General features: G+C 47.0%; 42 protein-coding genes (1 of these 42 running past the window's edge). 33 read left to right on the top strand and 9 right to left on the bottom strand.

Going from position 1 to position 57,671, the window contains the following annotated elements:
- Together HY811_00510 and HY811_00505 are read left to right on the top strand one after the other, a co-directional pair.
- Nucleotides 1-313, top strand: the end of a protein-coding gene (locus tag HY811_00510; protein ID MBI4833293.1) for a hypothetical protein. It extends 1,493 nt beyond the left edge of the window; only the last 313 of its 1,806 coding nucleotides appear in the window; its start codon lies off the left edge, out of view; its stop codon occupies nt 311-313.
- Between the two features lie 89 nt (nt 314-402).
- Nucleotides 403-822 (top strand): PilZ domain-containing protein, encoded by a 420-nt coding sequence (locus tag HY811_00505; GenBank protein ID MBI4833292.1) that lies wholly within the window; start codon nt 403-405, stop codon nt 820-822.
- 56 nt (nt 823-878) lie between these two features.
- Here the strand turns inward: HY811_00505 and HY811_00500 are convergent, their stop codons facing one another.
- A complete protein-coding gene (locus HY811_00500) occupies nt 879-2,018 on the bottom strand; it encodes a hypothetical protein (GenBank protein MBI4833291.1) in 1,140 nt (379 codons plus the stop codon).
- A gap of 157 nt (nt 2,019-2,175) precedes the next feature.
- On the opposite strand from HY811_00500, the gene HY811_00495 reads away from it, so the two are divergent.
- From HY811_00495 to HY811_00475, 5 genes are read left to right on the top strand one after another with little or no spacing between them, the layout of a single operon-like run.
- Nucleotides 2,176-3,507, top strand: coding sequence for an Nramp family divalent metal transporter (locus HY811_00495; protein MBI4833290.1), 1,332 nt, complete (start codon nt 2,176-2,178; stop codon nt 3,505-3,507).
- Between the two features lie 14 nt (nt 3,508-3,521).
- Nucleotides 3,522-6,251: a tetratricopeptide repeat protein gene (locus HY811_00490; protein MBI4833289.1), complete on the top strand. Its 2,730-nt coding sequence runs from the start codon at nt 3,522-3,524 to the stop codon at nt 6,249-6,251.
- 3 nt (nt 6,252-6,254) lie between these two features.
- Nucleotides 6,255-7,088: a hypothetical protein gene (locus tag HY811_00485; protein MBI4833288.1), complete on the top strand. Its 834-nt coding sequence runs from the start codon at nt 6,255-6,257 to the stop codon at nt 7,086-7,088.
- A 4-nt stretch (nt 7,089-7,092) separates the two neighbouring features.
- Complete coding sequence (gene rsmD, locus HY811_00480; protein MBI4833287.1) at nt 7,093-7,755, top strand: 16S rRNA (guanine(966)-N(2))-methyltransferase RsmD; 663 nt, start codon at nt 7,093-7,095, stop codon at nt 7,753-7,755.
- Nucleotides 7,756-7,814: 59 nt separating this feature from the next.
- A complete protein-coding gene (locus HY811_00475) occupies nt 7,815-12,452 on the top strand; it encodes a hypothetical protein (protein MBI4833286.1) in 4,638 nt (1,545 codons plus the stop codon).
- Nucleotides 12,453-12,459: 7 nt separating this feature from the next.
- Here HY811_00475 and prfA read toward each other — a convergent pair whose 3' ends face one another.
- Both prfA and rpmE read right to left on the bottom strand, forming a co-directional pair.
- Nucleotides 12,460-13,533: a peptide chain release factor 1 gene (prfA, locus tag HY811_00470; protein MBI4833285.1), complete on the bottom strand. Its 1,074-nt coding sequence runs from the start codon at nt 13,531-13,533 to the stop codon at nt 12,460-12,462.
- A 68-nt stretch (nt 13,534-13,601) separates the two neighbouring features.
- Complete coding sequence (gene rpmE, locus HY811_00465) at nt 13,602-13,847, bottom strand: 50S ribosomal protein L31 (protein MBI4833284.1); 246 nt, start codon at nt 13,845-13,847, stop codon at nt 13,602-13,604.
- A gap of 208 nt (nt 13,848-14,055) precedes the next feature.
- Between rpmE and HY811_00460 the strand changes: the two genes are divergently transcribed.
- Nucleotides 14,056-14,799, top strand: a complete 744-nt coding sequence (locus HY811_00460) for a hypothetical protein (protein MBI4833283.1) — start codon at nt 14,056-14,058, stop codon at nt 14,797-14,799.
- Here the strand turns inward: HY811_00460 and tgt are convergent.
- The 4 genes from tgt to HY811_00440 all read right to left on the bottom strand — a co-directional run bounded on the left by tgt (nt 14,792) and on the right by HY811_00440 (nt 18,788).
- On the bottom strand, nt 14,792-15,940 hold the full coding sequence (gene tgt, locus HY811_00455; GenBank protein ID MBI4833282.1) for a tRNA guanosine(34) transglycosylase Tgt: 1,149 nt from the start codon (nt 15,938-15,940) through the stop codon (nt 14,792-14,794). The two genes, HY811_00460 and tgt, sit on opposite strands and share 8 nt — an antisense overlap.
- Before the next feature lie 26 nt (nt 15,941-15,966).
- Nucleotides 15,967-16,896, bottom strand: coding sequence for an ornithine carbamoyltransferase (argF, locus tag HY811_00450; protein MBI4833281.1), 930 nt, complete (start codon nt 16,894-16,896; stop codon nt 15,967-15,969).
- Nucleotides 16,897-16,970: 74 nt separating this feature from the next.
- Nucleotides 16,971-18,188: a nickel pincer cofactor biosynthesis protein LarC gene (gene larC / locus HY811_00445; GenBank protein MBI4833280.1), complete on the bottom strand. Its 1,218-nt coding sequence runs from the start codon at nt 18,186-18,188 to the stop codon at nt 16,971-16,973.
- Nucleotides 18,189-18,242: 54 nt separating this feature from the next.
- Nucleotides 18,243-18,788 carry a hypothetical protein gene (locus tag HY811_00440; GenBank protein MBI4833279.1) on the bottom strand — a complete coding sequence of 182 codons (546 nt, stop codon included), beginning with the start codon at nt 18,786-18,788 and terminating at the stop codon, nt 18,243-18,245.
- A gap of 78 nt (nt 18,789-18,866) precedes the next feature.
- Between HY811_00440 and HY811_00435 the strand changes: the two genes are divergently transcribed.
- The 3 genes from HY811_00435 to HY811_00425 all read left to right on the top strand — a co-directional run bounded on the left by HY811_00435 (nt 18,867) and on the right by HY811_00425 (nt 21,935).
- Entirely contained in the window at nt 18,867-19,718 is an 852-nt protein-coding gene (locus HY811_00435; GenBank protein ID MBI4833278.1) for a decaprenyl-phosphate phosphoribosyltransferase, read from the top strand.
- Nucleotides 19,719-19,727: 9 nt separating this feature from the next.
- The gene (locus HY811_00430) at nt 19,728-20,810 is read left to right on the top strand and encodes a DUF362 domain-containing protein (GenBank protein ID MBI4833277.1); all 1,083 of its coding nucleotides are present in this window, start codon (nt 19,728-19,730) and stop codon (nt 20,808-20,810) included.
- 114 nt (nt 20,811-20,924) lie between these two features.
- Complete coding sequence (locus HY811_00425) at nt 20,925-21,935, top strand: CAP domain-containing protein (GenBank protein ID MBI4833276.1); 1,011 nt, start codon at nt 20,925-20,927, stop codon at nt 21,933-21,935.
- Between the two features lie 187 nt (nt 21,936-22,122).
- Here HY811_00425 and HY811_00420 read toward each other — a convergent pair whose 3' ends face one another.
- Entirely contained in the window at nt 22,123-23,040 is a 918-nt protein-coding gene (locus HY811_00420) for a hypothetical protein (GenBank protein MBI4833275.1), read from the bottom strand.
- Nucleotides 23,041-23,394: 354 nt separating this feature from the next.
- On the opposite strand from HY811_00420, the gene HY811_00415 reads away from it, so the two are divergent.
- The 6 genes from HY811_00415 to HY811_00390 all read left to right on the top strand — a co-directional run bounded on the left by HY811_00415 (nt 23,395) and on the right by HY811_00390 (nt 30,617).
- A complete protein-coding gene (locus tag HY811_00415; protein ID MBI4833274.1) occupies nt 23,395-23,907 on the top strand; it encodes a helix-turn-helix domain-containing protein in 513 nt (170 codons plus the stop codon).
- Nucleotides 23,908-24,098: 191 nt separating this feature from the next.
- Nucleotides 24,099-25,838, top strand: coding sequence for a Flp pilus assembly complex ATPase component TadA (tadA, locus tag HY811_00410; protein ID MBI4833273.1), 1,740 nt, complete (start codon nt 24,099-24,101; stop codon nt 25,836-25,838).
- Nucleotides 25,839-26,416: 578 nt separating this feature from the next.
- The gene (locus HY811_00405; GenBank protein MBI4833272.1) at nt 26,417-27,847 is read left to right on the top strand and encodes an ATP-binding protein; all 1,431 of its coding nucleotides are present in this window, start codon (nt 26,417-26,419) and stop codon (nt 27,845-27,847) included.
- Nucleotides 27,848-28,020: 173 nt separating this feature from the next.
- Entirely contained in the window at nt 28,021-28,542 is a 522-nt protein-coding gene (locus HY811_00400; GenBank protein MBI4833271.1) for a sigma-70 family RNA polymerase sigma factor, read from the top strand.
- Complete coding sequence (locus tag HY811_00395) at nt 28,539-29,330, top strand: hypothetical protein (GenBank protein MBI4833270.1); 792 nt, start codon at nt 28,539-28,541, stop codon at nt 29,328-29,330. The genes HY811_00400 and HY811_00395 overlap by 4 nt, the downstream gene beginning before the upstream one ends.
- A 93-nt stretch (nt 29,331-29,423) precedes the next feature.
- On the top strand, nt 29,424-30,617 hold the full coding sequence (locus HY811_00390; GenBank protein ID MBI4833269.1) for a hypothetical protein: 1,194 nt from the start codon (nt 29,424-29,426) through the stop codon (nt 30,615-30,617).
- 25 nt (nt 30,618-30,642) lie between these two features.
- Here HY811_00390 and HY811_00385 read toward each other — a convergent pair whose 3' ends face one another.
- Nucleotides 30,643-31,143: an NYN domain-containing protein gene (locus tag HY811_00385; protein ID MBI4833268.1), complete on the bottom strand. Its 501-nt coding sequence runs from the start codon at nt 31,141-31,143 to the stop codon at nt 30,643-30,645.
- Nucleotides 31,144-31,274: 131 nt separating this feature from the next.
- On the opposite strand from HY811_00385, the gene pilM reads away from it, so the two are divergent.
- The 16 genes from pilM to HY811_00305 all read left to right on the top strand — a co-directional run.
- Nucleotides 31,275-32,864, top strand: coding sequence for a type IV pilus assembly protein PilM (pilM, locus tag HY811_00380; protein ID MBI4833267.1), 1,590 nt, complete (start codon nt 31,275-31,277; stop codon nt 32,862-32,864).
- Nucleotides 32,861-33,781 (top strand): hypothetical protein, encoded by a 921-nt coding sequence (locus HY811_00375; GenBank protein MBI4833266.1) that lies wholly within the window; start codon nt 32,861-32,863, stop codon nt 33,779-33,781. The genes pilM and HY811_00375 overlap by 4 nt, the downstream gene beginning before the upstream one ends.
- Nucleotides 33,782-33,789: 8 nt before the next feature.
- Nucleotides 33,790-34,758, top strand: coding sequence for a fibronectin type III domain-containing protein (locus HY811_00370; protein ID MBI4833265.1), 969 nt, complete (start codon nt 33,790-33,792; stop codon nt 34,756-34,758).
- A 257-nt stretch (nt 34,759-35,015) separates the two neighbouring features.
- Nucleotides 35,016-37,574, top strand: coding sequence for a hypothetical protein (locus HY811_00365; GenBank protein ID MBI4833264.1), 2,559 nt, complete (start codon nt 35,016-35,018; stop codon nt 37,572-37,574).
- A 26-nt stretch (nt 37,575-37,600) separates the two neighbouring features.
- Nucleotides 37,601-40,612: a hypothetical protein gene (locus tag HY811_00360; protein ID MBI4833263.1), complete on the top strand. Its 3,012-nt coding sequence runs from the start codon at nt 37,601-37,603 to the stop codon at nt 40,610-40,612.
- Nucleotides 40,613-40,643: 31 nt separating this feature from the next.
- Nucleotides 40,644-41,792, top strand: a complete 1,149-nt coding sequence (locus HY811_00355) for a hypothetical protein (GenBank protein MBI4833262.1) — start codon at nt 40,644-40,646, stop codon at nt 41,790-41,792.
- Between the two features lie 17 nt (nt 41,793-41,809).
- On the top strand, nt 41,810-42,565 hold the full coding sequence (locus HY811_00350) for a MotA/TolQ/ExbB proton channel family protein (GenBank protein MBI4833261.1): 756 nt from the start codon (nt 41,810-41,812) through the stop codon (nt 42,563-42,565).
- Nucleotides 42,566-42,590: 25 nt separating this feature from the next.
- A complete protein-coding gene (locus HY811_00345) occupies nt 42,591-43,136 on the top strand; it encodes a biopolymer transporter ExbD (GenBank protein MBI4833260.1) in 546 nt (181 codons plus the stop codon).
- A 12-nt stretch (nt 43,137-43,148) separates the two neighbouring features.
- Complete coding sequence (locus tag HY811_00340; protein ID MBI4833259.1) at nt 43,149-43,667, top strand: biopolymer transporter ExbD; 519 nt, start codon at nt 43,149-43,151, stop codon at nt 43,665-43,667.
- 58 nt (nt 43,668-43,725) lie between these two features.
- Nucleotides 43,726-47,229: a hypothetical protein gene (locus tag HY811_00335; protein MBI4833258.1), complete on the top strand. Its 3,504-nt coding sequence runs from the start codon at nt 43,726-43,728 to the stop codon at nt 47,227-47,229.
- Between the two features lie 13 nt (nt 47,230-47,242).
- Entirely contained in the window at nt 47,243-47,959 is a 717-nt protein-coding gene (locus HY811_00330; GenBank protein ID MBI4833257.1) for an HAD-IA family hydrolase, read from the top strand.
- Between the two features lie 1,148 nt (nt 47,960-49,107).
- Nucleotides 49,108-50,439 carry an acetyl ornithine aminotransferase family protein gene (locus tag HY811_00325; GenBank protein MBI4833256.1) on the top strand — a complete coding sequence of 444 codons (1,332 nt, stop codon included), beginning with the start codon at nt 49,108-49,110 and terminating at the stop codon, nt 50,437-50,439.
- 36 nt (nt 50,440-50,475) lie between these two features.
- Nucleotides 50,476-51,576, top strand: coding sequence for a 2-oxoacid:acceptor oxidoreductase subunit alpha (locus HY811_00320; GenBank protein ID MBI4833255.1), 1,101 nt, complete (start codon nt 50,476-50,478; stop codon nt 51,574-51,576).
- 18 nt (nt 51,577-51,594) lie between these two features.
- Complete coding sequence (locus HY811_00315) at nt 51,595-52,947, top strand: NADP-dependent malic enzyme (protein MBI4833254.1); 1,353 nt, start codon at nt 51,595-51,597, stop codon at nt 52,945-52,947.
- A 147-nt stretch (nt 52,948-53,094) separates the two neighbouring features.
- The gene (locus HY811_00310) at nt 53,095-54,147 is read left to right on the top strand and encodes a hypothetical protein (protein MBI4833253.1); all 1,053 of its coding nucleotides are present in this window, start codon (nt 53,095-53,097) and stop codon (nt 54,145-54,147) included.
- Nucleotides 54,148-54,524: 377 nt separating this feature from the next.
- Nucleotides 54,525-57,671 (top strand): putative Ig domain-containing protein (locus HY811_00305; protein MBI4833252.1); only part of this gene is annotated, 3,147 nt, incomplete at its 3' end.

Raw genomic sequence — 57,671 nt, 5'->3', positions numbered from 1 at the left:
GGAGAGGCTGATTCTCGGGATGGTCGTGACCGGGTTCCTGGTAACGCTCTTTGAGGCGGTCTGCACCGGCCAAGTATATCTGCCGACCATTATTTTCGTGATGAAAGACCCTGAATTAAAGACACATGCGATGGGGTATCTGGTTCTTTATAATCTCATGTTTATCCTGCCGCTGGTGGTAGTCTTTATGCTCTCCTATTTCGGGGTGAGCTCGAAGGCGATGGAGGTTTTTGCCCAAAAGAACGTAGTTCTGAGTAAATTATTACTGGCACTTCTTTTTATAGCATTAGGCATGATGCTCCTGGTTGTGTAACGTCATTCTATTTATTCCCATTAATTCCCGAAATTCTCTTGACTTAAAGTGAGGTTTTATTTATGGTATAACTCATAAGAGGACGAGATATGGCAGGCAAAGAAAAGAAAGAACGGAGCCAAATCCGCTACATCATTGACGGCTGTAAAATCCAATATAAACCCGAAGGGCTGATGGGCCTTTTAAAAAGCCCTTCTGTAAAATACATCGTCCTGGATATCTCCGAAGGCGGAGTGCAATTCATCAGCAAGGAAAAATTCAAGCTGAAATCCAGCCTCTCTTTAAACATCTCCGCGCCATTCCTGAAAGATGACGTCATTAACGCCAAGGGAACGGTTGCCTGGGTGCGCGAGGCGCCGGGATTGCAGGTGAACGGGGTGGGCATCAAATTCGACGAAATGGACCCGGCTAATAAAGCCAGGCTTAAAATGCTTTTGGCTTCCGCTGCCAAAGCCAACTCCAGCCTGCCCACTGATGTGCAAATCAATTCGGCAGACAACATCTCATAAAGCCCGGTGAACCGGTGATATCTATACGCAATCCTATCGGGTGAGGCACGGTGGAGTCACTGTTTCTTTATCCGGGTTTGCTTCCTGATGAATATGAGGGATTTTTCGATTTCCTCTATGCGCAGGGCAAGCGTATCGTCATCGGGCTTTTTTTCCTGGAGCTTGCGGTAGATTTCCAGCGATTTCTTGAAAGCGGTGCGGGCGTTCTCGTTTTCCTTGTCGAAATCCGGCCCTTTGTCAAAGGTGTTTTCCATGTGTTCCTTGCCTTCGGCATAATATTTCTGCGCCAGGGCAATTTGTTCTTTACCATCCAGCCCGGTCAGGTCGACCGTCGGTTCAGGCGGCGGAGGGTCATCCGGTGGGGGAGCGGGTTTAGTCCCGCCGACCGCATCGGCTATATTTTCGTCCTTTTCCCATGCCAGTTCCAGCATATTGAGCGAGTCGTTATATAGCTGTCCTTTGTAGCAAAAAACCGCCAGGCGGTAATAATCCATGGCCGTGGGTTTATCCAGGCGGATGAGTTTTTTCTCGTATTCGGTTTGGAGAAGTTTCTTGTAATCCTCGCCGGATAGTTTGGTGTAGTTAGAAATTTCCCTTATCAAGTAGGTTTTTTCCATCCCCTGGTAATTTACCCGGACCGAAGAATTGCTTTCGTCCAGCAGCTTGGCAACGATTTCCTGCCCGTTGGCCAGCTTCATTTTGACCATGCCGGAAAGGTCGGTCATATCATCCAGGGTAATCGGCTTTAACAGCCGGTTGAAGGCGATGCATTTCCTGTTCAATTCGATTGCCTGCTGGATGAGTTCCGGGGTGGGTTCGCCTTTCAGGACTTTATTGAGCTGTGCGGAAGCGGTTTCGAAACGCAGGAGTTTATAATCCGTTTCGGCATCCGTTAAAATCTTTTGGGCGGTTTCCGAATCCATCTTCGGCGTTATCGGGATGGGCGGTTCGGGGGGCTTGGGCGGCTGAGGAGGTTTGGGCGGCCTTGGCGGCTCTGGCGGGTCCGGCTTTTTGGCGATTTCCGCCGGGGCGTTTTTATCCTTTTGCAGGCCCAAATAAACCATGATGGCGTTGACCGCAGCAGGGGTGGAGATTCCGTTATTATGCGAATATTCGCTTACGCCCCAGATGAATCCGGCGCCGGCAAAGAGGATTGTTAAGAGCGTGAAAACCAGGATTTTCTTGAAGGTTTTCATAGAACTATAATTTATCATATAATCCTGAAAAGTCAAAAATAATATCGCACAAATTTGATTTTTAACTTGACACATCGTAATCTTAAGGCTAAATAGTATCTTTTCCATCCCCTGATGCACCCCGTTTCGTGGGGGTGGAAATTAGATAAGGAATCCAATGAGCCAGCAAGACCAGAAAGCGAACGGCAAGTGTGATGTAAAGCTTCCCCTGGCGGCGGTGGATATCTCCGCGGCCAAGCCGTCTGTTCCCGCTAAGGCGGGTTTTTGGGCGAGTATCATCCTGTTCTTTTCTTTGCTGGGGCCGGGGCTAATCACCGGGAATTTCGGTAACGATGCGGGCGGCATTACCACGTATTCGGTTTGCGGCGCCCAATTCGGGCTTAAGATGCTCTGGATGATTATCCCGGTATGCGTGCTTTTGGTTTTGTATCAGGAAATGAGCGGGCGGATGGGTGCGGTGACCGGCAAGGGCCTTTCCGACCTCATCCGGGAGAACTTCGGGATACGTTTCGCCTTTTACCTGATTATCGGGAAGTTTTTCGCGGGCATGTCGAATGCCGTGGCGGAATTCGCCGGGGTGGCCGCTTCCATGCAGCTTTTCGGCGTGAGCAAATATATTTCGGTCCCGGTGGTGGCGGTTTTGATATGGCTCCTGGCGATAAAAGCCAATTACCGGAAAGTCGAGAAGCTCTTTTTAATCGGCACCGTTTTTTTTGCTTCCTATATAGTCGCCGGCTTCATGGAACCTTTGAACTGGAGGGAAATCGGCCGGGAGACTTTTAATATTTCCAATATCAGTTTCCGGCACGATTATTTCGTCTTGTTTGTGGCGTTAATCGGGACGACCGTGGCGCCGTGGATGGTTTTTTACCACCAGTCGGCGGTAGTGGAAAAAGGCATCCGTATTTCAGACTATAAATATTTCCGGTGGGAAACGATTGCTTCCGGTTTGAGCGTTATGGTGGTGATATTTTTCATTATCATCACGTGTTCAGGCCTGCATAAAGCAGGGATAAAAATAGAAACGGCGGACCAGGCGGCGCGCGCACTCCAGCCCCTGGCCGGAGATTATGCTTTCGCATTGTTCGGGATTGGGCTTCTGGTGGCGAGCGTCGGCGCGGCATTGATACTGCCGCTTTCCACGTCGTTTTCCGTCTGCGAGATTTTCGGGTGGGAAAGCGGCGTTTCCAAAAGGTTCAACGAAGCGCCCCAGTTTTACTGGCTCTTCACTTTCCAGATTTTTATCGGCGCCGCAATCATACTCATTATCCCGGATAAAAAACTGATAGATGTCATGGTCATTTCGCAGGTGGTCAACGGGGTGGTCCTACCGTTTGTCCTTATTACCATGGTTATTTTAATAAATAAGAAGAAGGTCATGGGCCAATACACCAACGGCCCTGTTTTTAACGCTATCAGCATACTTGCCACGGTCCTTATCACGCTGGCAATTATTTTCATGCTGGTCAGTCCGCTATTCGGAAACTAAGGTCGGATAATTTTATGGACTACAAAAGCAAGCTGAAAATCAGGGAGTTTAAGTCGTTGGACGAATTCAAGTCCTGGTGGACAAGCGGCGACGTGCGTGAGTTTTGCGCGCGCCATCCGGGCAAACTCAAGCCGCTTGCCGAGCACCGCTGGGTGAAACCGTGGCTGGAACAGTTTTTTATCAGCGAGAATATCCAGGAACAGCCTGAACAGAATATCCGGAGTTTCGGAAAATATATCATTGAAAAGAAGCTTGGCGAAGGCGGGATGGGGCTGGTTTATTTGGCGCGCGACCCGGACCTTAACCGCAAAGTGGCGCTTAAGATAATGACCTCAAAAGGCAAGGATTATGAGGAGCGTTTCCTGCGCGAGGCGCGCGCCACGGCAAAGCTGAAGCATCCGAACATCATTCAGGTTTATGAAGTAGGGACGGTGGACAAATACCATTATTTTACCATGGAGTATATAGACGGGACGTCGCTGGAGGAGATGATAGCGGAAAATAACATTCCCCAGCCGCGCCGGGTGGCGGAGATTATGGCCGAAGTGGTTTCCGCGCTGGAATACGCCCATAGGCAGGGAATTATCCACCGTGATATCAAGCCCGGCAATATCCTTCTGGATAAATCAGGAAGGCCATTCCTAACGGATTTTGGGCTGGCAAAAGAGTTGAGCGGGTTTGAGCGCTCGCTTACCATCAGCGGGACCGTGGTGGGGACGCCTGATTACATGTCCCCGGAGCAGGCCACGGGGCTGAAGGGCCAAGTTGACATACGCAGCGATATTTTCTCCATGGGTGCGATGTTTTACCATGTGTTGACCGGCCAGGCGCCGTTTACGGGTAAAGAACTTTATAAGATTCTGGACAGCATTGTGCATAAAGACCCGCTTGCGCCCAGCACATTTGTCCACAATCTTTCGCGCGACCTGGAAACGATATGCCTGAAATGCCTGAGCAAAGACCCGAAACAGCGTTATCAAACTGCGGAGGCTCTAAAAGAGGATTTGACCCGCTTTCTGGAAGGGCGTAATATCCTTTCGCGCCCGGTCGGGCCGCTCGGCAAACTTATCAGGAAGATAAAAAAGAACAAGGCGCTTTCCGCGGCAATCGGCGCGGCAATTATACTGGCGCTCGTTTCCGGTATGATAGTGTTCGATTACCGCTCCGGGGAAAATAAACGCACGCGGGCAAAACTGATTCTGGATAAAATAAGGATGTCAAAATCATCGTTGGAGGAAGCGTTAAATGCGGTGGATGAAGCTTTGGAAATTGACCCATCGTTCGGAGAGGTTTGGGAAGTAAAAGGGCTTCTTTATGTCGATAAACGTCAGTATGAAAAAGCGTTTGATGCGTATACAAAGGCGTTGGAGCTGAATCCGAAACTGGTTTTTTCTTATTATAAGAGGGGCGTTATCAGCTGGGAAATAAGGAAAAAACCGGACGAGGCGCTTGCGGATTTCCAGAAGATTATCGAAATCGACCCTGAGGGCTATATGGGTTATCTTGTCAAAGGACGGCTTGAGTATGAACAGGGCAATCATGAAGCGGCCCTTAAGGAGTTTAACAAGGCAATTGAATTGAAAAATGACCCGGAAGCGTATCTCTGGAGGGCTACGGATTATGTGCGGCTCAAAAACATGAAGCTTGCGCTGGCTGATTATCAAAAAGCCGCCCAGTTAGGGGAAGACCGTTTCAGCGTTCAAAGCTCGCTGGCGTATTTTTATTATGCCATGGGCACTTACGATAAGGCGCTTGAATATTACAATAAATCGCTGAAAATATTGCCGAAAGACCCCGTTGATTTATACTACCGCGGTTCTGTTTACGTGGAATTAGGCGAAGCTGAAAAAGCCCTGGCTGATTTTAACAGGTCGATTGAAGTGGAGCCTGTTTGTAACGACATCGGCTATGTGGTATATTTAAGGCGCGCCGAGATTTATAATCATAAAGGCGATTTGGAAAAGGCTCTGGCGGATTTCAATGAAGCCATCAGGATTTTTGAGACGATGCCGTTCAAGTCGATGAAAGAATTGGGAAATGCTTACCGGGCAAGAGGCAGCCAGTATTCTGAAAATGGCGAATATAAAAAAGCGATTGCGGATTTGGAAAAAGCCATTAAGTTTGACCCGGAAAACCCGAAATCATATTCTTACATAGGGGCTGCTTATGCAAGCTTGCAGGATTATGACAAGTCTTTTTACTATTTTAATAAAGGCATAGAATCCGGGAAAGGCTATGATTGCCGTCTTTATATCGGGCGCGGGTATATTTATGGGCTAAGGCAGCAATCGAATAAAACATTGGCGGATTTTGAAAAGGCGATTGAAATTGCCGAAAAATACCCGGACCAGCATTTCTTTGAGCTTCACATGGCATATACTTACCGTGGGAAAAAGTATATGACTGAAGGCAGGTTTGACCAGGCGGTTGCTGATTTTACCAAAGCGATTGTAATTAAGCCGGGTGACGCGCTGTTGTACCACAACCGGGGTTATGTATATCTTTTAAAGCAGGATATTGATAAAGCCATTGCGGATTTTACCGAGTCGATTAAGCTGAATCCTAAAGAGCCGAGCAGCTATTATAACCGGGCTTCATGCTATGAGATTGCGAGTAAATATGAAGAAGCGATTGAAGACGGCAAAATGTATATCATGTATAATCCGGATGGTGCAAGTGACCGGATGATGGAAGATAAGATAAAACTCTGGAAAGAGAAGTTGACCCGAAAAAAGCCGGAATAATAAATGTTTCAAGATATGCGCAAGGTGTTAATCACCTTTTTGGCGGCGTTGGTTTTATTGGTTCTGGTGGCGCCGTTTTGCCCGGCAGATGCAAATGCTCTTGATTCCGCTAAAGAACGCTTCAGGGCTTTTGATGTAATCACATTAATCGGGGCGGGATTACTGGACGGTTTTAACCCGTGCGCCTTTGCCACGGTGGTTTTCTTCGTTTCTTTCCTGGCTTTTGCCGGATTACAAAGGCGTGCCATCCTGGTGGCAGGCGTGTTTTATATCGCCACGGTATTCATCACATATTTACTTTTGGGGTTGGGTGTCTTCAATGCAATCCGGCAGTTTTCATTCTACGGGAAAATGGACCGGATTATCCCTTATGCCATATCTGCAATGTCGTTTATCTTTGCGATGCTCAGCCTGCATGACCTGTTTCTATATGTAAAAACCAGGAAATCATCGGGCATGTTTTTGCAGCTGCCGCTTTCCTTGAAACAAAAGATACATGCAGTTATCAGGAACAACCTTAAGGCGAGAGGTCTGGTTTTGGGGGCGGCGGCAATCGGGTTTTTGGTGACGTTATTCGAAGCGGTTTGCACCGGCCAGATTTATCTGCCGACCATTCTCATGGTCCTGAAAGACCCGGAGCTTAAGGCGCATGCGTTTATGTATCTGGTGCTTTACAATACTATGTTTATCCTTCCTTTGGTGGTAGTTTTTCTCCTGGTATATTTCGGGATAAGTTCCAGGGAGATGGAATCATTCGCGCAGAGGAACGCAGTTTTAAATAAGTTATTGATAAGTATTTTGTTTATTGCGCTGGGTATAATACTTTTGGTAATATAGAGGCATGACAAATTCACGCATCAGGATAATAGCAGGAACGGCGAGGGGACGCTGGTTATTCAGCCCCAAAGGCGGCCAGACTAGGCCGATGCTTGGCAGGGTCCGGGATTCTCTTTTCAACATCATTAGGGAGTTTTTACCGGGGAGCAAAGTGCTTGACCTTTTTGCCGGCACGGGTGCTTTAGGCTTTGAATCAATAAGCCGGGGCGCTGATTTTTGCCTTTTCACGGAATATCACCGGGAAAGTTTTAACGTCATCAGGAAAAATATCGAGTCCCTGAAATTCGAGCGCCAGTCAAAGGCGGTTTTCCTGGATGCGTTTAAAATAATCAATTATTTATCATCAAGCAATTACAGGCCGGATATTGTTTTCATTGCACCGCCTTACAGGTTTTTGGAGCCGGAAATACACACCAGGGTGAAACTTTTGGAGATAATGGATGAAATGGTCGCGGGCAAGCTTGTTTCACCGGATGCGATGATGGTTTTGGAGCATACAACCAGGCAATTTCCACATCCGGCCGAAGAAAAGGATGCCGGTAAATCAGGGGTTCCGACACCGGAACCGGTGCGGTTTCCTTTAAAACACCTGTCATGTTTTGACCGGCGTGATTACGGGCAGACGGCACTGAGTTTTTTGAAAGCCTGTTCCAATAATCCCGTATAACATAACTTGCTAAAGTTATTCTTGACATTTAAGAGGTTTTCGGATAGATTTAATATCTTATGAGTATTCCCGATAAGGTTAGGAAAACAGTTTTGCTGGCCGCGTGTTTTATCGTTGTTTGTATTTTGTTGCCGCGTCTTTCCGCTCAAAGCAAAAATATATACATCGAAGAAGGTGAGGTAAAGACATACCTTAAAAGGGCGGCCGACTATGAAAGCACCAACCATTGGCGCGAGGCAATCGAACAGTACCAGCTTGCCATGAAGAAATATCCGGATGCGGTTTATGAGCTCCAGACGAAACGCTATGTCGGGGTGAAGAATTATTTCTACCAGCAAATGATTAAATATCCGCAGGAACTGGAAATCTACCGCCAGATGTATGACGCAACCAGTGAGGCATTGTTTGAAAAGGCTTTAGCCGCGAATGATGATGAAATCTTGCGGCGGATAGTTTCCGAGATGTTTTTTGCTTCCCGCGGGGACGATGCCGCCAACGCCCTGGCGGAGAATATGCTGGAAAAAGGTCAGGCCGGAGAGGCGTTTTTATATTGGGATATGATAATCAACCTTTATCCGGACAGTAACCTTCCGAAAGCGGTGATATACGCCCAGATGGCAAGCCTGGCAAAGTTTTCGGGCGACGGCGAAAGATACCGCGACCTGGTCAAATTACTTGATTCTAATTATGCAGACCAAAAGGTCTGGTTTGGCGGCAAGGCGCGTCTCATTCCGGAAATCGTAAAACTGATTGAAAATCTGGCATCGACCCCGGAGCCCGTGGTAGATAGTGAAACAAAATGGCCGACGTGGGGCGGCAACCGCGCGCATAACCTTTCTGTTGATGCGAACCCAAAAAATGACATAAGATTATGGACGTACCGGCTGAATGAAAAAGGAGGAGCTTTGCCTGCCGTCAAGACGTATCCCATGATGCAGCCGATTATGGCCAAGGAACAGGTGTTCTTCAATACCGGAGGGACGCTTTTATCCGTAAATGTAAAGTCGCAGAAGGATAAAAAATACCCGATGGGTTCGGATATAAAAATGTTGTCGCCGTATTATAATTCGGCTTATCGCGGGACAGTGGAACCATTAAACTGGGTTTTCAGCTGCACCGAACGGGACGGGGTTTTGTATGCTAACCTTCTGGATATTAAAAGTTCGGGTGAACAAATAATGGGGCGCGTGGCAATGCCCAAGGCTAAATTGGTTGCCATTAAGCTGGACGGTTTTAAATATGTATGGGATACCGGGGTCTTGATTGATGAAGGGAAAATAAATGATGATTTGTTGAAGGATATTAACCTGTTTTCCCCGCCGATTGTTTATAATAAACGGGTCTATACAAGTGGTATCAAGTCCAACGGGATGGAATCCCAGGTGTACCTGTTTTGTTTTGATGCTGAAAGCGGTTCTTTGCTCTGGAAACGTTTTATCTGCTCAGGCATATTGAATGATTCATCCGGCTGGGGATATAGTTATGAGCCGCCGGATATGCCGACAATTGCGGAAGCCAAAGGCGTTATCATTTGCCTGACCAATGCCGGGTTGGTTGCGGCCCTTTCCGCGGATACAGGGGATATCATGTGGATGATGAACTATGCCGCGGACATCAAGAAGATAGCAACGGCGCCTGCTGATGTGGTCAGTTATCCGGTGATTTATAATAATATCGCGTATGTCACGCCGCTTAATACAAATAAGCTGTACGGATTTGACGTATTTTCGGGAAAGCAGATAGGCGGCAGCCTGGCCGACGGGAGTTCCGGAGAAGGTATGTATATTCTCGGCGTGACGGATGAATACCTGGTAACGATGGAAGGCAATAATAAAATATCTTATTACACCCTGAAAAACAGCCGTTTTGTCGTTTCGTATCCGCTCCTGGAGCCTGTTAACGGCAGGGGCTTTGTTACGGAAAACAATATCTATTTGCCAACCGATAAAAACCTGTTGAGGTATAACATTTCTAAAACGAAAGAAAAGAATTCTGAGCGAATGATTCCGCGCCATAAACTGGACGATATGCGGGAATGGAAAAGTAATTTCGACGCCGGTAACATTCTGGTGGTAGGTTCCTATGTAATATCCACCGGACATGATAGGGTGAACTTATTTATGGATAAAACGATTTACGCCAAGGAATTCGAAATGAAAATCCAGAATCAGTCGGAAAATATCCAGCTGATAAATGACTATGTGAAAATGATGGTGGATAATAACCAGTATACGGAAGCAATCGGGCGGCTTCAGCAGATACTCCAGATTATTTCCGTAAAACCGGAGATGAAGGGTTCCAATCTCGAGAAAGAAACGTGCGAAAAACTAGGATTCCTTTATTACAAGCAAGGCAACGAGCCCGGAGAATCCTCCGCTAAAATAGGTTATTACCGTAAGGCGCTGGAATACGTTACGGAAAAACCGGTTTTGACTAAGGTGTTATTGGAATTGGGCAAGCACCTCCAGGGCAAAGATGCCCTGGAGATTTACCAGCGGGCAATGTATGAGTGTACGGACCAGGATTACGAAATGGTTTTGGCGCCTATCGGCGGCGAGGCATCAACGCTCCAGAAAATTAAAAAGGTTAAGGTTTGGATTTATGCCGCTGATAAGATAAGACAAATTCTTAGGCAGGACCAGAAATTATCAGATGCCGTCAAAACCGATGCGGATAAGGAATACAAAAAAGTTAATACTCGTAACAGGGTTGAATTGATTGAATTTATAAAGCGTTTTCCGTATTCCGGCCAAAGCAGCGCTCTTTTCCTGAGCCTGATAGAAGAAGCCAATAAGAATAAAGACGCATCCGGATTGGTGGCTTATGCGCGCTGGGCATTGAGAACTTCCATAAATGATAAGGATTCCGCGAAAGCGGCTAATTACCTTATCGATTATTATCTGAATAAAAAGTCTTACCAGTCATTGTGCCACTTTATGAAATACCTGGCATCTGATGCCCCCCAGGCAATAATACAGGTCGGCAAGGATAAGGTTAAAACAAGCGATTATGTGAATGAGCATTTCGGGGAACTCCGGGCGAATATATGGGAAAACCTCCCGTCATTTAACCTGGATAATATCAGCAGCGGTTTTACCACATACTACTGGAAACTCAACGCGAGCGAGCCCGTGGCAGAGGGATTGAAAAAGGTTTCGGCGGCTCCTTTCCCAATCGTTTCCCCAAGAGTATATTACGATGAGGATAAAATCGGGATTGGGGAGGAATATAATAATGGTTTAGTTTATTTCCAGAGAGCCGGTCTTATCGAGGCGTGGAATCTTGAGAAGAAGGAATTCAGGTGGGTAAACTACGGCGTGTTCCACAAACTGGGCATTTCCCAGTTTGAGGAAACAAGTGAAGGATTGAAAATAATTCATCTGATCCCGGGTTCTTCTTTGAACGCTGCCCAGGTTTATGATAATGATGTCCTGGTTGAAATTGAAAGCCACCCAATTAAATATGTTTCTGATTTGATTGACGGCATTAACAACTCGCTTTCCGGGAAAAAGGAAGAAGTAAAACTGTCAGTTTTGAGAGGGACTGCCGGCAAGCAGGAAAAGGTGATGATATCTTTAAAGTCGGATAACTTATTGCTAACCGCTCCGAACATGAATATGGGGATGCGTTATTGGCTTACCCCAGCCCGTAATATTCTTATCAGCGGGCCGAACGGAGTGGAGCTGATTGACGGCATTACCGGCAAGACCGCCTGGTCCCGTTATTTTAGTAACAGCCTTTATGATATCCAATTGGGTGTGGAGCGGATTTATATTTTGACCAAAGAAAATACGCTTGACCCTGATAAGCCGGATAGCCTCCCGCCATATATCAACCGCTTGCTATGCCTTTCCGCGGCTGACGGTTCTTTTTTATGGGAAATAGCCGGTAAGGATAATGATGCAGAGCCGATGGCATTAAGCGGGGATGAAAGTGTTCTGGTAAGGTGTTTTGCAAACCGGATAGAGGTGATTGATACCGCCAACGGGGAAATTGTCCATAAGGATGATATCATGTCCGGGATACAACCGGGAGTTTATGAAAGCCGTTCCTTTGCCACCGCTTTTGATAAGTTGTATTACCTTAAACCGGATAGCCTGGTCGTTTTTGATATCCATAAGAGGGTCGTCGTGAATTATTTGCCTGCCAACAAAGGGCAATTACTGACCGGGCGTTGGCTAAGCGCATCAGGAGATTTTGTGTCTTTATCATACCGGGATGTAGTCCAGTTGTTCGATACCAAGAGCATGACTTCCGAATTATTGCAGCAGAAATTGGATAGGCTCATGGTTAAGTCTTTCGGAGAGGAGTTTCATATCAGGTCGGTTAATCCGGGTGATGGTTTGATTTATTTGTGGAATACCCGCGCCAAGAAGACTTCGACTAACCGGACAATGATTGACATGACCATGGCAATTCTTTCTTCGCAGGATGCCCAGAGGAAGATAAAAGGAATGACTTTGTTTTCCGGGACTAATACGGTGGAGCTAGCGGGTGTTGATAAACAATACATGGTCGTCTGCAGTTTGTTGCTTAACAACAAGCTCAAGGTCAATATCTTGAATAAAAATAAAGGCGGGGGCTTGATTTCAGATAAGGATTTCGATATTCCGAATCTGCCGGCATGGCAAAATCCTGTTGTTGTTATGGATGGTAGGATATTTATAATTACGACCGACGGTCTGCATATTTACTAAAACAGGCTCATTTCGAAAGGCTCTTGAGCCGTTCTTCCCGGTCTTTTTTATTCAGCTCGTCAATCAATTCATCCAGCGCGCCGTCAAGCACTACCAGCAGGTTATGTGAGGAAAAGTTTATCCGGTGGTCGGTGATGCGGTTCTGTGGAAAGTTATATGTCCGTATTTTCTCGCTCCGGTCGCCGGAGCCAACCTGGGTCCTCCGGATTTTATCCCGCAGTTCCTTTGTTTCATTTACCTGTTTTTCGTATATCCTGGTCTTCAATAGCTTCATCGCCAAATCGCGGTTACGGTGCTGGGAGCGCTCGGTCTGGCATGCAACGACTATCCCGGTCGGCATATGGGTCAGGCGGATAGCCGAGGCGGTTTTATTGACGTGCTGTCCGCCCGGCCCGCCCGCTGAATATGTATCCACTTTCAAATCTTCCGTCTTTATTTCGATATCAACATCTTCCGCATCCGGCAGGACCGCCACAGTTGCCGCGGAGGTGTGAAGTCTCCCGGATGCTTCGGTTTTGGGAACCCTTTGGACGCGGTGCGTGCCGCTTTCAAACCTAAGGAACTTAAATACATCCGTCCCTTCCACGGAGAAGATTGCCTGCTTGACGCCGCCCAAATCGGTCGGGCTGGATTCCATGATGGAGGTTTTCCATCCTTTTTTCTCGCAGTATTTAAGATACATCCTGACCAAATCCGCCGCGAAGAGCGCCGCTTCTTCGCCGCCTGTCCCGGCGCGTATTTCCACGATGGCGTCGCGGCTGTATTCTTCCGAGCCGGGAAGGAGCAATTCTTCCAGTTCTGATTGCAGGGTAGTTTCCTTTTCGGAGAGGGTTTTTATTTCTTCCTCGGCCATCTGGGCGAGTTCTTTATCTTCGGCGGAGCTTTGAGACATGGCAATGGCGCCGGCTTTCTGCTTGCGTATTTCTTCCAGTGCTTTGGCGCGCTGGGCAACCGGCATTAACTTCCCGCGCTCTTTCATGAGCTTGGCGTACAAAGGCGGGTTGGCGATATTTTCCGGCTTGGTTATGAGCGATTCCAGCTCGTTATACCGGGTGATAATTTCGTCTAGTTTGTTTTGCATAGAAATCAAAAAGAAAACAGCGCTCATGACTTTGTATCATGGCGCTGTTAGTAGAATTAACTGGCCGGTTAAGACGGCGTGGTTTTATTCCCTGCCTGTTCGGTAGGCTGGTCGGCTTTCTTCTTCCATTTCTTCTGGAAGCGTTCCAGCTGTCCGGTGGTATCGACGAACTTCTGCTTGCCCGTGAAGAACGGATGGCAGTTGGAGCAGATTTCCACGTTTATCTTTTCCTTGATAGAGCGTGTCTTGAATGTCGCGCCGCAGGCGCAGGTAACGGTAGCTTCTTTATAAACCGGATGGATGCCTTTTTTCATATTAACTCCTTATAAGGTTTATATATTGTCCAAATAATCTTGCTATAATCTACAATAATTATTTTAATTTGTCAAGAAATCATTACACGACCCCCTACGGGGACTCCCAATAATGGGGTGCCCCCGAAACAAAACGGAGTGGAGCGGGACCGTGGTTAGGACTATAATCCTATACCGCAAGAAAGACTGGATTTGATAGAGGAGCATTATGCTGGGATTATTGAAAGCGGTTAATGCGGGTATTCTGGACCGTCTTGATTTGGCTTTACTAAAACAGGGGCGCTGTTTTATTTCAGGCGCCGGCGGTGATCTTTTTGCAGGGGAGCTGGTCAAAAAAGCCCAGCCGGAAAAGGCCAAGATATTTATTAACCTGCCTTTTGATATCTCCTACAGCCTGCCTGAATATATGACCTTATTGAAAGGCGATTTCCATGAAAAGCTCATCGCTTTCCCGCCGGATACTTTTGATTTGGTGGTTTCATTCTGGAATATTTCGCTTGACCATCCCGAACTCACAATAAAAACTGTCCGGCGTTCGCTCAAGAAAGGTGGGCAATTTGTGCTGATTACCTCACTGGAAGGCTCGCCGAAAATTATCATGCAGCTTTTTGCCAGGATTTTCAAGGAGAAGCCTTCTGCTAACCTGAAAATGTATCGCAGTGCTTTGCCGGAAAATGCTTCGGCATTGCGCAAGCTTTTCGAAAAGAGCGGTTTCTTTAATCCGAGAGTCTGGCCGGAAAAGATGACCAGGTTTTATAAGACTTCTGAAGAAGTATTTAATGAGATGGTCAATCAGAGTGAGCTTGGCCTTTTTGATGATAAGGTGGATGAGGCTACCAAAACGTTTGTTAAAAACCGTTTCTTTGAGTTAATCGAACAATATCGCCTTCATACAGATCCAAAGGCGATTGTCGTTCCTTTTGATTTAGCCGGCGCCATTGGGGTTAAATAGGCTTATCGTTTGCCTCAAAGCCGTGAACGAATTCCTTAAAACTTCCTGATTTGATCGCCTTTCGGGCCTCTTCCATCAGGGTTTGGTAGTAGTAGATATTATGCATGGAGACCAGGGTCAGCCCGAGTATTTCTTCCGCATTAAAAAGATGCCTTAAATAGGCGCGCGAGAAATTGCGGCAGGTATAGCATTGGCAGTTTTCATCCAGCGGGGCGGGATCGTCTTTATGGATACTGTTGCGTAATCTGACAATCCCTTTGCTCGTGAATGCCCAGCCATTCCTGCCGTTGCGTGTCGGCAGGACGCAATCGAACATGTCTATGCCCAGCGCAATTGACCGCAGCATATCAGCCGGCGTTCCCATTCCCATAAAATAGCGCGGGTGTGTTTCCGGTATGATAGCCGTCATAGTTTGGAGCATCTCGAACATTAAAGAGTTGTTTTCCCCCACGCTTAATCCGCCGATGGCATATCCTGGGAATTCCATCTCCAGGAGTTTTTCCGTGCACTCCTTGCGCAGTTCCGTGAAAGTGGCACCCTGGATGATGCCGAAAAGCACCTGCCCGCCGTAGCCTTGGCGCAGGCGGGTCTGGTCGTGCCGCTTCTGTGATTCAAGGCTGCGTTTTGCCCAGTTTAAAGTCCGCTCCAGGGCAACACGCGCCATTTCCTTTGTTGCCGGATAAGCAACCGGCTGGTCTAATGGCATGATTATATCCGGGCCTAAAGCTTCCTGTATTTCTATTACCCGTTCAGGCGTGAGGAATATTTTATTCCCGTCAGGCTCGGACTTGAATTCCACACCGTCATCGGTTACTTTGGTGAGTTTGGAAAGCGAAAATACCTGGTAGCCTCCGCTATCCGTAAGAATCGGCCCATCCCAGTTCATGAAGTTATGCAATCCGCCCAGTCCTTTTATGATATCTTCGCCCGGCCGTCGGCTTAAGTGATAGGCATTACAGAGTATAATAGAAGCCTTGGCGTCTTTGATATCGCGCGGGGTTAATGTCTTGACCGTTGCCTGCGTTGCCACGGGCATAAAAGCCGGTGTCTGGAAAACCCCGTGCGGAGTGTGATAGTCTGCGACACGCGCCTTGGTAGAGCGGTCCTTGGCTGTTATCTTAAAACTAAAATTATCAGCCATGATTATTAATCTGTGTAATCGGTGGCTTATCCTATCACTTCCGCCAGTATCGCCTTTTGCGTATGCAGCCGGTTTTCCGCCTGGTCAAAGACGATAGAATGTTGTCCGTCAATTACCTCATCCGTAATTTCCTCACCGCGGTGCGCCGGCAGGCAGTGCATTACCAGCACGTCGTTTTTAGCGTGCTTTAGCAGTGCGCTATTTACCTGGAATCCTTTGAATGCGATTACCCGCTTGGCGTGTTCGGCTTCCTGTCCCATGCTTGCCCAGGTATCCGTGTAAATTACATCGGCGTCTTTGACTGCCTTTACGGGGTCATTTAAAAGCTCCACGCTTCCGCCTGTCTTTTGGGCGATTTCCTTGCCCAGACGGACCGCTTCCGGATTAGGTTCGTAGCCTTTAGGCGTGGCAACGGCTATTTTGCCGCCTACTTTTGTCATCGCGGAAATGAGGGAATGGACCATATTGTTGCCGTCGCCCACATAAGCCATCTTGGTTTTCTTCAGGTCTCTTCCCTTTTCATAAATCGTGAAGATATCGGTTAATCCCTGGCAGGGGTGGTTATAATCGCTCAATGCGTTGATTACCGGGATAGACGAGTATTTGGCAAGGTCCAGTATATCCTGGTGCGCGAAAACGCGTGCCATTATGCCGTCAACATAGCGTGACATTACCCGTGAAGTATCCGCAATGGTTTCACCGCGTTTCAGTTGAAGGTCGGAACCGGATAAGAATAAGGCATGGCCGCCCAATTGGAACATGGCGACTTCAAAGGAAACCCTGGTGCGGGTGGATGACTTCTGGAAAATCATCCCGAGCGTCTTCCCCTTAAGGAGCGGCTGGTTTTTCCCGCGCTTGTTTAGTTTCTTCAGCTCTTCCGTTCGTTTCAGGAGGTGCCATATCTCCTCCGGAGTGAAGTCGGACAATGCCACGAATGACCGCCCTTTAAAATTCATCTTCCTTGCCATAATAGCTCCTTCCTTATAAAACTCTAAATACTAATTTCGAAACTCTAAACAAAATATTCCAGTCATCTTCTTCGCGTCTTTGCGGTAAAAGTAGCTTCTTTATAGATATCTTTTAAAGGTATTCCTTTTGCCATCGCTATCTTTTTACAATCCTCATACTCCGGTGAGATACTCATCACTTTATTGTTAAGCGAGCCGATTTTTACCGGTATCATTCCGTACTTCGTTTTTACCGCTTTAATTTCCCGCTCTAATTCGGCACGCTCAATTGGGTAATGCCGTATCCCGAAAGTGCTCGTTTCTTTAAAGATAATCTCCTCAAGCTTAGGAATATCTTTTTCCCTTGCCAACGCCTTAAGCAATATACCGGGTCTGGATTTCTTCATCTTAATCGGTTCGGCAAAGGCATCCAATGCGCCATTTTTTAGTAAGCGTTCTATGGTGTAGGCGATTATTTCCGGGGTCGAGTCGTCAAGATTGGTTTCTATCAGATAGATGTTAGATGTTGGATATTTGTTGTTAGATATAGTTCCTAAGAAAACACGCAGGAGATTCGGTTGGCTTGGGAATTCCATATCGCCGGCCCCGTAAGCTATTTTATTGACCGTCATCAACGGAAGTTCGGTTAAAGGCTTTGCCAGGGAAGTTATGATAAGCGCGCCGGTTGGCGTAACGATTTCCTTGTTAATTTTGGAATAATACACCGGAAATCCTTTAAGCATCTCAGCCGTGGCGGGCGCGGGAAGAGGAATCCTGCCGTGATGTGTCCGGATAAATCCACGTGTAATCGGCAGGGGAGAGGAGTACGTTTTGTCTATGCCCAAAAGGTTTAATCCGATAATTGCGCCGCTAATGTCTATTAATGTATCGGCCGAACCGAGTTCGTGGAGATGCCCGCCGAAGGCGGATTCGCCCCTGGCGGAGATGTCAGATGTTAGATGTTTGTTGGTAGATTTTAGATTGTGAACGTGAGCCTCAATATCAGTCAAGCGTCGTATGAGCTTAATGATTTTGTTCTTAATCCCATCTGACAATTTACTTCGTTTGATGAGTGATACCATTTTATCCGGCTGGATTCGTTCTTCTGAGGCATGAACATCCAGCTTCGCTGCCCTGAATCCGTTTTTGGTGACCTGTCTGGTGGACAACCGGTATCCTTTAAGCGGGATTTTAGCCAGTTCCCGCTTGAGGAGTGGGAGCGGAAGCCCGGCGTCTATCAAGGCGCCCAGAATCATGTCCCCACTTATGCCGGAGAAACAGTCAAAATAGATAGCTTTCATAATGTTGGAAATATAGGATTATAATAGAATTTGCTTGCGGGTCAATTAAAAGAATCAATTGTCTTTGCGAGGGATAAAAACCAGCCACTTCATATAAAACCAGCCGGCCAGGGCGCTGGCGATGTGCAAGGTATGGTTAAGCCATGTTTTTTCCCCGGCAAGCAACCCGGCCATGCGCAATCCCATTGCATGGGTCGCTTTTTCAATTTCCATTACCGTAAAAGCCGCCAGGAGTATCCCGATATAAATCATCCGTGTCGAATGCTTATGCCAGCGGATATCTGCCTCCCGCCGGTCTGAATATATCAGGCGGTAGAGGATAAAGAATCCGGCAATCGCGCAGGGGATGGAAAGCAGTTTAACATACTGGACGCTTAAATCGCCCAAAAGCGTGCCGTCGGAAGGCGCGCGCGCCAGATACCTGAATATCGTTTCCCCGAGCATGGAATGCCATCCCGGCGAGCCGTCGGTCAGCATGTCGCTGGCAAACCTCAATACGCCGAAAGATGCCAGTATTGACGCCGTTATCAGGCTCAGGCGTGTGCGCAGGTTTTTGCCGGGCGTTTCAAGGCTTTTCATGCCGGTATCATACAACGCCATTTCTCGGCTTGTCAATGTTTTAAGGCATCTTGTATCATAACTTGACTAAATCGTGTTATTAATGTAACCTCACCTGAAATGTTAAAATTAATCTTTGAATTATTAAGGGTCAGGCAATGGGCGAAAAACCTTTTTGTCTTTGCCCCTTTGATATTTGCCGGGCGGCTGTTTGAACAGGAAGATATCATCAATTCGCTGATAGGATTTGTATTGTTTTCGCTTGTCTCAAGCGCCGCTTATATTTTTAATGATGTCAAAGATGTTGAATCCGATCGCCTGCACCCGGTAAAAAGATTGCGTCCCATCGCTTCAGGCAGGATAAGCTTCAATGCGGCGATGCAGTTCTTTTTGCTTTTAAGCGTTCTTTCGCTTGTTTTGTCCTATTTCTTGAACGCCGGGTTCGGGATTGTTATCGCCGCGTACCTGGTTTTGAATATATGTTATTCGGCAATCCTCAAAAAGATAGTCGCCATAGATGTTTTGATTGTCGCATCCGGGTTTGTCTTACGAATCCTCGGCGGCGCGCAAATTATTTATGTCCGCCCGTCCTGGTGGCTGATAACCTGCACTGCTTTGCTTTCCTTGTTATTGGCTTTCGGCAAGCGCCGGCAGGAAGCGCATAACAAAATCACTGCCGGAGCCAATTATAATATCCGTTTCCTTAGCTATTTAATTTGGATTCTTTCCTTTTTAAATATCTCCGCATATATAATGTATACAATCAGCCCGCGGACGGTGGACTTCTTCGGGACTAAAAAACTTATTTTTACCGTTCCGTTTGTCGTTTTTGGCATTGCGCGGTATCTTTACCTTTTATTTAAAGAGGATAAAGGGGATGACCCGACCGAAATATTCCTGAAGGATTTGCCGTTATTGGCTGACGTGGTTTTATGGATAGCAAGCGCCGGAGTGATAATATATTACCATTAAAGTTTCTATATGAAATCAAAAGTCGCCGTTATAAAAACCAGCCCGCAAAAGGTGCTTGCGGATATAGAACGCCTGGTCAGGATGGCCGGCATTGAAGAAGCTCTTCCCAGGGATAAGCCCGTCATATTAAAGGATAATATTTCCTGGCACCTGCCTTTGCCGGGCGCCAATACCACTCCCTGGCAGTTGGAAGGCGTTATCAAGGCGCTCAAGAACCTGGGATACCCAGCGCTTTCCGCCGTTCATAATAATACGGTCGTGACCGATCCCTTCAAGGGTTCCAGATTAAACCGGCTCGACGGCGTCTACAAAAAGCATGATATTCCGCGCCTCTATAATTTCCAGGATGAGGATATCAGATGGATCCCGTATCAGCCGAAAGCGAAGATGCTGGTTTTAGATAAAATATACCCGAATGGTATTATGATTCCTGAATATTTTATCGGGAAAAGCATCATCCACCTGCCGACCGTCAAGTGCCATATTTACACGACTACCACGGGCGCGATGAAGAATGCTTTCGGGGGCCTTTTGAGCACGCGCCGCCACTATATGCATAGCGTCATTCACGAGGCCCTCGTTGATTTATTGAATATCCAGAAAGAGATTCATACCGGCATATTTGCCGTAATGGATGGGACGATATGCGGGAACGGACCCGGACCCAGGACCATGGCGCTGGCGGAAAAGGATTACATCCTGGCAGGTGCAGATAGCGTGGCGATAGATGCGGTTGCCGCAAAGATAATGGGATTTGACCCGATGGGCATCAAATACCTAAGACTGGCGCACGAAGCCGGATTGGGCACCGCCTCTTTGAGCGAGATAGAAATTGTCGGGGATGATATTTCTGGGCTTAATTTCTGTTTCTCCGTCGGGAAAAACCTGGCCGGTTATTGCGGCGGGGCGTTATGGTTCGGGCCGCTAAGAGTATTCCAGAAACTCTTTTTCCGGACGTCCCTGGTTTATCTCTTCGTTTTTGCCTCGTATTTCTATCACGACAAGCTTTGGTGGCCTTTTAAAGGCAAAAAAATACGGCAACATATCATGGAAACCAGCAAATGGGGAAAGCTTTTCGGGCAATATGATTGATTAACGGGACAGGCCGAATGCGATTTTCTTGGATTTCAGGAATAAAAAACAGATACCGAATGTTTAATAATTGTAGCACTTAATATCGGTGTGTGGATGTTATAATAAGCTTATATGGAATTTAGCAGGATAAAATCAGTTTGGCTTTCAGCGTTAAGCATTTTTATTGTGCTTTTCTTTTCGGCCGTTTTATTAGGCGAGGAGAAAAAACCGCTTGCCCAGCTCATAAAGGACATGGAAAGCCCGGACGAGGCAATCCGTAAAACAGCGGCGGATGAAATAATCGTTCAGGGTGATAAGGCGAAAAAAGAAGCCGTCACAAAAATCACCAAGCGCAAAGATGAACTCGTCATGGAATATACTAAAACACGCCGGAAAGCCCTGGATGATTCGCTCAAAGCCAGGAATAAAAAAGATAAAGATAAAAAGAAAGACCCGAAGTGGCTGGAGAATAAACGCAAGGCGGCAATGAGCCTCTATGCTGTCAGGAATTTTGAGGAAATGAAGAAGCTGGTTATAGAAATAGAAGAGGCGTTTTATCCCGCGCCGTTGATTGAAAACGAAGAGGATACTAAAAAGCTTTCGGGGGTGGCCGGAAAAATCGGCATTGTTGACGACTCCCTGGCTAAATTGGGTTGTGAAGCCAAGCCTGATACGAAAACGCTGGTTAAGCTGTTGGATACTGAAATTGACGCGGAATTCCAGTGGAAAGTGATGCCGGCGAAAGACATGACGGTAATGGAGCAGAATAAAAAACTTAAAAGCGAGCTGAATATTGAAGAATATCGCATGGTTGAGATGCTGAATAAATACCGTGTGGCGATGGGGCGCAAAGCCGTAGTAATTAATCCTAAGTTGTGCAAGGCCGCCCGCGGGCATTCCAAGGATATGAGCGATTATGACTTTTTCGACCACGTCTCCCCGATTCCCGGCAAGCGAACGCATATGCAGCGCGCCGCGCTGGAAAAAACCTCATGTTCCGCGGAGAATATCGCCCAGGCACTAGATGCCGCTGGCGCATTTTGGGGATGGTTTAGCAGCAAGTCCGGCCACCACGAGGAAATGTTTACCGCAGAACAAATCGGGATTGGTTTTTACAAAGGCTGCTGGACAGCTATGTTTTGACGGCAATCATTAATCTCTTAAGCCCGACTTTTTTGGGCAACTTAATTGAGGGGTCGGGGTGTTTCCGACCCGTCATCCTGAGGCCCCGCCTTGGGGGGGGGACGAAGGATCTCGGAACCTCTTCTCTATCGCTCAGGGTGGTCCCTCGGATAGAGCGAAAAAACTCCCCGAGGGTCACTTAATGCGGTTATTTTTTCTCTTTGCCCTCCGGATTTTCCGGTTTTTCCTTCCTGTTTTTGCGTTCTTCCTGCATCAGCTCGCGGTAGTTGCGCGGACATTCGAAAAGTCCTTCGGAAAGGTGCTTCTCGTCATTACAGTATTTTATAAAATTGCCTTCATTGACGTTATGCCGGGAATGTTTGTCATCCCGCAGGTGGAAAGGGCAGTCCGGGTTATGGTGCGGTTTGCAGGTTTCCATATGCTCTTTCATCGCACGGTCTTTTTCTTTCAGAAGCTCACGCTGTTCGTTGGTCAGTATCAAGTTGCGGTAGTTCTCGTTGAATTTCTTGTAGCCCCTCTGCATGGCATCGTGAATCATTTTTACCGTTGCCTTGGCGGATTCAATCTGCTTGGGAAAGGCTTTTTTGTCCTTGCGGAGTTCTTCCAGCTTATGCCTTGCCGCGGTCAGCGTGCACCAGTTCATCCCGATTGTTTCATCATTGATTTCTTCCTTCAGGTGCGCGATTCTTGTTTTCTGCTCGTCCGTCAAGTTGAGGCGGTATTTTGACCAGTCATGAGGGCATTTGGGCACTTTGCATCCCATTCCCTGGCATTTTTTTATTGCTTCTTCGTGCTCTTGTTTGCGGCGTTCGACATCCGGACCTTTGTGCTCTTTTTTTGGAGGTTTTGCCTCTTCCGTATTTTTATTATCGGCGGTTTCTTCCGGTGAAATATCGTCATCGATTGCCAGCCCGTCCTTTGCCAAATCCTCGTTTATCATGTCGTCTACGGTTAAGCTTTTCTCTTCGTCGTTTGAGTTTGCTTCCGTGTGCTTGCCGCTGTTTTCCTTTTCCTGGTTGTCCTTAGCCTGGGCGTTGGGTGAAAATCCTGCAACAAGCGCTAGGATAAGAGCCCCGGCGAGCCATTTCCATGTCGTTTTACACATATGATTGTTCCTTTCTTTAATGATTTCTTATGTTGGTATAAACACTCAAAAGCGCGTAAGGTTGCGGTAAAATTTAGTATCAGAATGAAATTACTTTAGTAAGAGCCTATCCTAAAAGTGTTCCCGCCTCGGCGGGACGAAAGCAGGAATCCAGTTCTTAGGGTCTGGACCATGGTGACGAGAGGTGGGTTTTAGGATAGGCTCTAATAGGTTTTGGATGATAGTAAGAATACCCGTAATCTGGCGGTTATTCGGGCATTTCTCTTGACAGCCCGCCTCGGGTAATATAGAGTTAGCGTTACAAACCGCATATTAAACGGATTTAGGTTGCGGCTGTTACCGGGTGAGATTATTATGCCAGGAACGGAATTGCTTACGGTTAAGGAAACTGCCGAGGCGCTGCAGGTAAGCGTCTTTACCGTCCGGCGCCTGATTAAGAAGGGTGATTTGCCTGCCGCGCGCGTTGCCCACCAATTCCGCGTTCGGCGTGAAGACCTGGAAAAATACATCGCAAGGCATTTGGAGCGATTCGGCAATATTGCCGTCAAGCCGTTCTTTTACCGGATAGCGGTGCTGGAGAGGTACCGTTCCGACCCGATGAAGTTTTATCTCCATGACTCCGCCTTTAGCGGGAAGCTGGGATTGAAAGAGCATCTCTACAAATTCCAGAACGGCGCCAGAAACACTGTCTATGGAGAGCCGCTTTTCTGTGAGCTTTCTTATAAAAAGGTTCATTTGAAGGATGGCGAAGAGGCCGAGCTAATTGATTCATCGAAAGATTACCGGAAAATTGCCGCCTGGGCAGAGGAACAAATCCATTGGCACAAGCACTTCATCCAGCGTCCGGAATTCCTGGTAGCTTTTTAATATTTTATATAAAAATAAATAAACACTTGACAAAAGGCAATTCATAGGGTATTATATGAGTGTGCATTTGAAGGATGCCGCCCGGTCTGCGGGAAGAACTTAGTTCACCTTCAGTTTTTCTCGGAAGATTTTAATGATCTTCTTTTCGCCTGTGCATGCAGACCCCGGGCGTAGATTTAAAGGAGGTCATTATGACACGGATATTACCGAATAACCCTAACTTACAGCATCTCAAAAACGAGGCGAAATCGTTAGTAAAAGCCCATCAGAAAAAAGAATCTGTTGTTTGCAATACGCTTCGGCTGCTGAACAGATTTTCCAGAGCGCTCGACCCGGAGATTCTTGATTCAAAACTCGCTCTTAATGAAGCCCAATATGCCCTGGCGATGGATTATGGGTTCAAGAGCTGGAATGACCTGAAAAAGCATGTGGAGAACAAGGGTCTTTCTGGAAAAGAAAAGGGCTTGGCCAATTTCTGGCGTAAATTCGGAACATTGTTAGGTTCGGGGGTGCCTTTTATGAGCACGCTTGACACACTGGGAAAAGAAGCGCTTGATAAAGAGATTAAATCTATCGTGGATGCTATTCGAACCGGAATTAAGGCGGGTGAAGGTCTATCAGAAACTATGTCCAAGTTTTCAGATTACTTTTCTTTACCAGTTTTGGAGATGGTTAAGGAAGGTGAAGAAAAAGGCAATCTGGATGAAGTCTTCAAGGACATCGCCGAACGGTTGGAAAGAGGCACCATTGAATCGGGAAAAGAAACAGAAAGCGTTACAGGCAAAGACCCAGCGCAATTGCTGGATTTGATCTTTCGCGATGCCGTCCAACAGAAAGCCAGCGATATCCATCTGGAATGGCTGAACGAAAAAATGAGAATCAGGCTGCGTATTGACGGGGTTCTCAAAGAGATACCTCCGCCGCCGGAAAAGATGCAAAAAGCCGTAATCAGCCGGATTAAGATTCTTAGTGGTATGGATACCACTGAAAAACGCCTGCCTCAGGACGGGAGAATCATAGCAAGCATAAACGGGAAAAGCGTTGATTTCCGTGTTTCAATTGTCCCCAATATTACCGGCGAATCGGTGGTTATCAGGGTTCTTGACAAGAGCCTTATCAATCTGGATATAGAAAAACAGCACCTCAGCAAACAGAACCTGAAAACCTTGAAAAACTGGTGCAAAAAGCCAGCGGGGTTAATTGTTGTTACCGGACCGACCGGTTGCGGAAAAACAACTACTCTTTATAGCCTTATGCAGGGGCTCAACCGAAAAGAGGCCAAGATATGCACCATAGAAAACCCTGTAGAATATCCGCTTGAAGGGATAAATCAAGTGCAGGTAAATCCTGCTTTAGGGCTTACCTTTACACGTGCTATGCAGTCACAACTCAGGCAGGCGCCGAATATAATTATGGTCAGTGAGATTAGGGATGTTGAGTTGGCCGAGTTAATGATTCAGGCGGCGCTTACCGGGCACTTGATTTTTACAACGCTAAATACTATGGATGCCCCGGGCGCAATCAGGAGATTGGTTGATTTAGGAGTTAAACCGCCCCTGGTCAATAATTGTTTGATAGGCGTAATTGCCCAGAGATTAGTCCGTGCGATATGCCAGGATTGCAAAGAAGAATATAAACCTGAAAAATGGGTGAAGGCGTCAATCAAAGGGCTCAAAAACATTAAATTCTTTAGAGGCAAAGGATGCGGTAAATGTAACGGGACTGGCTATCAGGGCAGGATTGTAATCCACGAGCTTTTGGAAATAGACAAGAAGATGAAAAATCTGATTGCCCGCAACGCGCCTCTGGAGGAAATTAAAAAGCATGGTAGGAAATCGGGTATGGTTACCCTGATGGAAGACGGAATAAACAAGGTGAAAGAGGGTCTTACAACTTTAGAAGAAGTTGTCAAGGCGACGGCAGGCATTTAAAAGGAAAAGTCGTATTATAAAATAGGGCACGGTAATAAATGCCGTGCCTTATTTATCTGGTAGTTCGTAATATGCCCAATCAGATAATGGTTTCCGCCCTAACGGAGTAGTGATTCCGCCTTACCGGGGTAGTAGTTCTGCCTTACCGGAGTTGCAGTTCCGTTCTACCGGAGTGCGGATTCCACTCTACCGGGATATGGATTCCTGCCTACCGGAGTGCCTGCCCGTCCGATCAGGCGGGTGGGTTCTATTCTACTGGAGTATGGATTCCGCCTTACCTCAGTGCCGTTCCTATCTTAGGGGAGATGTTGCAGTAGGGCAGGGGGGTATAGGGGGTACCCTACCCCTACTTGCTCACTTCTGCTCACTTCTCCCAACCGCTTTATTTATAATGGTTTAGAAACAGGATGGCAAGCGCCTTGACTGAGGCAAGTCATCCTCAGGCGGTGAATATGGCTTTATTTAGAGATTTTACTTGACAGTATCGCTAAAATCGTGTATAAAATTGCAGTCAAGTGCAACTTTAATTCCAATAATGTTGCAGTGAACTGCAACTTTAAGCGCGAAATTGATGTTTTATGAGCTATACATTTGACATATTTCTTGCCCAGAATCCCTGGCGGGGGCAATTGGATTCCTGGTATGTTTCGCACCTCGTGCGCGATATTGATATCCGCTTAAAAACTGCTTTAAAGGAATCCGGGTTGGCAGTAATATCCGGCGCGCCTGCCGCGGGGAAGACCAATCTTGCCTGGGCTTTGATAAACGATTTTGTCCGCACGCAAAACCGCGACCCAAAAGAGATTTTTTATTTTAGCCTGGAAGAGCCAATCACCAGGTCTTTTATCCAAAGCGCCGCGAATCTCGTGAATTTCCTGAAGAGTTTCGGCCCCGCTAAAGATTCGGATATGCTTCTGGTGATGGATTCGGCGCACTACCTTGCCGTGCCGGAGAAGTTTTTTGAAGAGCTTTTCAAGAGCGCGGACTCTTTTTGCTCCGGTCTCAAGATTATCGCCATCACTAACCTGGCAAGCTTCGGCGATAAGTTGGTTAAGGATTTTACCGTCAAACCTGCGCAACACCTAAAAATACCCGAATTTAATTTCCGCGAATTTCTTGAACACGCCCTGGGCAGGGCGAACGTCACACTCCCGAAATTCCGCCCGGATATGGATATCATCGCGGTAAGCAAAAGCTACGCCCGCGCTTTGATTCCTTTATTCGAAGAATACGTCCTTTACGGCGGCTATCCGGATATTATCCGCACGCCGGTCGCCGTGCGCAAAGTCAGCAAGTTGCAGGATATTTTGAGGGATTATCACAATAAGCTGGCGCAAATTTTCCGGGAGATAAAACATCCGGAAAAGCTATACGTCTTGTTCGCGATGCTGGCAAAAGCAAACGGAACTTTAGTGAACCTCAAAAAACTCAAACAGGGTTTACATCTTAACCACCGGACAGTCGCGCGTTATCTGGATATCCTGGAGGATGTTTCGCTCTTTTCGCTTGTTCATCCGTTTGAAGCGGAGAAGAAAACCGGGATTCCGTTTTTGTATTTTGCCGATACCGGCTTGCGCAATCTCCTGACCGGGATATTTAATCCCTTGACCATGCGGCCGGACCAGAAAGTATTATTGGATAATTTTGTGTATAATCAATTGAGGATGATGGGTGATGATATCCGGTTTTACCGGCCGCCGCAAACTGATTGGGTGATATTCACCTTCCGCCATAATGATAAATTATACGGGGCAGCCGTGGCGGATAGATTAGGCAAATTTAACTCGAGGGTTTTGCTTAGCTTTATCCGGAAACATCATCCGCACAAGGTGTTTTTACTGCATCCTCAAATGGAACTTGAACAGGCGGGGGAGGCCGGCGGAAATCACTCGGAAACCGGCTGGTCCGGCAGGATTCTTGAAGAATCGCACCGGCTGGTTCAGATGCCGGTCTGGTGGATATGGGCGTTACCGGAGGCTTTGAAGAGAGCGGCTGAAACTTCGAGCTGAGTATAAAATAAATTCTCCGCGCCTCTGTGGTTATATCTCTTTCCCTTGCGAATCAATCCCGAATATTTCCAGCCATTTTATTGTGCATTTGCAGGATTTTGATTTAATATTAATCGGAATAATATTTTTGACCGGTTTTCATGGTGCTAAAAGAGAGTATTTTGGATATCCAGATGAACGGATTAGACAGAGAACAGATTGAAGCGATAGTTAATACCGAACAGGAAGCGCTATTCCATTTTGCTTTATTCCTGGCGCGCGATTATAACGCGGCAGAGGATATGGCACAGGAGACATTTTTGATTGCCTGCCGCAAGCTTGCCCAAGAGAAGCCTGAAGGGAATACGGGCAAATGGCTAAGAGGAATTGCCAGAAACGTTTATCTCAAGACAAAATCAAAAAGAAATACTTTTATGCTGCATGAGAATCTCCTGGAAATGGCGGATAACTTTTGGCGGGATAAGACAGGAGAAGGCAATGCCTCGTCTCCGTATGCCGTCGCGCTAACCGGATGCCTGGAATCACTTGGTGATAACGATAGGAAAATGATTGAGTTGAGATACGGTCTGAATCCGGGGCGCGAGGCTTTGGCGCAAACGCTCGATATATCCGTGCCTGCCTTGGAATCCAGGTTAAAACGCGCCAAAAAACAGCTAAAGGAATGTATTGAGAGGAAAACAGGCAAGACAATATGAATAATGATGATTTGATTTATAGGATGCCGGACGGGGATTTGGATGAAGCGGAATGCCGGCAATTGAATAATCTGATAGAATCCGACACGAAGGCAAGGGAGGATGTGTTTGCTTATATGGTGCTCGAAAGCGAACTCATTGCAAAATACACGAAACCATTCAGATTTAAATTGCCCGAATCGGCAAGGCCGTCTTTATTCATAATGAGAAACAGGTTTGTTTTAGCCGCGGCCGCTTCTTTGTTAATCGCGGTTGTCGGCACATTGATTGTATTTCATCAGCCGGTTAAGCCGTTAGTTCAGGAAGACAAAGCGGAATGGCGTTTGGCAATAATTAAAGATGTGCGCATTGACGCTTCAGCGCCTGTTCAATTGATAGGGAATGACGGACAAAAAGGCGAGAGTGTTGGTGGTTATGGCAGGGCTGGAGAAAAAGATAATGAAAAAGAGCTGCTTAATGCTATAAGCTTTTTCTCCGCTCAATTCGGGTTTGAAGTTATGTTGCCTAAAAACCTGCCGGAAGGTTTCGTTTTTTTACGTGCAATGCGGATTGAGCCTTCATCCGATACGGACAATACGGAAACAGCTTTAATCATTTATAAGTCTCCGAATAAAAACATTTTCATATTCGAGGATAAAAATACGGGTAATATTGATTCCATTCCTAAAGATATCACTGCAAATAGCCAATGGCATCAGAAGACATACAACAATCTGCGCATCACCATGATAGGCATCGGGTTTACGGCGGAATATTGGAAAACACTGATAGAAAGTATTAATTTTTAGATTTTTTTGACCGGTTTTGCCGCCCGCGACGAAGAGTATGTTAGAAGGCACAAAAAGGTGCTGTAAAAGAGTAAACAAAAAGGAGGAAAGAAAATGGAAAAAGGCAGAACAAGATGCGGAATATATGCCATTGTGTCAATTATAATGTTAATGATGGCGTTTTCTTACAGCAGGGCGGATATCGCGCCGATGAGGGAAACCAGCGGAAAAACATTGACTTCATCCGATAAGGCAATGGAACAGATTGAAATGTCCGCCGAGGAAGTTTCACTCGTCCTGACTAAAGCCGCCTTGAAAGTTAAGGTGGTTTTTCATATGAAAAACGCCGGCCCGGAGCTAAAAATAGAAGAAGGGTTCCCGATGGGTTATTATTCTGATATAATGAAGGATTTTGAGATAAAATCAGGCGGCAAGAAATTAAATACCGAAGTGGTAACCCTTACGGCGGGGCAGAGCGCTCATAATAAACCAATAAATGATTACTGGGTAACATGGAAGAACACCTATCCGGCGAATTCATCCGTGCAGGTGGAGGTTGCTTATCAGATATCGCTTGAAGATTACGGACCCAACGAGCAAAGTACAGGTTATATTCTGCATACCGGCGCGGCGTGGAAAGGGGTAATCGGCAAGGCCGTGGTAACACTCACTTTTGGGGATGGATTTTCTCCGTATAATCTGGTCGAGATTTCCCGCCCGGATGCGGCGGCAATCCAGAAAGACAAGGTGGTCTGGGTCTTTAAGGATTTAGAACCCACCGAAGCCGATGATATTGTGATTACGTTCCACCCCCAGGATTATTCTGCCGTCTTGAAGGAATACGCGAACGGCTCTAAAGGCTGGCGTGACACACAGAATTTTGCGCGTCGGGCGAAAATGCACGACCGTAAAGCCTATTGGGAGGCGAATAAAAAACTGCTTAACGTCGGTGAAAGAAAAGATGAAAAACTGATTCTTCAGGGCGGAGATAAAAAAGATGAAATAGAATGGGCAATTGTTGGCGAGGCGGTCGGGATTTTTCACGAGGCTTTGCGGTGCGCGCAGAATGAACCTGAAGCCAAAGCGTTCTTGCCAGTGGCAACGGATTTAGTGGAATTATTGCTTGACGGGAAAGTTTGGGTAGACAATACTAAAGTATGGTATGCGGGCATCCGTAAGTATGGAGAAATGAGAGTTCTCAAAGTCGCACCCAATGGCGGCGAATACGCCAAAAAAACGGAAGCCGGACTACGCCAGGAAATCAAGCAGGCGAGGGAATTGGTTGATAAGAATAAGGAAAAGAAATGAGGTGTAAATTCGCCATGGGTAGCGGTTAAGAATCTATCCCGAATATTTCCAGCCATTTCTCGGCTTCTTCGGGCGAGATGCCGTTAAGCTTGCGTTTGGAAACAGAAGGGCCTTCGGCGGATTTGTTTTTATCATCATCTTTTTCCGCAAGGAATTCATCCGCGAATTCATGCGAACGGATTATTTTAAACCCGAGCGGTTTAAGTTTCCTGATGATTTCGTTATCCGAGGTGACGACCGCGGTCTTGCGCGCCGAGGTTTGCTCGCGGGCTGTTTTTATGACCAGTGCATCAGCTTTTTCTTCTCCGGAAAATGCTATCATCAGCCGCGTTCCCTTGCGCGCGGATTTAGAGGGCATTTGCCCGTCAAAGATAAGGATGATTTTCTCGTAGCGGTCTTCGGTGACGCGCCTGCCGAGAAGCGCGATAAAGTCCTCCCGCGCTTTCTCGAATAATTCCCGGTTTTTAAGACCGGCCAGCTCCGGATACCGCGCGAATAACAGGTTGTAACCGTCTATAATCAGCATAGTGTCTTACATTATATATGTCCTTTATAAAAAATAAACAAAAAGAAGTTATATTTTGCTTGACAAGATAGCATAATCTAATAAGATACATTCCAAAATCTTAATCTTAACGAGAGCGAATTGCTAGAATTATGGCGAGAGGCGTTTGGGGGTTAGATGTAAGCAAATCCTGCCTTAAGGCGGTCCGGCTGGAGCTGAATGATGACCGCCCGGAAATAACCGATGTTGACATCATAGATTACACGCCAGCCGCCAGCCGCGATGATGCCGCCCTGGAACAGGAAATACGGATGGCTTTGTCGCTTTTCACCTCGCGCCATAACCTTAAAAAAGACAATATTGCTGCCTCGCTTCCCGGGCACTCTACTTTCAACCGTTTTATCAAGCTTCCGCCGACAGACCCGGCGCGCCTAAAGGATATCGTCCAGTACGAAGCCCAGCAGCATATCCCGTTCCCGATTAATGAAGTCATCTGGGCGTACCAGATGGTCGAACGCCAGTATCAGCCGGGCGAAGAATTGGAGGCGGTCCTCTTTGCGGTAAAGAAGGATTTGATTGACCAGTTTCTGGCGACCATGTCGCTTGCCGGTGTTCAGATTGATATCATACAATTCGCGCCGGTGGCGCTTTATAATTTTATAAGCTATTCGGGCCTGGTCCAGAAAAGCGGGGTCATCCTGGATATGGGCGCGAATAATACGGATCTCATACTCATTGACGACAATAAATTCTGGATAAGGAATCTCCCAATCGTGGGCAATGACATCACGCACGCCATCGAAAAGAAATTTGAATTGCCTTTTGCCGAGGCGGAAAAGCTGAAAGTTTCGGCGGCGCAATCTCCCCAGGCGGGTAAGATTTTTACGACCATCCAGCCGGTCTTAAAGGATTTAGTCGGCGAAATACACCGTTCAATCGGTTATTACAAGAGCCTTTCACCCATGGGCAAGCCGCCGGCCTTCACTAAAATGGTGGCGATGGGCAATGCGACGCGCGTCATATATTTCGACGAATTCGTTTCCCAGCGCCTGCAGATGGAATTGATCCGCCTTAAAAAGATGGACAAATTTGAAGTGAGTCCGAAGCTGGATCCGGCGATTTTGGCGACACAAATGCCTTCGCTCGGCGTGGCAATCGGCTTGGGTTTGCAATACCTCGGCCAAACGATTAACCGCATCAATTTATTGCCCCAGGAAATAATAAAAATAAAACAGGCGACCAAAAGGAAGCCCTTTATCGCGGCGATTGCTGCGATTGCGACCATCATAGTTTTAATGATGTGGTGGACTTCCGGGAAAACCCTTGATGCCCTTAATGAAGTGAGCGAGAAAGTGGATGAGCAGACAAAAAACTGGAAAGAGATTGACCGCAAATACAAAAACGTAAGCAATATGGTGGAATTCGAGGATAAACTTAAGCGCCTCATCCAGACCATACCGAACCGTGAAATATTGGAGCTGACCATTATCTGCGGGTTAATCTGCCGCAGGCAAAGCGGGGTTCTTGACGAAATGCTTTCGCGCGATTTCGTAAAGGCCGAGCTTGGAAAACGGCTTGCCGATGCGTTTAATATTGCCGTCCCGCCGGATGCGATATTATTAAAGGGCGCAGTGGCAGAACTGAAAATCGGGGATTTGGAAGGTATGCACGATGAGGAAGCCCCAAAAGAATCTGATAAGAAATATTACCGCTTTAAGATAGTTCTGGATATACCGTTATGAAAATAAATATCATTGCGATTTTAAAAGACCGTTTCATCATGGGCTTTGCTGTTTGGGGGATTGCCCTAGCCGTGGTTTTTATCGTTGTTATCCGGAACGGGCGGTGGGTAAAGATTGAGGAGCTGAGGGATGATATTAAAAGACAGGAAAAAACCCTGGATACAATCATAAAAACAGGCACCAATAATCCGACCAAAGAGAAAATCGAGGCATGCATAAAATACAAGAAAACCCTGGAAGAAGAAATCCAGAAATGCAACGATTTTTATACGGAATCAGATAAGACATTTGAAGAATGGTTCCACAACGTCGAACTGACTCCAGCTGGCACCCCGACCGAAGGCGCGTTCCTGGCGGCTTTTCGCAATGCCAAGAGGGAAATCATCCTCAACCAGTTAACCGAGCGCAACATAAAAATATTCGACGACCATGGCAATGAAATTTCTGAAGATGAGAAAAAGTTCAGCGTGTTGAACCTGGAAGATCCCACCCACCCGTCGCAATTCCGAAGGGTTCAGAAGCAGTTTTGGATTGTCAAAAAACTTACCGAGGCATCGGTTGCCGCCGAGATTTCAAAGTGCGGGCAGATAAAAATCCAGCCGGCCGTTCCTCCGCTTAAAATACCGGAGGATTTAGGTGTTATGATTCCTTTTGAAATAAAGGTTTATATGCCGTTGAAAAACGCGGCTAAATTGATTAATAATATATGCGATACTTCCAGGGGCGGGCCCTTTATTTATATTACCCATGTTAAAATAACCCGGTCTACCCAGCAAGGAGATGAAATGTCGGAAAGAAACAATGAACCCGATGTAAACAGGGGGCATGTAACGCTCCAGCAGGAAACTCCTGAAGTGAAAATAACAATAAGCGGCAATGTCCTTGATTTCGGTGAAAAGATCGAAAAGCCGCAATAATTATTTATATGAGAATTAAAAAGTTCATTCTTGCATATCCGGAGCGGATTATTTTAGTGGTGGCGCTTATCGGCCTATTTGTTCACGGCGTTAAAACATTCAACGCACCGCCTGATCCCGATGTGGAAAGAATCAACAAAAAACTGAACGAAATCAAGCGGGTGATCTCGACCAACCCGCCGCTTGTTTTCCCTGAAGTAAAATACCTTGAAACCATAAAAAGCAAATGGGATAAACTGGCTTCTGCACCGGAATTGTATGGCGGCATGATGTTCCGTAATACCATACCGCTTATTTCCTATGCGGAAACCGTAGTTGCCCCAAAAAAGGTTATTTTGCCGCCTATTATGGATAAGCTTTCTGTGGATCCTGAACTGCCTGATCGGATAGTCATTTCTTGGACCAAGAATACGGAGATTCCTATTAAACCCCTGGCGGTTATCAGCAAATACCGTATTTACCGGAAGGCAGCAGGGGAGAAACAGGATAAAATGGTAACTGAAGTAAAGCCGGATCCCAATGTGCTTTCCTTTGCCTATACGGATACCGATAACATACAGCCCGAACTGCAGTATACGTATTATATTACCGCATTCACAGATGAAAAGTCCGATGAAATGACGGATGGTAAAACCGAAAGCATTCCTTCTGTCGCCAAGCAAACGGTCACTCCGGAAATAGTTAAATTGGATGCCATCGCAACCAGCTCTTCCGAGCAAATATATATGTCGATAGAAAAATATATTGGAGGTAAATGGCAGAAAACTCGCGATTATTTTAAGAAAGGTGATAGGGTTGGTAAGGATAAATTTGTGACTGATTATGAAATAGCGAATATAACGGAAGAAACGGTAAATAAATCCATTGATCCTTCGGATCCACTAAAGACCGTTAAAAAGACGTTTTTTAGAATTACCCTCAAACATGTGAAAACCGGAAAGGAGATTGTCAGGGAAACGAAACCGGTAACACGATAGCAACAAGTCCGTTAAGGGTTTGTAAAGTTATTTGACATAATCTTAAAGGAACTTTACATAATATTTATCAGGTTAAGCAAAAGCTCTAAGGCTTAAAAGCACCGGACGCGGTGGAAATAGGTTATATTCGAGTTGACAGGCTTATATTTAAAATAAGCATTTTTCTGATGTAATAAAGCGTTTTTTTATTCATTTTGGAATGGTTTTTGCTTATAATATAAGTCAGCAGACCGTATAGCTAAAAGGAGTGTTTTATTATGAAAAAAGGATTATTTTTAATAGTTCTTTTATTTGCGCTAAGCTGCCAACAAGTACCGTTGGAGGAATCTTCAGAGCCTGCAGATGAACTAAATCCGGAAGCTGTTGTTCCCGGTACGGAAAATTGGTCGGATATCGCCGAAAAAAGGGAAAAAGAGCGGGCGCTTAACGATGACCAAAAGAAAATAATTGCCGAGAGCTTTTATGAAACGGGATATAAGTTTTACCTGGAGTTAAAATACGAGGAAGCCAAGTCTAATTTCCGTAAAGCCCTGGAACTGGTCCTCGACCATAAAAATGCAAAAAAATACCTTGAGGAAATTATTGCCCTGGAGGGCGGATATGTAGCCGGCGATGTCGGGGTGGAGGTTCGGAGCCGGATTAATGAAATCATCGCAAAGATTGAACAGCTGACCTTGGAAGTCCAGAACCACCTTAATATCGGGATCCGCAACTACGAAGGCGGTGAATACGACCGTGCCGAAGAAGAGTTTAACTGGGTAATTGAAACGGTGAAATGGACTCCGTATCCGGTAAAACTTTCACCGTATCAAAAACAGGCGGAAGGCTATCTCCAAAAAACCATCTCTAAAAAGAAGGAGCGGGAACTCGAAATAAAGCGTCTTCAGGTGCAGGAAAGCCAGCGCCTGGCGGAAAAAGAGGATGAAAAGCGCCGGGAAGAATTCATCCGCAATATTGAAATGCTTTTTGAGCAGGCAAATACTTCGTTTAAACAGGAACGCTATACGGAAACCATCCGCTTATGTGATAAAATCCTGGAAAAAAATCCGGCCAACCAGTTTGCGGTTCAATTAAAGGATATTGCGTTCCTCGCCCAGCGTGCCAAGAAAAAACAGCAGAACGCGAAGGCTTTTGCCGAACAATGGAAAAAAGCCTTTGAAGAATATGATTTGAAGATTTCTCTAGGCGCCGACGGCATAACTTATCCTTCACGGGAGGAATGGGTGAAAATCGGAGAGAGAGGACCGAGATTGATCACCAAAGCCACCGCGGTTTCGCCGCTTGATCAGGAAACCGAACTGATACTGGAAAGAAGGTTGTCTTTCCCGTTCAGCGATGGGGCGACGCTCCAGCAGATTATAGATTATATCAAAGTATCATTGGGCGAGACATGGATTAATATCATTACCCTGGATATTGACCCTAATGAGCAACTGTCATATGGTGCGCAGGCTCCCACGCCGATTAAGAACGCTTTGAAGGATATACTTAAAACCAAAAGCTGGGATTATATGATTGAAAAGGGTGTGGTGATAATCACCACCATAGAGAAGGTTTTTAAATCCAAGCTGGAAACGCGTACTTATGATGTGCTGGATTTGATCATTACGATACCGGATTTTACCGCGCCGGAAATCGGACTAGTGTTGCCTGCAAACCAGGCGGCGCCGGCTCCCGCCCCGCCGAAAATCAGCGAAACCGAATTAGTAGATTTGATAAAGAAGCATCTCGGTAAAGCCTACGGCGGATTTGAAGAAGCAACCGCGCCGGGAACGCTGGCGGAATATCAGAGCCCGTCTTTAGTCGTCAGGCATCTTTCGCCCGTTCATAAAGAGGTTGAACAATTGCTGGAGGGCCTGCGAGCCGCGATGGATTTGGTGGTTACCGTGGAGGCAAGATTCCTGGAAGTAAATGATAATTTCCTCGAAGAAATCGGAGTTGATGCGGTCGGCCTGGGTGCCCAGACAATTCCGGGTTCGCTTCTTGGGCCTCCGGCTGTAAGCGGAGGTTCGTTTACCGCGGCGACTTCAGGGATAAACGGAACTTATCCGGCCGGCGCTGCGCCTACCCAGAATACCACTCAGCTGGCCGTTAGAGTTGAGCAAATATATAATCAGGATGGCCTGGTGCAGCTTTTAGGGACAAATCCGAATACATTCGGGCTTCCGTCTGTGCCGATTATGAGTTATACCCGCTTGGGTACGACCCAGGTCCAATTCCTTTTGCGTGCTGTGGAAAAAGAAGGCAGGGGGAAGATTTTAAGCAGTCCCAAAATTACCGTATATAACGGGCAGCGCGGTTATTTATACATGTCCACTCAATATGCATACGTTCGTGATTATGACATCGTGATGGTCGCTCCCCAGCAGGTGACGGCTGATCCCCAGCCGGCTATTCTTTCGGTAGGAACCATCCTTGAAGTCAGGCCGAGCATAAGTGCTGATTTGCGGTATATAATGATGGAAGTAAAGCCGCAATCAATCGATACGTCATTCCCTTTAAGGTCCCTGGTTTTGCAATATAACCTTGGACCACCGACCAGCATGTTCGGGACTATTGCGTATGAAATACCCGATGTCCAGTTCCAGGCTGCAAAGACCAACGTGGTTATCCCTGATGGCGGAACTATTTTAATCGGCGGCTACCATACTGGGCAGGATATGGATTATACTTCCGGCGTCCCGATTTTATCAAAGATACCGATAATCGGAACGCTTTTCACCGAAAAGATAAAGACTAATCAGCGCCGTGTTCTTTTGATGCTGATTAAAGGGCAGATCACGGCATATAAACAGGAAGAAAAGGAAAGATTTTAGTTTTTAATTCGGGTTAGGAGTGTGCTATGCGCGTGTATGTTAGAAAAATCATATTTACGTTAGTTTGTTTATTGTGCGGCGTTATGACGGCGTTTTCAGCCGATTCTGCTGCGCCGTCAAAAGATGACATGGTAAAGCGCGAATTGGATTTTGCCACGCGTTTGGTCCAGAAATTTCCCATAAATGTTTCTTTTGACCTGGCTGAAGAGCTGTGCGCCAATGCGCTTAAAGGCAACCCGACTGATGCGGTTAAATTCCTGGTGGACTTAACGCGTGCACAGATAAAAAGGTCCAAAATTAACATTCCTGACCCGAGCCTTACCTATGATAAACGTAGTGCTTTGTTTGATGGGGCAATCCAGGAACTGGAAAAATGCATTAAAACTTATCAGGGTAAAAATTATACCGAATTGGCGGATGCCCAGTTCGGTGTCGGCGACCTTTGGATGAAAAAAGGCGAATTCCTGACCAGGGAGATGGCAAAGGAAGAACGTCCGGATAAGGTCGAAGCCATACAAAACGAAGCAAAAGAAGCTTTCAAAAAGGCAACCGAATATTTCAGCGCGCTGATAATCGAATACCGTAAAGAACGCGATGCAGTCGCCGCGAAATTACAGGAGGAGCCGCCCGAACCGGAAAAAATAAAAATCCAGGCTGAACTTGATGAATTAGATGGTAAATTGGGAATAGCGGAATATTATCGCCCCCAGACTATTTTCAGCCACGGGCTTTTATATCCCACGGGCAATGAAAACCGGGTGAAACTCCTAAAGGAAGCTGCCCTTGTGTTTGAGGAGTTTATGCTGGTTTATGGACAGACGACTTGGGGCTATCAGGCCGCAAATGAAAAAGGCTTGTGTTATCTTGAACTGGAAGATTACGATTCCGCCTTGATGAGCTTCAATACCACCAGTGAATTCCTGCCTGCTTTTTTAAAAGAAGCTAATGCTCCAATTGGCGAGGCGGAAAGGGATGTTATTGAAAAAGGTTTTGCATTGAAAGCCCGGGCTTACCGCCGGATGGGCGATTACAAAAAAGCAATCGAAGGTGTCGAAAAACTGCTTAAAACCTTCCCTGATGCATTAACCCGTAAAGACGAATTTGCACAGCAGGCAATGCTGGAAAAAGCTTCGGCATTGTTCCGCCTTAGGGATATCTCCGGCTCTTTTAAGATAATTGATGAAATTATTGCCACCAAGGGTCCGATGTCGAAAGAGGCTAACAGCCGAAGGCAAAAACTGATAAAGTATCTAGGCCCGGACCGGCTTCCGCCCGATGCGTTTTTTGATAATATCCAGTTCCTTTACGACAGCGGCGAGTCCGAAGAGTTGCTGCGCCAGGCCAAGCAGTTTTTAACGGCCCTGGCAAATTACCCGGACGATGTTAAGCAGAAATATATCCCGAATGTCCTGTGGATTTTGGGTAATTATTACCAGACACGCCGTCCTCCGCGTTTATATGAAGCGCTTGTCGTTTTCGAGTATATTTTTAAGAATTACAAAAATGCAACCATTATGAGTAAATCTTCAAGTCAGCAGGGCGAGCGTATTGCCCCAAAAGCGGCAAATAATGCCACGGCTTGCTATTACCGCCTGGCTGATGAAACCAAGGATGAAGCATACCGGACGCGCGCAAAAGAAATCGTAAAATCTATGGCAGATGCCGGCGACCTGCCTCCGGAAAAAGCTGCCGATTTGTTTTACATGGAAGGAAGATACCTGGAAGCGGCCGGTGCATATAAGAAAATCCGGCAGAGTTCGGACCAGTATGTTAAGTCGCTCGCACGGCTTGGGCCCTGTTATTATTCGCATGCCAAAAAAGTGCTTACCCCGGAATATGAAAAAGAACAGAATGAGGGTAAAAAGGAGAAATTAAAAGAGGAAATAATCAAGCACCTTAAATTATCAGAGGAAAGCGACAAGGCTTTCCTGGATTTTATAGGGAAAAATGCCGAGTCCAAGGAATATCCCGAGGCAGAAAGAAAGAAGATGAAAAACACATACAAGCCTTCCTGCCTGATACAGCTTGCCCGCGTTTACCGCCATGAGTTTATCAAACAATATGCTGATGTGTTAAGTATCCTTGGTGATTTTGATAAGGATTACGGCGGCAACACATCGCTTACCGATATGGTGGTGGAGGCGCTCCAGTATAAGATAGAAGCCCTGATTAATTCCAATGAGCTTGCCAAAGCGGATTCCTATCTGGAGATGGCATTGCAGCTGGTAAGGAAATACAAGCTCATGATGCCGATGGGTTCAATCCTGTCCGTTGCCGATGAATACGAAAAAGTCGCCAATAAATTTATCCCGCCGGAGCTTGGCTTGGAAGAAAGGGCGAAGAAAATCGAGGATTTGAAACAAAAAAAGCCGGCAGATTACGAGAAATTTGTCAAGGCGATGGAAAAGAACGTTGACCAGTATTACCGCTGGCTGGATAATAACCCGCCGGCAACGACCAAGCCGGAATACGCCCTGGCAGTTGCCGATAAATTATTCCGGGCGGCTGAAGACCTTTTTAATAACGAATATTATAAAAAAGCGGCTTCAATTTACGAAAAACTCCTGGAGAAGTTTTACGGAGGCGAGGTCCCTAAAGACGAAGCTCCTTGGAAAACACGCTGGAAAAACGCCCGCTGCTATGTGAAACTTACCGATTGGCCGAAGGCTATCCCGCTTTTGGAGCTTGTTGAAAGGGAAACCAAGAATGACCCGAAAATCCTAGGCGGTATTATGAAAGACCTGGCAATGGCTTATGAAGAAGCCGGCGGCAAGGAAAACCTTAACAAGGCACTTACTAAATGGGCGGAACTGGTCCGCGGGCTTAAGGAACAGACCGAGCCGTGGTGGGAAGCGCGTTACCATATCCTTTTGGTATATATGAAAATGGGCGCGGACGGCGGCTACCAGGAAGCAGATAAAATGATAAAAAATATCGAATTTGCCACCGAAGAAAAATATGATGATAACCAGTTTGGTTACAAGGATAAATTCCTTAAAGTAAAGAGCGAGTTAGCTAAGATTTTACCTGGCAAATGAGTTTGATTTTACCGGAAAGGAGTTAGTGGCAATGAAAGTGAAAACAAAGAGGTATGTAGTAAACGCCGGAATATTATTTATCGGACTGTTTTTTTACCTTGGTGTATTGTCCCACGTTGCTTTTGCGCAGCAGGCGCGTGATATGGTCAGGCTGAAAAAGGAAAAAGGCGGCGAGGAATTTAAGGGGGAAATCATTAAAGAAACGCATAAAAGCCTGACCATCCAAATCCCCAACGGCACGCGCGATTTTAACTGGAACGAGATAGATGATGTGCAGTATGATAAAACACCCAGCCTTTGGTTCCAGGCTGACGGAGAGGAATCCGACGGCAAATATGCCGAGGCTGCGGCGACCTATCAGAAACTGTTGGAGAAAGCCGATCTCCGCCCTATATTAAAACAGCATGTTATGTATAAACTGGCATGGAACCTGCAATTAAGCGGAAATCTCAAAGGCGCCGCCGAGAAATATGACCAATTGCTTGTCGCTGTAGCAGATACGAAATATTTCCGGGAGGCGGGCCTTAATATGGTCAAGTGTCATCTTTCTTCGGGTAAGCTTACCGAGGCATTGACCGCCTTGGAAAGGATAAAAACAGCCGCCGAGAAAAACGGGATAGAGCCGGAACATGTTTTTAAGATACTCTTGTTCAAGGCGCAGATTCTGAGTTCCTCAGATCCCCAGTCTGCGAAAAAGATATACGACCAGATAAGGCAGCAGGCGGGCAATTCCCCGGATATCAAGGCGATTGCCACCATCGGTACCGCACTTATCATGATTAAAGGAAACGAAGCTCCGCAGGCCGAACAGCTTTTGAAAGGGGTCATCAGCGAATCAACCAACCCGACCGCGCTTGCCGGCGCTTATTACGGTCTGGGCGATATCTGTTTCCAGAGGGGTGAAAAGTCAAATAACCCGACTGATTATAAGGATGCCCTGCTTAATTATTTGAAAGTGAATATCTTGTATTACCCGGCACAAAATGATGATATTGCGCTCGATTATTATGTCGCCTCGACCTTCCAGGCGGGCCGTTGCTTCAAAAAAATGCTTAAATTTATTGACGCCGGAAAGCAATCAGAATATAACGAAATGGCTCTAGCGTTGTTTCAGGAGATAATAAAGAACTTTTCTTATCATCCTTTAGCACCAAAAGCGAAAGAAGAAATGAGTAAATAGATAAAAGGAGAATAGCAATGAGAAAACTGACAAAATGGATGCCGGCGGTGATGTTGGTAGGTATTATACTGGTATTATTATTTATGCCCATTATTGCCTTGGCACAGGATGAGGGAGAAGGTGATGGAGAAAAAAAACAGGCCGAGGGTGATGGCGGTTTTATGGGGTTGATTAAGGCCGGAGGGGCCGTCGGGCATTTCATCATATTTCTTAGTTTTGTCTCTCTTGCCCTTGTAATCGAGCACTTTGTCAATATCAAGCGGGATAAATTCTGCCCGCCGGAAATCGTTGCTGAAATGGAGGCCTTAGTTGATGAAGGCCAGTATGAAGATGCCATTGCGCTATGCTCGGCGAACCCATGCTTTTTTACCAATGTCGTCGGGGCCGCCTTGGCAAAAGTTGAAGGCGGGTTTGGAGAGATGGAAAAGGCCATGGGGGAAGCCGGTGAAAACGAGGCAAACAAGGTTAACCAGCATATTAGTTACCTGTCGCTTCTGGGAAGCATAGCTCCTATGTTAGGACTGACCGGGACTGTCACAGGTATGATCTCGGCATTCGGCGTCATTAAGACCATGCAATCACCTCCTCCGAGCATGTTGGCGAAAGGCGTAGAAGAAGCCCTGGTGACCACCGCCGAAGGACTTTTTGTGGCAATGCCTGTCTTGGCTTCATATTTCTTTTTTAAGAATAAAGTTACCGCATTGCTCATTGAAATGGGTATGATTTGCGGTGAATTCCTGGATAAATTCAAGGGTATGGAGCCGGCAAAATAGCGGTTAGCCGGCGGAGGTAAAGCTTATGAAAATGAAAAGGCATGACCAGCTTGAGAATGTTGGTTTTGATATGACTCCGATGATTGATTGTGTATTCCAATTAATCATTTTCTTCATGCTTTCCACGGATTTTGCCAATACCCAGCTGGAACGTGTCCAGTTGCCCAAGGCCACGACTGCCGTGGAAGATAAAAGCCCGCCGGAGACCAGGCTTATGATAAACCTGGCTCATGTTGGTAAGGGAAGCGAAACCTGCAAAGAACTCAAATACGATATGAACAATAAGCTTATCAAAGCTTGCAGTATAGAAAAACACTGGCAGATAAAAGTGGGGAATAAGCCATACGAGCCTTCAGAGTTGGAGCAGTTGCTTAATCTCGAAGGCAGCAAACCACCGGGCCGTGAGCCTTCACCCGATGGTGGAAAAAGCCTGGGCCTTTCGAAAAGGACGTTGCAAATAAGGTCGGATGCCGGTGCCGTTTACCAGATGCTGGAAAAGGTCTTCGCGGCTTGCGCGAGGGCGCGTATATGGAAAATCGAAATCGGCGCCTCACAACCACCTAAGGATTAGGAGGTATTTTTTATGGGAAGAATTAAAAATAGCGGCTCGAACGAAATGAAAATGGACATGACCCCGATGATTGATATCATCTTCCAGTTGATTATTTTCTTCATGTGTTCCATTAAATTTAAGACTCTTGAAGGAAAGCTCGCTTCGTATTTGCCTAAGGATGTCGGGATAAACTCCAGCCAGGTTGCCAATCCTGATATGAACGAAATACGCATCCGGCTGATATATGATGAGACCCAGCCGATGAATACGAGAATTATCGTAAAGCCATACGGGGCGGATGGCGTCCGCATGAACGATTGGAGCCAGTTAAAAAGCGATATCGCGACGAGGTACCAGAGTATTGTCGCTCGCAATTTGACATGGCCGTTTATCATAGACCCTGAAAGCAAAGTCCCTATGCAATCCGTCGTTTATGCCTTGGATATGTGCCGCAGCGCCGGTATTGAAGATGTCCGTTTTGCCGCTAAATCTCCTGTAACCGACCCGTTGTCAGGCCTTGGGGAAAAGTCCAATAAATGGGGAAAATAATCCGCCATCTTGCGTTAGCGGATAGCGGGTATTTGTATAAAAAACAGGAGACCATGTTATGAAACAGCATAAAATCTGCCTAGCTCTAGTAATCTTTGTTTTACTGGTTTCGTTCATTTCATGCCGCGGTACGGAGGAAAATGTTGATATCAGGGATTTTCTTGAGGAGCCCGTAGAATCTAAGGGGACCACGGTTGCGATTAAGGATTTGATGGTTTCGAATATTTCCCTGGATACCGGGAAGCTCCTGGCGATTTCCGTGGCGCTTAAAACAGACCAGTCCGGAATTATCTGGGATGGTTTGAAAATAAGCCGGGAAGGAAGTGCTTCCGATAATGATATCCCGTCAATTTCCATTTATCAGGATGACGGCGACGGTAAATTTGATGCGTCCGTGGATAAGGTTATCGGTATTTCCGCCTTTAAGGACGGCGCGGCCGAAATAAAAATAAAACCGGCGCCGCCTGTCGGGAAAGATTTAAAATCATATTTCCTGGTAGTTGAGGTGAGCAAGGAAGCACAGACCGGGGTTGATTTTAGCATTAATATAGCCAGCGAAACGGCTTTTCAGACTAATGACCCATTGGATATAAGAGCCACTGAAAATTTCCCTTTCACATCTAAAGCATGCAAGATAAACCCTACAGTGGATAAGCTGCTTGTGAGCGCGCGTGATATATCCCCTCTTTACTTGAAAGAGGGCTCGGCCGATTTGCCTTTGATTAGGCTGATCCTTAAAGCGGAAAAAAAAGATGTTGTTTGGAGTGATGTTAAACTTGGTCGTAACGGGACCGTGGGTGATTTGGACATTACGGCAGTAAAAATATATTCTGATGATGGCGACGGCAAGTTCGACCCGGCAACGGATAAGAAAATCGGGGAAAGCTCGTTTTTAGACGGAATTACAGAGTTGGATGTTGAAGATCAAACCGTTACGACCGAGGCGAAAATATATTATATCACAAGCGATATCAACGCAACGGCGCCGAGCGGCCAGTTTTTCGGAATTAAATGCGACGGGCCTGAATCTTTTGGGATAGTCCCGCCACATTCGGTAAGTTCGGAAGGCTTTCCGTTTGCTTCCGGCCCGGAAGGCAAGGGAGCCCAGATAGGTTTGGATTGGAAAGCTGTCCTGGTGGAACGCGTCAAGGAAAAGAACGTAGAACAGCAGAAGAACGAGGTGATGGCACAGCAATATTATGAAACCGCCCTGAAACTGTATAAAGAGGCTAATTATAAGCAGGCAATTGATAATGTCCAGAAGGCCTTGGAATTGGATCCCCACCACCTCGGTGCGGAAAAACTGTTGATTGATTTGCGGCGTCTCCTTTTCGGCGATAGGGCAGGCGAATATAAAACCGTTTTGGAGGATGCCCAGAACCGCCTGGAAATAAAAGTTCAGCAGATTGAAATAGAAATCCGCAACCACTTCCTGAAAGCCGAGGAATATATGCGGGAAGAAAATTTTAAGGAATCAATCAGCGAATACGAAACGATAGAGGAGAAATTGAAATGGGACCCATACGGATTCCAAACGGTTTCTAAATACCGGGAACAGGCCAAGGAACGTTTGAAAATCGCCCAGGAGCGTTTAAAAGTGCAGCAGGATATGCTGTCTATCCAGCAACGGCGTGCCGCCGAAACACTTGCCAAGGAAGAAGAAGAACGCCAGCGTGCTGAATTCAACTTGAAAATAAAAAGGCTGTTTGAAGAGGCTGTTTTAAACTTCGAAGAACAGCGTTATAAAGAGGCGGAACGTTTGGCAGATAAAATATTGGTTTTGCTGCCCACTTTCAAGCCGGCACAGTCACTTAAGAATGATTGCCAGTATGCACAGCATAAAGAAGCCAGGGTTGACTACCTGAAACGCCGGGTAATGACTTGGAAGATGTTCCAGGAAGAGTTTGATGAGGCCCTAATTCCTTATGCAAGTTCGCCTTTTATCGAGTATGATCCCGAAATATGGGAAAAAGCCTTGCGCCGTGAACCGATTGGCTTGATTGAAGAAAAAATAACTGAAGACCCGGATGTCTTGGAAATGCAGCGCACTTTGGAAACCGCACGCGATACTATTACTGTCAATGATGACCACGGGCTTGAAGAGCAACTGGAATTTATCGGTCAGCGGTATAATATACCTATTTATTACGGCGCGGATGCGCGTGAGGCTATCACTGCCGAAAGGAAACGTTTCAGCCTTACTAATACATCACTGGATTATGCGCTTGAACTGGCTTTAAAGCAATATGGGCTATCATATATATTCCGTGATAAAGCTTTGTGGGTGGTTAAAAAAGATGAAGCGACCCCTGAAAAGCAGGTAAAAGTTTATCATGTGGATGATTTGGTGTATCAGGTCCAGAATTTTGAGGGGCCTTCCGTGGAAAGCCCTTTTCAAACCGCGGCAGGCGTTAATTTCCCGGTTCCTCCGCCGGTCGAACTTCCTACAAAACCGATTCTTGAAATGGATAAATTGATGAACCTTATTCGGCAGAATGTTTTCAACGGCACTTGGGAAGACGGTCAAAATCAGGATAACATTATTAAAGGGACCGGAATCACACAAATCGGTTCTAACAAGCTGATGGTTATACATACCTTGCAGGCGCAAAAAGAGGTGAATGATTTTTTGAAGACATTGCGCTCATTTGCGGGCACGATGATTGCGGTTGATGCGAATTTTTTAGGCGTAACGGATGATTTTTTGGAAGAATTAAATATTAATTTAAAGGATACCGCAGGTGCCGGCGCAGTGGTTGGCGGTGGTGCTGCTGGGTTTGCACGCCCGGCCGGGCAGTCCGGTAATACCACGTTTGATTTCAGGTTCAGGGGTGATTATCCTTTTAGCGTTGGTGGTGTTCAGGATCCCGCTGCGGTTGTTGGCGGTTCACGGCTGGCTAACGCCGGAGGAGTAGGCGCCCGTATTTCCGTAATCCGCCCGAACGATACGAACGATTTGAACTTTATCCTCCGCGCCCTGGAAAAAAAGCAGAAAGTAATTTCGCTTAATTCTCCGAAAATAGTCGCATTGAATGCCCAGCGTTCTTATGTCGTTTTTCTTGAACAGCGTTCTTATATCCGCGACCTGGATGCCATTGCCGGTGTCCTTGCTTACGACCCGGTCCTGGATACTCTTCAGCTGGGTGTCGTTCTTGATGTCATGCCGGTGATGAGTTATGACCGCAAATATATCACCTTGCATACTTTATCAACCCTGATATCTTTGGAAGCGATGAGGAATTTTGACTTCCAGAACGGCGTAGAAATCCCGCAAGATCAGATTGATGCTGGTTTTGCAGGATTCTTTATCCAATTGCCGCGGTTGGGAATTGAGCGCGCCCGCACTTCGGTTGTCGTGCCTGATAAAGGGACGATAATTTTGGGCGGATTAAAGAGAGGCCGTAATACGATCACTAAACAGGGTACTCCGGTTTTAAACAAGGTCCCGTTGATAGGGTCTTTGTTCCGCAGAGAGATTAACAGTGACGATAAGCAAAATCTGCTCATCATGATGAAAGCGCAGATTATTGAACTGTCGGAAATAGAAAAAGAACGAGAGTAATTGCCTCCAATAAATGCTCAAAGCCGTTTTCTTTGATATAGACGATACGTTGCATTCCACCTCTGAATTTGCCGTGCGCGCCAGGAAAAACAGCGTATCCGCGATGATTAAAGCCGGTTTGCATGTCCCGCATGCTTCCCTTGTAAAAGAGCTTGATGAGGTTATCAGGGAGTTTTCTTCGAATTATGAGCATCATTTCAATAAACTGCTTCTTCGGGTGCCTAAACGTTGTTATGAGGGGGTAAATCCGGCAATTATCGTGGCGGCCGGAGTGGTTGCTTATCACGAGACCAAATTCCGCGCGCTTAATCCTTTCCCGGATGTTATTCCAATGTTGCGCCGTTTGGCCAAAACAGACCTTATCCGCGGGATTATTTCCGACGGGCTGGAAATAAAACAATCGGAAAAACTCATCCGCCTGGGGATTTTACCGTATTTGACGCCTGCCGCGATTTTCCTTTCGGACCAGATAGGCATTTCCAAACCTAACCCAAAATTATACCAGCGCGTTTGTGCGGAACTGGATATTAGCCCGGAAGAGGCCGTTTACGTGGGTAATCATCCTTTGCTTGATATCGATCCGCCTAATAAAATAGGCATGATAACCGTTCTTGTCCGGAAAGTGGATAAGTATGCTTTGATTAAGGGTAAAACAAAACCGCGCTATTCTATTAAAAACTTCAATGAACTTATTTCTATTTTACGCAAGCATTATCAAATAGCCTGTTGAGTTCTGCTGAAAATCCGTCATCTTATTGCCGTCCCGCCAAGCCTCGGCGGGGTTATTATGCAGGAGGTCTATTTTGGCTGATGTGACCCAGCCTCTGAATTCAGGGTGACGTTTTACTGCTTAAGTTGACTATCCATATTGGTATATGACAATTGTCTTTAGCAGTAGGGCTTTTCCCCTCTTTGCCTCGCACCGAGCGCTCGGCACGAGGTGAAAAAGAGGGGTTAGAGGAGATTTAAAATCCCCCCTTACCCCCGTTTTATCAAAGGGGGGCAACCAGACAACCGTACCACTAAATTCAAATGTCATGAACCAGTAGTTAAGGTTTTTACAGCTTTCATAAGTATCATGCGGAACTTGTCGCTTTTAGTGAGCCTCCCGTCCCACAGGGATGCCAGCCCGTAGGCGAGGTCTCGTTAAAGGCGGAAAGGTTCGCCGAAACAGGCGAATCTGCCTCTGGCATGACAATCTGACAAACAATGGGTATAAAATACGCTCTAAGTCCGAATTTGGCAGGGGTTATGGCTAATCATAATTTGTATCATCTTGATTTATAAGGGATTGGAGAGATTTTTCGCCTTCCAGACCACTACCCCCCCTCTCTACCCTATATAAACACCCTTTGTAGGGTCAGGATACGCCCTTTGTACGGTCAGGTTACGCCATTCGTATGGTCGGGATACGCTCTTGGTAGGGATGGTAGCCATAGTTACTACGGTCGGGATACACCCTTTGTACGGTCAGGATACGCCATTCATACGGTCGGAATACGTCCTTTGTACGGTCGGGATACGCTCTTGGTAGGGATGGTAGCCATAGTTACTACGGTCGGGATACACCCTTTGTAGGGTCAGGATACGCCATTCGTACGGTCGGGATACGTCCTTTGTACGGTCAGGTTACGCTCTTTGGTGGGGGGCTACGGTTTTGGCGATGGCAAGTAATTATTCTTTATAAAAACGCTTTAAATCTTGACGTGGATTGATATGAATTTCACTGATTGCCAAAATCCGCTTTTGACCTAATTTTCTTGTCTTCGGCGGTATTTTAGGTTTATAATAAGAGGCAAATAAATCATGTCAGGGTGTTTTATAGAAGAGTTGCGGCTTGGACTATAGTCCTGGCCCATGAGAGATGGAGGATTGAATATGACCGAAAGAGAATCACCCAGGATTGTGGTTGCTCCCCCTGGCCCGATGGCGAAAAAGGTTTTAGCCAAGGATAAAAAATACATTTCCCCGTCGTATACCAGGGCGTATCCCCTGGTGGCGAAACGCGGTTATGGCATGACTATCGAAGATGAAGACGGCAACCGGTATTTCGATTTTACCGCCGGAGTCGCCGTTTGCAATACCGGCCATTGCCATCCGGAAATCGTCCAGGCAATCCAGGAACAGTCCGCAGAACTTCTTCACATGATTGGCACGGATTTTTATTACCATCATCAATCCGATCTGGCGGAAAAGCTTGCCCAAATCACGCCCGGCAATATGGCCAAAAAGGCGTTCCTGGCAAATACCGGTGCGGAATCGGTCGAAGCCGCCATGAAATTGGCCCGCTATTCCACGCGCCGCCCGCGTTATGTCGGTTATATCGGCGCTTTCCACGGCAGGACTATGGCTGCTCTTTCCATTACCTCCAGTAAAATAGTCCAGCGCCGTTATTACGCGCCGCTGCTTTCCGAAGTTACCCATATTAACTATCCCTATTGCTACCGGTGTGTTTTTAACCTGACTCACCCGAAGTGCAACCTCTATTGTTTGAATTACTTGAAGGATGTCCTTTTTAATAAGACTGTTCCTCCTGAAGAAGTGGCCGCGCTAATTATCGAGCCCATCCAGGGCGAAGGCGGCTACGTGGTTCCTCCTCCGGATTATCTGCCTGCCTTGCGGAAACTTTGCGATGAATTCGGCATTCTCCTTGTCGTTGACGAAGTCCAGTCCGGCATGGGCCGTACCGGCAAGATGTTCGCCGCTGAGCACTGGAAAGTCGTCCCGGATATTACCTGCATTGCCAAAGGCATCGCTTCCGGGATGCCTTTAAGCGCCATTGTCGCCAAGGCAAGCATTATGGATAAATGGGTCGCTGGCGCGCATGCCAATACCTTCGGCGGAAACCCGGTTGCCTGCGCGGCCGCTATGAAGACCATCGAGCTTTTGGAAAACGGCCTGGTTGAAAATGCCCGTAAAATGGGCGATTATTTCATGAAAGAGCTTAATTCCCTTAAGAATAAATACAAATTTATTGGCGATGTCCGGGGCAAGGGATTGATGATTGGCGTGGAAATAGTCAAGGACAAAAAGACCCGGGCGAAAAATCCGGACCGCCGCTCCCGTATCGTCAATTACTGTTTCAAGCATGGTTTAATTATCATGGGATGCGGTGACAGTTCCATCAGGTTCAGCCCGCCGCTTATTATAACCAAGGAAGATATTGATATTGCCCTGGAAATATTCGAGCAGGCGCTGAAAAAGTCTTAAGCTTGGGGTAACGGGCTTTCAGGCGTTTGGATTTTTATGTTATTACAAGGCAACGAAGCCTGCGTTCGCGGAGCCCTTTATGCCGGGTGCCGCTTTTATGCGGGTTATCCGATAACCCCGTCCAGCGAGATAATGGAGCAGATGGCAAGCGAATTACCTCGCCTCGGCGGGGTTTTTGTCCAGATGGAGGATGAAATCGGCTCAATCGCCGCGGTTATCGGTGCCAGCTGGGCGGGCGCTAAAGCCATGACCGCCACTTCCGGGCCCGGATTGACCCTGATGCTGGAAAATATCGGCTACGGCATCATGACCGAAACGCCCTGCGTGGTCGTGGATGTCCAGCGCGCCGGACCTTCCACCGGGCAGGCGACCAAGCCGGCAAGCGGGGATGTCATGCAGCTTCGCTGGGGCGCTTCAGGAGATTACGAAATAATTGCCCTTTCCCCATGGTCGGTTTTGGAAACCTATGAGCTTACCATACGCGCTTTTAACCTTGCGGAAACATACCGCCTTCCTGTTTTTCTGGCATCGGATGCCGCAATCGGGCACCTTAAGGAAAATGTCGCCCTTCCTAAAAATCTAAAGGTTACGCCGCGCGCCAAGAAATCAAAGTCGCCTGTCTTTTCGGAAATGCAGGGTAAACGTTGCCTGCCTGTTCCTATGCCCGCTTTCGGGCAGGGCAGGGGGCTGATGGTTACCGGTTCCACCCACGATGAATGGGGTTATCGCAGGACGCAATCGCCCACCGCGCATTCCAAACTTGTCAGCCGTTTCTGCCGTAAGATTTCCGATAACGCGGATAAAATCGCCGAGTGGGAAACCTATTACACACGCGATGCGGATACCGTGGTGGTCGCCTATGGTTTTACTGCGCGCAGCGCTCTTCGTGCCGTAAACATGGCAAGGGGAAACGGGAAGCATGTTGGTCTCCTTCGCTTTAAGACGCTCTGGCCTTTCGGCGCCAAAGCGCTTGAAGCATTGCCCAAAAAGGTTAAACGGATTGTCGTTCCGGAAATGAACCAGGGACAGCTCGAACGCGAAATCAGGCGTTTTATCAGGGGGAAAATCGGAATCATCCCTTATCACAAAACTGACGGCACAGTCATCACCCCGCGGGAAATCCTGGGAGTTTTATAATATTTGAAAGGAGTTATTATGCCAGTAAAAGAAAAGAAACTGACCAAGGATGAACTGCTTGCCAAAGCTAAAAAACCGGCTGAAGATGCGATGAAATTGCATCCTTTCTATAAAGGGAAAATTGAAGTCCTGCCCAAATGCGTCGTTCGCAGTGTCGACGATTTTGCCATTTGGTATACGCCGGGTGTCGCCGCCCCGTGTAAAGATATCCAGGCGCACCCGGAAAAGGTCTTTGAGCATACCAATAAAGGCAATTTCGTTGCCGTAATTTCCGACGGCACCCGCGTCCTGGGTTTGGGCGATATCGGACCTGAAGCAGGCCTCCCGGTCATGGAAGGCAAAGCCCTTATCTTTAAATACCTGGGCGGAGTGGATGCATTCCCGATTTGCCTGGGCACGAAAGACCCGGATGAAATTATTAAGACCGTGAAACACCTTGAGCCTTCCTTCGGTGGGATAAATCTTGAAGATTTTGCCCAGCCCAAATGTTTCAGAATACTCGATACCCTCCGTAAAGAGATGAATATTCCGGTCTGGCATGATGACCAGCAGGGCACGGCCGCCATTACGCTGGCCGGCCTAATTAATGCCGTAAAGCTGGTCGGCAAGAAGATGAACGAGGTCGCAATCACCATGGTCGGCTCCGGCGCCGCCAATATCTGTATCGCCCGCATGATTATCAAGGCAGGCGTTGACCCCAAAAAGGTTATTATGCTGGATAGCAAAGGCACCCTAAACCGCGATCGCAAGGATGTCCAGAAAGATTACAAGGAAAAATGGGAGATGTGCCAGTTGACCAACGCGAAAAACCTTAAAGGCGGGATTCCGGAAGCCATGAAAGGCGCGGATGTCCTGATTGCCCTTTCCCAGCCCGGCCCCGACGTCATAAAAAAGGAATGGATAAAAACGATGGCTAAAGACGCCATAGTCTTCGTCTGCGCTAACCCGATTCCGGAAATATGGCCGTGGGAAGCCAAGGAGGCCGGAGCCAGGATCGTTGCTACGGGGCGTTCTGATTTCCCCAACCAGGTCAATAACTCGCTCGGGTTTCCCGGCATTTTTCGCGGAGCGCTTGATGTCCGTGCCAAAACTATTACGGATGAGATGTGCATAGAAGCCGCGCGTGAGCTTGCCAAATGCGCCGAGGATAAGGATATGCACGAAGACCATTTACTGCCCACGATGGCGGATTGGGAAGTTTACCCGCGCGAAGCCGCCGCGGTCGGCATGAAGGCAATTGAACAGGGCGTGGCGCGCCTTAAATTCAGTCGGGAAGAGCTTCTGAAAAATGCCGAGAAAATGATTAAAAAGGCGCGGCAGGAAACAGAACTGATGATGAAAGAAAACTTTATCCCTAAAGCGCCGAAGTAAGCGGACGATATTTTTCTTCCAAATGTCTCCCGACAATCACGTCGGGGGACTTGAGGGAGATATGTTATATGGGTTAAGCGGGGGCAGGGCACTATTTTACGCAACCTTTAACCAGTTGGGGTGTTATATATTATATTGAAACATTTTATGAATAGAATATGGTTTTCGTTGTTTGCGTTTATTCTCTTCATTTTGGCGCTTGGCGGTGGCATAATGTTGCGCGCCGAGGAAGACGCCGATTCGGAAGAGGAATATCAGAAAGAAAAGCAATCCATGCTGGCGATGAGGAAGAGAGAACCGCCCAGGTTCATGGCAGTAATCCGTTCCCGAGTCTATAACCAGCTCCGCACCGAGGATAAGGAAAAATACGAGGAAATCGTTTATTACGCCTATAATATGCGGAAAAAGCAGTCCGAATTCCTCCTGAAGCACGGCGATGAGGATGAAAACGGCCGTCTTGATGAAGGCGAATGCAAAGCACTCCTGAAAAAGCGCGAGGAATTGCTTCCGATGTGGTTTGAAGCGCGTGAGAAAGACGGCGGCTGGTGTGACATTTCCGATATACTCGATGCCGTCCGTGGAAAAGCCAAACCCGTTACGGAAATGAAAGAAGCCGTTTATGACGAGCTTTACTGGAAAGAGCGGTTTGATAAGGCCGATAAGGATAAAGATGGACGCCTTACCAACGATGAAATTAAGAATGAGGAAAATGACTTTGGGTATTTTATTGATGAAGAAGCATTCAAAAAGGCAGATGTCGATGGCGATGCGTTCCTGACCGCGGAAGAATGTAAGAAACTTAAAAAAGAAGAGCTTGAATACTTTCGGGAAAGGCAAAATAAGGCAGTTGGGGAAATTAAAGAGAAGTTTCCGGATGCCCAGCTCACAAATGTCAAGTGGCTGAAAGCCCACCCGGATGTGGTGACCATCTTATATATTCATCCATACTGGGTAAAGGAGAATTACGAGACCCTTAAGGCACTGCACCGTGAAGGACAATGGCTGGAAGACCATCCGGCGATAAGGAAATCCATAGAATTTGTCTGGAAAAGGTACGACCTGTGGGATGAGGAGCAAAACGAGGTCTACGAAAGCCTGGTGGATTTTACTTTCGAGGACAAGTTTTTCCGCAATAAAGATTCTTCAGCGGCACCGCAGCCGGAACAGACCCCCCGCCCCAGAAGGCGGAAGGAAAAATAACACTCTCCGCCTGATTCAGTTTTTACCACAAATAAGCATATTACTATGTATATACTGCATGGTAAGCAAAAAGGGGCAGGAAAAATTCACGTTTTTTACAGGTGGTTCTAACTTTACGAATTCATTTATTTACCTCTATTGATTTTCTTATAATACAATTATATTAACATTAATATTATTTGTGGGTATAAAAGACACATTTGTGTCCTTTTAGACACAATATTGGCGTAATATTACATTTTTAAAATGCCATTCATTTTCTAACCTGCTATTTTACTGGAGTTAGGTCGATCGAAATAATCGCGATTTTTTTCGAAAGTTGGCACGATATTTGCTATGATATTAACCATATTAATTTTTATGTAAAGGAAATACTTATGCCAAACCGTAAAATGAGAGCAGCACTTGGTGTTTTCTGGGTCATGCTCGGCGTTCTGGTGTTCCCCGCCTTTGCCTTTGCCTCTGTAGAGGATTTTGAGACCGGTAACTTTTCCCAATTCGGCTGGCAGAATAACGGTCGCTGGGCAGTCGTCTCCGGCGCCGGATACAACTCCACTTACGGCGCTAAGGTCTACTGCGAGCAATACGTCACCGGCTCGTGGGACCTCTGGGTGACCATGCCCTGCACGGCAGGCAATATCTCCTTTTACCGCTATGAATACGGCTACGGCACCAGCAGCCTTATTTTCTACATTGATGGCGTCCAAAAAGGCTCTTGGCAGAATGTTAGCTGGGGCGTGGTTACTTACACGGTTACCGCCGGCACCCATACTTTCAAGTGGCGGGCGAGTAAATCATCCACCGGCGATGATGCAACCTACAAAATAGATTACATCACATTCCCGGAAGATCCGGCTATGGGCATTGCCGTCGGTGCGGCAGATGCATCCCGTCCCATCGGCGGCTCGGCTAAAGTGGCAGGGCAAATCACCTGCTCCACCGGTCCCGTCGGCAAGGTCCTTAACTCCCTCAAATTCACCGGTGCAGGCACCGGCAACGAATACACGGATATTGCCTCAGCCAAACTATACCAGGATACGAACGGTAATGGAATTCTGGATGGTGGCGAATCGCAATTAGGCACGAGTCAGGTATTTACTGCGGATAACGGCACGATTCTCTTCAGCAATCTCGGCATCACCATAAACGCCCGCTCCTCCCTGAATATGCTGATGTGTTATGATATGGTTACGACCTGCCTGACGACCTTTACTTATCAGGCAAAGATAATCTCATCATCTGATGTCAGCGCCAATGAATTAGGAGGAGGAGCCAGTTCGGTAAACGGCTCATTCCCGATTAATTGTGCCGTGAAAACCATGTATCGCGAAAACTTTGAGACCGGCACCTTGACCAAGTTCCCCTGGACATGGCTTGCCCGTTGGGAAGCTAATGCATCTGCCGGCTACCAGGATACCTGGGGTGCACAGGTTTACCTCTTATCTTATATCACCGGTTCGTGGGATTTAAACCTCACCCGTCCCTGCACTGCCGGGAATATCAGTTTTTACCGCTATCAATCCGGCTATGGCACCGGCTCATTGAAATTCTATATCGATGGTGTCCTTAAGGGTTCATGGAGCGACCAGGGCTGGGCGCAGGTAAGTTATTCCATCGCCCGTGGTGTGCACACATTTACCTGGATTGCGGACAAAACGACTACCAGCAGTGAGGCATATTATAAGATAGACGATATCGAATTCCCCTGGGTTTCCACCCTGTTTATTACTTCAACCACCCCGCTCCCGGACGGCTTAAAGAATACCGCCTATTCGCAAACGTTTACCGCGACCAACGGGCAGGCTCCCTACACCTGGTCGAAGATAAGCGGCAGTTTTCCGCCCGGCATTAATTTAAACTCCTCAACCGGCGAGCTATACGGCACGCCGACTATTTCAGGGACTTATAATTTCCGTATCCGTGTAACCGATAATCTTTCTGCCACGGACGGGATGGATTTCTCCTTATATATAAAACCATGGGATATTCTCCTGGGTGGCGACCACGAAGGGCAGGATTGGACCCTTAACACGAATACCACCATCGGCGGTGAACATTACGGCATTGGCCAGTTTACTATTGACCCTTCCGTAACAATCAGCTTCCAATCCGGCAGCGGAATGGGGATTGATGCCAATGACGTGGTGATTTCCGGCACGCTCAAAGGCATCTCACGCGGCATCGTGGAAATAAATAGCGCCATGGATATCCTCCTCACCTCGACCGGCAAGATAGATGTGACCGATCTGGCATACGGAGGGACGGATTCCACCTCGACCAAAGGGGCTGATGCCCCGAATTATACTGTGGGCGGCGGTGGCGGCGGCTATGGCGGTGAAGGCGGCGACGGCGGCGGCTACTCAGGCTCTGGCGGCGGGACGCGCGGCACCAGATATTTTATGGATATTGCCGAAGGCTCAAAAGGCGGCAATGTGCCCCTGCCTCCCGACCCTCCCCCTTTATATAAAGACCCTTACGGCGGAATGGGCGGCATCGCGATACTGGTTGCCGGAAATATCGTAACCGTTGACGGCAAAATTTGGGCTTACGGAAATAACGGGCAGGATGGCATCATTGTAAACAGCACCCCAACTGCAGGCGGCGGCGGAGGCTCGGGCGGCGGCATCATGATTAGCGCGATGAAAGTCTATGTAAATAGCTCCGCGGAACTCCTGGCCTATGGCGGTAATGGCGGCGCACCGGCTTCCGGTAATAATAACGGTGGAGGCGGCGGCGGGGGCGGCCGTATCAAAATATTCGGCTCTCATATACATCCGGATGCCTACCTTTCTGTTTCCGGCGGAAACCACGGTTCGGCTTCCGCCCAAAACGGGCATCCCGGCACCATTATGGTCCTGCCGCTCCATCGCGGTTATTGCTCGCCTTGCGAGGCTTTGCCCGGCGGCGTTACCGCGGCTATTCCGGTCGGCTCATCCGTCAATGTCACCAGCGGTAACCTGAATATAGATTTGGATATCACTAATATTAATCCGGTAAATTCAGTCCCGCATAATATTTCTATTTATTATAACAGCGCGGCGGAGAATACAACCGGTCCTTTAGGCCCCAAATGGACGCATACCTTTAACCAGCGCATAGAAGCCGTTATCTCGGATACGGTGCTGGCATGGGTGGATGGCTCCGGCAGGAAAATCGCCTTTGACGATATCAATAACGACTACGTCTATGAATCCTACCCTGTTTACGGATTGCCGCAGGTGGTCCTGACCGATACCGGCACGGGTTATGTCTTACAGGCAAAAGACCGGACGAAATATTATTTCAATTCCGGCGGCTTGCTCACAAACATCCAATGCCCGCGCGGCAATGCCATTACCTGCACGTATAATGCAGGGCTTCTGGCTTCTGTAGCTTTGCCTGACGGCAACCGTGTCATTTCTGTTTACTATAATGCTAATTCACTAATCAACCAATTAATTGATCCTGCCGGCAACATAACTACATTAGCTTATAACGGCAATAACCAGCTGCAATATGTCAGGAAGGATTCCGGCAGCTGGGAG

Source organism: Planctomycetota bacterium, from assembly GCA_016207825.1.
Lineage (GTDB): Bacteria > Planctomycetota > MHYJ01 > JACQXL01 > JACQZI01 > JACQZI01.
This window is presented reverse-complemented; position numbering and strand designations above follow the sequence as displayed.

Excerpts from the sequence above, each read along its gene's own strand:
- HY811_00425 (MBI4833276.1), top strand. The coding sequence starts at position 20,925 with ATGGAATTTAGCAGGATAAAATCAGTTTGGCTTTCAGCGTTAAGCATT.
- HY811_00440 (MBI4833279.1), bottom strand. The coding sequence starts at position 18,788 with ATGGCGTTGTATGATACCGGCATGAAAAGCCTTGAAACGCCCGGCAAA.
- HY811_00345 (MBI4833260.1), top strand. The coding sequence starts at position 42,591 with ATGAAAATGAAAAGGCATGACCAGCTTGAGAATGTTGGTTTTGATATG.
- HY811_00320 (MBI4833255.1), top strand. The coding sequence starts at position 50,476 with ATGTTATTACAAGGCAACGAAGCCTGCGTTCGCGGAGCCCTTTATGCC.
- HY811_00355 (MBI4833262.1), top strand. The coding sequence starts at position 40,644 with ATGAAAGTGAAAACAAAGAGGTATGTAGTAAACGCCGGAATATTATTT.
- rsmD (MBI4833287.1), top strand. The coding sequence starts at position 7,093 with ATGACAAATTCACGCATCAGGATAATAGCAGGAACGGCGAGGGGACGC.
- larC (MBI4833280.1), bottom strand. The coding sequence starts at position 18,188 with ATGAAAGCTATCTATTTTGACTGTTTCTCCGGCATAAGTGGGGACATG.
- HY811_00390 (MBI4833269.1), top strand. The coding sequence starts at position 29,424 with ATGGAAAAAGGCAGAACAAGATGCGGAATATATGCCATTGTGTCAATT.
- HY811_00375 (MBI4833266.1), top strand. The coding sequence starts at position 32,861 with ATGAAAATAAATATCATTGCGATTTTAAAAGACCGTTTCATCATGGGC.
- HY811_00385 (MBI4833268.1), bottom strand. The coding sequence starts at position 31,143 with ATGCTGATTATAGACGGTTACAACCTGTTATTCGCGCGGTATCCGGAG.
- HY811_00495 (MBI4833290.1), top strand. The coding sequence starts at position 2,176 with ATGAGCCAGCAAGACCAGAAAGCGAACGGCAAGTGTGATGTAAAGCTT.
- HY811_00335 (MBI4833258.1), top strand. The coding sequence starts at position 43,726 with ATGAAACAGCATAAAATCTGCCTAGCTCTAGTAATCTTTGTTTTACTG.
- pilM (MBI4833267.1), top strand. The coding sequence starts at position 31,275 with ATGGCGAGAGGCGTTTGGGGGTTAGATGTAAGCAAATCCTGCCTTAAG.
- HY811_00365 (MBI4833264.1), top strand. The coding sequence starts at position 35,016 with ATGAAAAAAGGATTATTTTTAATAGTTCTTTTATTTGCGCTAAGCTGC.
- HY811_00315 (MBI4833254.1), top strand. The coding sequence starts at position 51,595 with ATGCCAGTAAAAGAAAAGAAACTGACCAAGGATGAACTGCTTGCCAAA.
- HY811_00330 (MBI4833257.1), top strand. The coding sequence starts at position 47,243 with ATGCTCAAAGCCGTTTTCTTTGATATAGACGATACGTTGCATTCCACC.
- HY811_00400 (MBI4833271.1), top strand. The coding sequence starts at position 28,021 with ATGAACGGATTAGACAGAGAACAGATTGAAGCGATAGTTAATACCGAA.
- HY811_00340 (MBI4833259.1), top strand. The coding sequence starts at position 43,149 with ATGGGAAGAATTAAAAATAGCGGCTCGAACGAAATGAAAATGGACATG.
- HY811_00405 (MBI4833272.1), top strand. The coding sequence starts at position 26,417 with ATGAGCTATACATTTGACATATTTCTTGCCCAGAATCCCTGGCGGGGG.
- HY811_00505 (MBI4833292.1), top strand. The coding sequence starts at position 403 with ATGGCAGGCAAAGAAAAGAAAGAACGGAGCCAAATCCGCTACATCATT.
- HY811_00310 (MBI4833253.1), top strand. The coding sequence starts at position 53,095 with ATGAATAGAATATGGTTTTCGTTGTTTGCGTTTATTCTCTTCATTTTG.
- HY811_00430 (MBI4833277.1), top strand. The coding sequence starts at position 19,728 with ATGAAATCAAAAGTCGCCGTTATAAAAACCAGCCCGCAAAAGGTGCTT.
- HY811_00475 (MBI4833286.1), top strand. The coding sequence starts at position 7,815 with ATGAGTATTCCCGATAAGGTTAGGAAAACAGTTTTGCTGGCCGCGTGT.
- prfA (MBI4833285.1), bottom strand. The coding sequence starts at position 13,533 with ATGCAAAACAAACTAGACGAAATTATCACCCGGTATAACGAGCTGGAA.
- HY811_00415 (MBI4833274.1), top strand. The coding sequence starts at position 23,395 with ATGCCAGGAACGGAATTGCTTACGGTTAAGGAAACTGCCGAGGCGCTG.
- HY811_00325 (MBI4833256.1), top strand. The coding sequence starts at position 49,108 with ATGACCGAAAGAGAATCACCCAGGATTGTGGTTGCTCCCCCTGGCCCG.
- HY811_00490 (MBI4833289.1), top strand. The coding sequence starts at position 3,522 with ATGGACTACAAAAGCAAGCTGAAAATCAGGGAGTTTAAGTCGTTGGAC.
- HY811_00485 (MBI4833288.1), top strand. The coding sequence starts at position 6,255 with ATGTTTCAAGATATGCGCAAGGTGTTAATCACCTTTTTGGCGGCGTTG.
- tgt (MBI4833282.1), bottom strand. The coding sequence starts at position 15,940 with ATGGCTGATAATTTTAGTTTTAAGATAACAGCCAAGGACCGCTCTACC.
- HY811_00360 (MBI4833263.1), top strand. The coding sequence starts at position 37,601 with ATGCGCGTGTATGTTAGAAAAATCATATTTACGTTAGTTTGTTTATTG.
- rpmE (MBI4833284.1), bottom strand. The coding sequence starts at position 13,847 with ATGAAAAAAGGCATCCATCCGGTTTATAAAGAAGCTACCGTTACCTGC.
- HY811_00395 (MBI4833270.1), top strand. The coding sequence starts at position 28,539 with ATGAATAATGATGATTTGATTTATAGGATGCCGGACGGGGATTTGGAT.
- HY811_00435 (MBI4833278.1), top strand. The coding sequence starts at position 18,867 with ATGTTAAAATTAATCTTTGAATTATTAAGGGTCAGGCAATGGGCGAAA.
- HY811_00350 (MBI4833261.1), top strand. The coding sequence starts at position 41,810 with ATGAGAAAACTGACAAAATGGATGCCGGCGGTGATGTTGGTAGGTATT.
- tadA (MBI4833273.1), top strand. The coding sequence starts at position 24,099 with ATGACACGGATATTACCGAATAACCCTAACTTACAGCATCTCAAAAAC.
- argF (MBI4833281.1), bottom strand. The coding sequence starts at position 16,896 with ATGAATTTTAAAGGGCGGTCATTCGTGGCATTGTCCGACTTCACTCCG.
- HY811_00420 (MBI4833275.1), bottom strand. The coding sequence starts at position 23,040 with ATGTGTAAAACGACATGGAAATGGCTCGCCGGGGCTCTTATCCTAGCG.
- HY811_00500 (MBI4833291.1), bottom strand. The coding sequence starts at position 2,018 with ATGAAAACCTTCAAGAAAATCCTGGTTTTCACGCTCTTAACAATCCTC.
- HY811_00370 (MBI4833265.1), top strand. The coding sequence starts at position 33,790 with ATGAGAATTAAAAAGTTCATTCTTGCATATCCGGAGCGGATTATTTTA.
- HY811_00460 (MBI4833283.1), top strand. The coding sequence starts at position 14,056 with ATGCTGGGATTATTGAAAGCGGTTAATGCGGGTATTCTGGACCGTCTT.